This is a genomic window from Coprococcus sp. AF51-11b1 (genome assembly GCF_027682785.1).
Lineage (GTDB): Bacteria > Bacillota > Clostridia > Lachnospirales > Lachnospiraceae > Allocoprococcus > Allocoprococcus comes.
The window spans coordinates 173,014-230,684 of record NZ_JAQCZB010000002.1; the positions used below are offsets into that span (position 1 = coordinate 173,014).

At 40.4% G+C, this 57,671-nt stretch carries 51 protein-coding genes and 1 riboswitch (2 of these 52 only partly in view); of the genes, 40 read left to right on the plus strand and 11 right to left on the minus strand.

Features of this window, described 5'->3' with window-relative positions; translation table 11 throughout:
- Window positions 1–630: the beginning of an HD domain-containing phosphohydrolase gene (locus PGY05_RS03265; protein ID WP_270475348.1), read on the minus strand. It extends 2,244 nt beyond the left edge of the window; the window shows 630 of its 2,874 coding nt (coding positions 1–630); it begins with the start codon at window positions 628–630; the stop codon falls past the left edge of the window.
- 485 nt (window positions 631–1,115) lie between these two features.
- Here PGY05_RS03265 and PGY05_RS03270 point away from each other — a divergent pair, with 485 nt between their 5' ends.
- The 6 genes from PGY05_RS03270 to PGY05_RS03295 all read left to right on the plus strand — a co-directional run bounded on the left by PGY05_RS03270 (window position 1,116) and on the right by PGY05_RS03295 (window position 5,897).
- Window positions 1,116–1,610 (plus strand): NUDIX hydrolase, encoded by a 495-nt coding sequence (locus tag PGY05_RS03270; protein ID WP_270475349.1) that lies wholly within the window; start codon window positions 1,116–1,118, stop codon window positions 1,608–1,610.
- Window positions 1,611–1,732: 122 nt separating this feature from the next.
- On the plus strand, window positions 1,733–2,185 hold the full coding sequence (locus PGY05_RS03275) for an AfsR/SARP family transcriptional regulator (protein WP_055155495.1): 453 nt from the start codon (window positions 1,733–1,735) through the stop codon (window positions 2,183–2,185).
- A gap of 275 nt (window positions 2,186–2,460) precedes the next feature.
- On the plus strand, window positions 2,461–3,969 hold the full coding sequence (locus PGY05_RS03280; protein WP_270475350.1) for a SpaA isopeptide-forming pilin-related protein: 1,509 nt from the start codon (window positions 2,461–2,463) through the stop codon (window positions 3,967–3,969).
- Window positions 3,966–4,793 (plus strand): class C sortase, encoded by an 828-nt coding sequence (locus PGY05_RS03285; protein ID WP_270475351.1) that lies wholly within the window; start codon window positions 3,966–3,968, stop codon window positions 4,791–4,793. Before PGY05_RS03280 ends, PGY05_RS03285 begins: the two co-directional genes overlap by 4 nt.
- A 21-nt stretch (window positions 4,794–4,814) precedes the next feature.
- On the plus strand, window positions 4,815–5,312 hold the full coding sequence (locus PGY05_RS03290; protein WP_117557271.1) for a hypothetical protein: 498 nt from the start codon (window positions 4,815–4,817) through the stop codon (window positions 5,310–5,312).
- Window positions 5,313–5,393: 81 nt separating this feature from the next.
- Window positions 5,394–5,897 (plus strand): NUDIX hydrolase, encoded by a 504-nt coding sequence (locus tag PGY05_RS03295; protein WP_270246517.1) that lies wholly within the window; start codon window positions 5,394–5,396, stop codon window positions 5,895–5,897.
- Window positions 5,898–6,011: 114 nt separating this feature from the next.
- On the opposite strand, the gene PGY05_RS03300 is transcribed toward PGY05_RS03295, so the two are convergent.
- Window positions 6,012–8,546 carry an ATP-binding protein gene (locus tag PGY05_RS03300; RefSeq protein ID WP_270475352.1) on the minus strand — a complete coding sequence of 845 codons (2,535 nt, stop codon included), beginning with the start codon at window positions 8,544–8,546 and terminating at the stop codon, window positions 6,012–6,014.
- Between the two features lie 184 nt (window positions 8,547–8,730).
- On the opposite strand from PGY05_RS03300, the gene PGY05_RS03305 reads away from it, so the two are divergent.
- From PGY05_RS03305 to PGY05_RS03360, 12 genes are all read left to right on the plus strand, one after another.
- Entirely contained in the window at window positions 8,731–10,215 is a 1,485-nt protein-coding gene (locus PGY05_RS03305) for a C69 family dipeptidase (protein ID WP_270475353.1), read from the plus strand.
- 58 nt (window positions 10,216–10,273) lie between these two features.
- Window positions 10,274–11,314, plus strand: coding sequence for a LacI family DNA-binding transcriptional regulator (locus PGY05_RS03310; RefSeq protein WP_055155489.1), 1,041 nt, complete (start codon window positions 10,274–10,276; stop codon window positions 11,312–11,314).
- 203 nt (window positions 11,315–11,517) lie between these two features.
- Complete coding sequence (locus tag PGY05_RS03315) at window positions 11,518–13,020, plus strand: sugar ABC transporter ATP-binding protein (RefSeq protein ID WP_270475354.1); 1,503 nt, start codon at window positions 11,518–11,520, stop codon at window positions 13,018–13,020.
- A complete protein-coding gene (locus tag PGY05_RS03320) occupies window positions 13,013–13,969 on the plus strand; it encodes an ABC transporter permease (protein ID WP_022219944.1) in 957 nt (318 codons plus the stop codon). The genes PGY05_RS03315 and PGY05_RS03320 overlap by 8 nt, the downstream gene beginning before the upstream one ends.
- A 17-nt stretch (window positions 13,970–13,986) precedes the next feature.
- Window positions 13,987–14,964, plus strand: a complete 978-nt coding sequence (locus PGY05_RS03325; RefSeq protein ID WP_117824425.1) for a sugar ABC transporter substrate-binding protein — start codon at window positions 13,987–13,989, stop codon at window positions 14,962–14,964.
- 73 nt (window positions 14,965–15,037) lie between these two features.
- The gene (locus tag PGY05_RS03330; RefSeq protein ID WP_270202989.1) at window positions 15,038–17,440 is read left to right on the plus strand and encodes a glycoside hydrolase family 3 N-terminal domain-containing protein; all 2,403 of its coding nucleotides are present in this window, start codon (window positions 15,038–15,040) and stop codon (window positions 17,438–17,440) included.
- A 14-nt stretch (window positions 17,441–17,454) separates the two neighbouring features.
- Window positions 17,455–19,818, plus strand: coding sequence for an alpha-xylosidase (yicI, locus tag PGY05_RS03335; RefSeq protein WP_270475355.1), 2,364 nt, complete (start codon window positions 17,455–17,457; stop codon window positions 19,816–19,818).
- A gap of 565 nt (window positions 19,819–20,383) precedes the next feature.
- Window positions 20,384–20,569 (plus strand): hypothetical protein, encoded by a 186-nt coding sequence (locus tag PGY05_RS03340; RefSeq protein ID WP_270475356.1) that lies wholly within the window; start codon window positions 20,384–20,386, stop codon window positions 20,567–20,569.
- A gap of 359 nt (window positions 20,570–20,928) precedes the next feature.
- A complete protein-coding gene (gene mgtE / locus PGY05_RS03345; protein ID WP_022219946.1) occupies window positions 20,929–22,338 on the plus strand; it encodes a magnesium transporter in 1,410 nt (469 codons plus the stop codon).
- 250 nt (window positions 22,339–22,588) lie between these two features.
- Window positions 22,589–23,662, plus strand: a complete 1,074-nt coding sequence (locus PGY05_RS03350; RefSeq protein WP_055248045.1) for an ABC transporter substrate-binding protein — start codon at window positions 22,589–22,591, stop codon at window positions 23,660–23,662.
- Window positions 23,652–25,349 (plus strand): ABC transporter permease, encoded by a 1,698-nt coding sequence (locus PGY05_RS03355; protein WP_173692147.1) that lies wholly within the window; start codon window positions 23,652–23,654, stop codon window positions 25,347–25,349. Before PGY05_RS03350 ends, PGY05_RS03355 begins: the two co-directional genes overlap by 11 nt.
- Window positions 25,321–26,250: an ABC transporter ATP-binding protein gene (locus tag PGY05_RS03360; RefSeq protein WP_173690017.1), complete on the plus strand. Its 930-nt coding sequence runs from the start codon at window positions 25,321–25,323 to the stop codon at window positions 26,248–26,250. The genes PGY05_RS03355 and PGY05_RS03360 overlap by 29 nt, the downstream gene beginning before the upstream one ends.
- A gap of 80 nt (window positions 26,251–26,330) precedes the next feature.
- Here PGY05_RS03360 and PGY05_RS03365 read toward each other — a convergent pair whose 3' ends face one another.
- Genes PGY05_RS03365 through thiS form a run of 5 tightly spaced genes read right to left on the minus strand, consistent with a single transcriptional unit; the run spans window position 26,331 to window position 29,762 of the window.
- Entirely contained in the window at window positions 26,331–26,894 is a 564-nt protein-coding gene (locus tag PGY05_RS03365; RefSeq protein ID WP_270475357.1) for a thiamine phosphate synthase, read from the minus strand.
- Window positions 26,887–28,101: a 2-iminoacetate synthase ThiH gene (thiH, locus tag PGY05_RS03370; RefSeq protein ID WP_022219951.1), complete on the minus strand. Its 1,215-nt coding sequence runs from the start codon at window positions 28,099–28,101 to the stop codon at window positions 26,887–26,889. The genes PGY05_RS03365 and thiH overlap by 8 nt, the downstream gene beginning before the upstream one ends.
- A 12-nt stretch (window positions 28,102–28,113) precedes the next feature.
- Complete coding sequence (locus PGY05_RS03375) at window positions 28,114–28,890, minus strand: thiazole synthase (protein ID WP_270475358.1); 777 nt, start codon at window positions 28,888–28,890, stop codon at window positions 28,114–28,116.
- A gap of 26 nt (window positions 28,891–28,916) precedes the next feature.
- On the minus strand, window positions 28,917–29,558 hold the full coding sequence (gene thiF / locus PGY05_RS03380; protein WP_008368611.1) for a sulfur carrier protein ThiS adenylyltransferase ThiF: 642 nt from the start codon (window positions 29,556–29,558) through the stop codon (window positions 28,917–28,919).
- 6 nt (window positions 29,559–29,564) lie between these two features.
- Window positions 29,565–29,762 carry a sulfur carrier protein ThiS gene (thiS, locus tag PGY05_RS03385; protein ID WP_008368609.1) on the minus strand — a complete coding sequence of 66 codons (198 nt, stop codon included), beginning with the start codon at window positions 29,760–29,762 and terminating at the stop codon, window positions 29,565–29,567.
- A 468-nt stretch (window positions 29,763–30,230) separates the two neighbouring features.
- Window positions 30,231–30,335: riboswitch (TPP riboswitch) on the minus strand.
- Window positions 30,336–30,693: 358 nt separating this feature from the next.
- Between thiS and PGY05_RS03390 the strand changes: the two genes are divergently transcribed.
- The 3 genes from PGY05_RS03390 to PGY05_RS03400 all read left to right on the plus strand — a co-directional run bounded on the left by PGY05_RS03390 (window position 30,694) and on the right by PGY05_RS03400 (window position 34,108).
- Window positions 30,694–32,388, plus strand: coding sequence for a carbon starvation CstA family protein (locus PGY05_RS03390; protein WP_055260348.1), 1,695 nt, complete (start codon window positions 30,694–30,696; stop codon window positions 32,386–32,388).
- A 450-nt stretch (window positions 32,389–32,838) separates the two neighbouring features.
- Entirely contained in the window at window positions 32,839–32,976 is a 138-nt protein-coding gene (locus PGY05_RS03395) for a hypothetical protein (RefSeq protein WP_022219980.1), read from the plus strand.
- 196 nt (window positions 32,977–33,172) lie between these two features.
- The gene (locus PGY05_RS03400; protein ID WP_270475359.1) at window positions 33,173–34,108 is read left to right on the plus strand and encodes a GTP-binding protein; all 936 of its coding nucleotides are present in this window, start codon (window positions 33,173–33,175) and stop codon (window positions 34,106–34,108) included.
- A gap of 142 nt (window positions 34,109–34,250) precedes the next feature.
- On the opposite strand, the gene PGY05_RS03405 is transcribed toward PGY05_RS03400, so the two are convergent.
- The 4 genes from PGY05_RS03405 to PGY05_RS03420 all read right to left on the minus strand — a co-directional run bounded on the left by PGY05_RS03405 (window position 34,251) and on the right by PGY05_RS03420 (window position 37,609).
- Window positions 34,251–35,789, minus strand: a complete 1,539-nt coding sequence (locus PGY05_RS03405) for a serine hydrolase domain-containing protein (protein WP_270475360.1) — start codon at window positions 35,787–35,789, stop codon at window positions 34,251–34,253.
- 32 nt (window positions 35,790–35,821) lie between these two features.
- On the minus strand, window positions 35,822–35,977 hold the full coding sequence (locus tag PGY05_RS03410) for a hypothetical protein (RefSeq protein ID WP_173685247.1): 156 nt from the start codon (window positions 35,975–35,977) through the stop codon (window positions 35,822–35,824).
- 13 nt (window positions 35,978–35,990) lie between these two features.
- On the minus strand, window positions 35,991–36,584 hold the full coding sequence (locus tag PGY05_RS03415; RefSeq protein ID WP_055260345.1) for a helix-turn-helix domain-containing protein: 594 nt from the start codon (window positions 36,582–36,584) through the stop codon (window positions 35,991–35,993).
- Between the two features lie 170 nt (window positions 36,585–36,754).
- Window positions 36,755–37,609, minus strand: a complete 855-nt coding sequence (locus tag PGY05_RS03420; protein ID WP_270475361.1) for a M55 family metallopeptidase — start codon at window positions 37,607–37,609, stop codon at window positions 36,755–36,757.
- Between the two features lie 238 nt (window positions 37,610–37,847).
- Here PGY05_RS03420 and PGY05_RS16770 point away from each other — a divergent pair, with 238 nt between their 5' ends.
- From PGY05_RS16770 to PGY05_RS03515, 19 genes are all read left to right on the plus strand, one after another.
- The gene (locus PGY05_RS16770) at window positions 37,848–37,934 is read left to right on the plus strand and encodes a hypothetical protein (protein WP_442872492.1); all 87 of its coding nucleotides are present in this window, start codon (window positions 37,848–37,850) and stop codon (window positions 37,932–37,934) included.
- A gap of 184 nt (window positions 37,935–38,118) precedes the next feature.
- Complete coding sequence (locus tag PGY05_RS03430) at window positions 38,119–39,396, plus strand: L-cysteine desulfidase family protein (RefSeq protein ID WP_173685248.1); 1,278 nt, start codon at window positions 38,119–38,121, stop codon at window positions 39,394–39,396.
- A gap of 267 nt (window positions 39,397–39,663) precedes the next feature.
- A complete protein-coding gene (locus PGY05_RS03435; protein ID WP_055260342.1) occupies window positions 39,664–41,571 on the plus strand; it encodes a PfkB family carbohydrate kinase in 1,908 nt (635 codons plus the stop codon).
- Window positions 41,571–42,494: a ribokinase gene (rbsK, locus tag PGY05_RS03440; protein WP_173685249.1), complete on the plus strand. Its 924-nt coding sequence runs from the start codon at window positions 41,571–41,573 to the stop codon at window positions 42,492–42,494. The genes PGY05_RS03435 and rbsK overlap by 1 nt, the downstream gene beginning before the upstream one ends.
- Window position 42,495: 1 nt before the next feature.
- Window positions 42,496–43,461, plus strand: coding sequence for a nucleoside hydrolase (locus PGY05_RS03445; protein WP_055260340.1), 966 nt, complete (start codon window positions 42,496–42,498; stop codon window positions 43,459–43,461).
- Between the two features lie 11 nt (window positions 43,462–43,472).
- Window positions 43,473–44,069 carry an ECF transporter S component gene (locus PGY05_RS03450; protein ID WP_055260339.1) on the plus strand — a complete coding sequence of 199 codons (597 nt, stop codon included), beginning with the start codon at window positions 43,473–43,475 and terminating at the stop codon, window positions 44,067–44,069.
- Window positions 44,070–44,093: 24 nt separating this feature from the next.
- Window positions 44,094–44,849 (plus strand): energy-coupling factor transporter transmembrane component T, encoded by a 756-nt coding sequence (locus PGY05_RS03455; RefSeq protein ID WP_055260338.1) that lies wholly within the window; start codon window positions 44,094–44,096, stop codon window positions 44,847–44,849.
- Complete coding sequence (locus PGY05_RS03460; RefSeq protein ID WP_173685250.1) at window positions 44,837–45,688, plus strand: energy-coupling factor ABC transporter ATP-binding protein; 852 nt, start codon at window positions 44,837–44,839, stop codon at window positions 45,686–45,688. Before PGY05_RS03455 ends, PGY05_RS03460 begins: the two co-directional genes overlap by 13 nt.
- A 4-nt stretch (window positions 45,689–45,692) precedes the next feature.
- Window positions 45,693–46,490, plus strand: a complete 798-nt coding sequence (locus PGY05_RS03465; protein ID WP_173685251.1) for an energy-coupling factor ABC transporter ATP-binding protein — start codon at window positions 45,693–45,695, stop codon at window positions 46,488–46,490.
- Window positions 46,491–46,764: 274 nt separating this feature from the next.
- Window positions 46,765–47,094, plus strand: coding sequence for a divalent cation tolerance protein CutA (gene cutA / locus PGY05_RS03470; protein WP_173685252.1), 330 nt, complete (start codon window positions 46,765–46,767; stop codon window positions 47,092–47,094).
- A 541-nt stretch (window positions 47,095–47,635) separates the two neighbouring features.
- Window positions 47,636–48,205 (plus strand): glycerol-3-phosphate responsive antiterminator, encoded by a 570-nt coding sequence (locus PGY05_RS03475; protein ID WP_173685253.1) that lies wholly within the window; start codon window positions 47,636–47,638, stop codon window positions 48,203–48,205.
- A gap of 132 nt (window positions 48,206–48,337) precedes the next feature.
- Window positions 48,338–49,834, plus strand: coding sequence for a glycerol kinase GlpK (gene glpK / locus PGY05_RS03480; protein ID WP_008373317.1), 1,497 nt, complete (start codon window positions 48,338–48,340; stop codon window positions 49,832–49,834).
- 60 nt (window positions 49,835–49,894) lie between these two features.
- Window positions 49,895–50,608: an MIP/aquaporin family protein gene (locus PGY05_RS03485; RefSeq protein WP_022220047.1), complete on the plus strand. Its 714-nt coding sequence runs from the start codon at window positions 49,895–49,897 to the stop codon at window positions 50,606–50,608.
- Window positions 50,609–50,753: 145 nt separating this feature from the next.
- Window positions 50,754–52,190, plus strand: coding sequence for an NAD(P)/FAD-dependent oxidoreductase (locus PGY05_RS03490; RefSeq protein ID WP_270475362.1), 1,437 nt, complete (start codon window positions 50,754–50,756; stop codon window positions 52,188–52,190).
- Between the two features lie 17 nt (window positions 52,191–52,207).
- A complete protein-coding gene (locus PGY05_RS03495) occupies window positions 52,208–53,476 on the plus strand; it encodes an NAD(P)/FAD-dependent oxidoreductase (protein ID WP_008373326.1) in 1,269 nt (422 codons plus the stop codon).
- A gap of 3 nt (window positions 53,477–53,479) precedes the next feature.
- Window positions 53,480–53,839 carry a DUF1667 domain-containing protein gene (locus PGY05_RS03500; RefSeq protein WP_008373328.1) on the plus strand — a complete coding sequence of 120 codons (360 nt, stop codon included), beginning with the start codon at window positions 53,480–53,482 and terminating at the stop codon, window positions 53,837–53,839.
- 285 nt (window positions 53,840–54,124) lie between these two features.
- Complete coding sequence (gene arfA, locus PGY05_RS03505) at window positions 54,125–55,651, plus strand: arabinosylfuranosidase ArfA (protein ID WP_055247446.1); 1,527 nt, start codon at window positions 54,125–54,127, stop codon at window positions 55,649–55,651.
- A gap of 34 nt (window positions 55,652–55,685) precedes the next feature.
- A complete protein-coding gene (locus tag PGY05_RS03510; protein WP_055247449.1) occupies window positions 55,686–57,179 on the plus strand; it encodes a sugar ABC transporter ATP-binding protein in 1,494 nt (497 codons plus the stop codon).
- 11 nt (window positions 57,180–57,190) lie between these two features.
- Window positions 57,191–57,671: the 5' portion of an ABC transporter permease gene (locus tag PGY05_RS03515; protein WP_055247451.1), read on the plus strand. 461 nt of this gene lie beyond the right edge of the window; only the first 481 of its 942 coding nucleotides appear in the window; the start codon lies at window positions 57,191–57,193; the stop codon falls past the right edge of the window.

Genomic DNA, 57,671 nt, shown 5'->3' on the forward strand with positions numbered 1-57,671 from the left:
TTTTCTGTCATAGACAATTCCGAGTGCGATACTGAAAAGGATGGTAATGATACCGGCGAACAAGATAAAGAAAGCAATAATAGTCTCAAGCCCGTAAGATTCAAAAATATATTCCCAGATATCACTCTTGTCTCCGGAATAGATTTCATTGACTACACCGGAATAGTTAGAGGTATTGGTAGTCAGCTCAATACGGAGTTCTTTTCCTGCATCTGCTGCTGAAGTAGGACAGAAAACATAACAGCTGGCAGAATTTTTCCCAGTCAGTCGATGGTCTTTGGTTGTGTATTCAGTGCGAAGCACTCCGTCAATATAGAAACGGATATCCTGCAGAGAGGAACGTATAGCAAGTGAACTTTGCGTATAATTTTCAGGAAGTGTTGTGGTAATGACCATAGTTTCTTTTGCAGGAACATTGTAATGTCCGGGGATGGCAATCTGTTCTTTGCTCCCATCGGAGTGAATCCAGGTAAAAGTACCACGATATGTGATGTCGCTGGATTGGATTCTGGCATTGTGATTGTTAATTCCTGTGAATTGTATTACCAGAAACCAGATAAGTATCAGGAACATCAGAAGATAGTAAAATCCGATCTGGATTTTGCTTATTTTATAGTTTTCTTTTGTCAAAACAGAGACTCCTTATCTACAATTTTGGTCTATTTGAAGATATTATACGATGTGAGTGTCAAAAGTGAATTTTGCCACTTACTGATGTAACCGGATTGCTCCATTGCTACGCAATTCCCACAATCCTTAAACATCATTATACTATTTGCGGACAATATTTGCAATTAAAGAGAAGGAGGAATGGTGGAAAAAGACAGGTCATGGAAGTTGAGAAATACCAGAAGATAGATTATAATTTTCATAAAATATTGATACCAGGGTCAAAAGGTCAGAAAGCCGATGCAAGCTTGCTTGCAAGAGGTTTTTTGACCTCTTGACCCGCCAAAAATATGAGTAAGTAGCCATTTTTTAAAGAAAAATGAGCGGATTACGAATGTTTTTGAGGATTGCGAGAGTGCAAAGCACGTAGCAATCTGGTATCAAAGGGGTCAAAATACCTTTTGACCCAAACATCAAAATATTTTGTGTATGAAAGGGAACGTAAAATGGTAAAATTAAGCACACTTTGTTATATTGAACAGGATGGAAAATATCTGATGCTTCACCGGACTGTCAAAGAAAATGATATCAATAAAGACAAGTGGATCGGAGTAGGCGGTCATTTTGAAAAAGGGGAAAGCCCGGAGGAATGTCTTCTTCGTGAGGTATGGGAAGAGACGGGATACACGCTGACATCCTGGAGATATCGTGGGATTGTAACCTTTGTATATGGCGAAGATGTAGTAGAATATATGTCGCTTTATACGGCAGATGGTTTTACAGGAACGCCGATTGCGTGTGATGAAGGAGAACTGGAATGGGTAGAAAAGTCTAAGATCGGAGAACTGGAATTGTGGGAAGGGGATCGGATCTTTTTTGAACTCCTTGAAAATAAGCAGCCGTTTTTCTCATTAAAGCTTGTATATAACACAGATGATGTTCTGGAATATGCAGCGTTAGATGGAAAAGAGATGAAAGATTTCAGAAGAAAAGAGTGTTAAAGTGGAATGTCGAATAGTGTGAAAAAGTTACGAAAGTAATGTTTTGGCATGGAATGTTGAGTCTGCTCATTTGGATAGTGTATGATGATAAAGATTCTCATTAAATGAAGGGGGAAAAGAGAATGTATAGTGAGTTGACAAAGATGGAAGGGAAAAGGATTGTAATCCGCACATTCGGTTATTTTGATATTTTTGTGGATGGGGAAACGATTCCTTTTTCATGTAAGAAAGCCAAAGAACTGTTGGCACTTCTGGTTGACAGAAGAGGAGGATTTGTGACGACGGGGGATGCGATCAGTTATTTATGGGAGGATGAATGTACAGAAAAAAGAATAAAAGATAAATTCCGCAAAGTGGTAAAAGAACTTCGGAGAACGTTAAATGCATACGGAATCGAAAGAGTCCTGCACCGGGTAAATCAGGAGAGCCGTATCCGCACAGAGCATGTGGAGTGTGATCTGTATGACTACCTGGAGGATGAGGAAAAACATAAAAAGCTGTTCAAAGGAGTGTATATGACGAATTACAGCTGGGCGGAAAACACTTTGGGAACTTTGTTGAATCAAAAAGAATAATGGGGAATATAGCAAAAATCGGGAGACTGTTATCAGACAGCCTCCCGATTTTTTTGAAGAGATTTTATTGGACTACACATTCTTTGTACAGTTTTTTGATTGTGAATGTCTGCTGTAAAAGGAATAAAAAATGAATGGTTCAAAAGATTTTGTAAAAGAAACGAAAAAAGGATGAAAAAGAAACGGTTTTTGGACGGAAAAGAAACGGAAATCGGTTGTATGGATGTGTAAAATGAGGAAAGGATCCAAAAATAAAAAGAAAGAGAGGAAAAAGAATGAGACAATTGAGACGGCTGTTATCCGTTTTGGTAATGGCAGTAACGATCGTGGGGATGTCGATGACGGCATTTGCACAGGAAAGTGTATCGGGGGCAGGAGGTAATGGCAGTATTACGATTGAGAATGCATCAAAAGGGATTGTATATTCTATCTATAAAGTATTTGATGCAAAAGTGAATGCGGAAGGGACTTCAGTAGCGTATAGTACAAAAAATTTTGTAGATAATCCGTATTTTGAGAAAGATTTGGTAGGAAACATATCGGCGAAAAAAGAAGCATATAAAACAGATTCTAACGAACAGCTTTCAGAAGGTGCAATTGAATGGATTAAGGAGAATGGAACAAAGATATGCAGTGAAACATCCGATGGCTCTATATTAAAAATCACCGGTCTTCCATACGGCTACTATTATGTCACCAGCACTTTAAAAGATGGCGGTATGATCATGGTAACGAGTGTCGCAAAAGACGCGCAGATCGTGGACAAAAACAGTAAGGAGCCGCAGTGGACTCCGGGGAATGACGGGAATGCCGGAGGGAAAAGTATTGTACTTGACGATGGTAAACAGGTAAAGGAAAATAATGTCAGTATCGGTGAAACAGTTCATTTCCGTTTACAGATCAACACCTCGAATTATGTTGCAGACAAGCAGATCAAGGAATTCATCATTGAAGATACTCTTCCGACCGGATTTGATGCAGCAAAGATCACATCTGTGATGATTGAAGAAGAACCGCTGGAACAGTTTGAAAATACAACTTTCCCGGTTACGATCCCTTGGGCAGCGGATGAAGGAGAAAATGGCTGGAAAAATCTTTATGATACCGGGGCAAAAATTACCATTGATTATACGGCTGTGTTAAACGATAAAGCAGTGATCGACGGTGAAGGAAATAAGAACAGTGCCAGATTTTCATGGAATTATACGACAGAGGAACCGGGAAAAAGCTCGATAGAGGACTCTACAACAACAGATACCTATGCGGTTGTGATCCAGAAGGTCAATGAAAAAGGAGAGGCACTTACCGGAGTGGAATTTGAAGTGCCGTTCCCGGTTCAGGCAGAAGAAGAAAGCGGTGTGTATACTGTAAAAGGCGGACAGACCGGAACCGGAAAGGTGAAAGCCGGAAGTGATGGAGCTGTGGTGATCAAAGGTCTGAAGATGGGTGATTACAGAGTTACAGAAACAAAAGCACCAGAAGGATATAACAAGCTGACGGAGTCATTTCTGGTAAGTGCCGAAAAGATCAGGGCGACAAGGACGGACGCCAGTACATATCTTGATGAAAACGGAAATGTTACAGAAAGTGAGACTGAGACAAAAGTAACTTATACAAATGCAGATTTTGCAGCAAAGGTAAAAGTTGTTGTAAATAAATCAGGAAAACTTCTTCCGGGGACAGGTGGAACAGGTGAAATGATCTTTACGGTCAGTGGAGTACTGATTGCAATTGTTGCAGGAATTGTCCTGTTGAATACAAAAAGACGAAAACGAATTGTATGATAGTGAATGAGCCGGAACGAAGGGGAAGATTTTTCTTTTTTATATGGACAGGAATCCTTCTTGTGGGAATCGCGGTCATGCTCTATCCAAAAGTCGGAAAGATCTGGAATGCCGGTCGGCAAAGCAGGGTGGTAGATGGATATGAAAGGTCAGTGGAGAAGCTGGATGCCAGGAAGGAAGAGGAAATGATCGCACAGACAAGAGCGTATAATGTGATGCTTCTGGAACAGAATAACCCAGTGCCGAATGACAAAAATGCTGATAGTTATGGAGCACTTTTGAATATGACATCTGACGGTGTGATGGGATATCTGGAAATTCCGGCAATCCGGTTGAAACTTCCGATTTACCATGGAACGGGTGATTTTGCAATCTGCAATGGCGCAGGACATGTGGAAGGAAGCAGTTTCCCGATAGGCGGAAAGGGAACACATGCGGTGCTTTCTTCCCACAGAGGACTGCCGGGGGCGAAACTTTTCTCGGATCTGGATAAGCTGAAGGTGGGAGACTATTTTACAATTACAGTGCTCCGGCAGACGATTTTCTATCAAATCGATCGGATCGATATTGTAGAACCGGAGGAAACGGGACTGCTTGCCCTGGATAAGGAGAAGGATTACTGCACATTACTGACATGTACGCCTTACGGTATCAATACCAAACGGCTTCTGGTGCGGGGCGTACGCTGTGAGGTGACGGAGAGAGCGGAGCCGATCCGGACAGGCGAGAAGACGTATCGGGGATGGTACGCTGTGATCGGACTGAATCTGTTTGTGGCAGGCGTGATCTTGTGCTGGAAAAGGAAGAAAAAAAGAAGAGGATAAATATAAATGAGGGGGATAAAAATGCAGACAGTATTTGCTGAAAAAACAGAAGACCGGTCGCTGGATGATAACAGACATATCGGGGAGCTTTTCTTTATCCGGATGTACTGGGAAAAAGGGAGGATTCCGTCTGGAAATATTCTGTACTGGAAGGATGCCAAAAGAGAGGATGCACAGATCAATTTCACAGGATTTGACGGGCTTTTGCTGTATCTGGATGAAACTTGCGAGCAGAATGGTGTATTACTGAGGAAAGCACAGGTCAGAAGAAATCAGAAAAGAAGACGGTATCTTGAAGCGGGAAAGGAACTGGAGTTGGTAAAAAAATCGGAGCATGCAGCTGTTTTCTGGTTAAAAGTAATGGGACGGGAGTTCGCATCTTTTCAGGGGATAGTGCATATCTGGGGAAGAGATTATCCGTACCGGAGCGGATTTGAACTGATTATACTGCTGAAAGATATTGTAGGATTTACAGAGAGAAGGAGTGTAAGGAAAAATTGGAAGGCAGAGAGAAACTGACGATAAAGGATTGTGAAGTTCTGAAAGACATATTATAATGACATAAGAAACTACAGACAAGAAGAACAGGAGATGCAGACAATGGAATTATGGGATATTTATGATGCAGATAAGAAACCAACAGGAAGAACGATGAAGCGCAATGACTGGTGTCTGAAGAACGGGGAGTATCACCTTACTGTTCTTGGCGTTGTAGCAAGACCGGACGGGGAATTTCTGATCACTAAAAGGGTAATGACGAAAGCCTGGGCACCGGGCTGGTGGGAGGTATCCGGCGGTGCTGCGCAGGCGGGAGAAGCGTCTTACGATGCTGTATTAAGAGAAGTCAGAGAAGAAACAGGACTGGATGTAAGCCGGGCAGACGGAGGTTATCTTTTCACTTACAAGAGAGAGAATCCGGGGGAAGGAGATAATTATTTCGTAGATGTGTATCGTTTTGTGATGGATATTGATGAAAAAGATCTCCATCTTCAGGCGGCAGAGACAGATGGTTATATGTTTGCAACATTAGATGAAATTAAGGCATTTGCGGCAGAAGGAAAGTTTCTGCATTATGACAGTATAAAGAAAGCATTTGAGATGTAAGTAAAATAAAAATCGGATTATCGGGGAAATGACAGATCGCCTGATAATCCGATTTTTTATAAAACAGAAACTCTGAAAAATATGCAATACATAGCGAGTATCTGTTTCTTTCTGCTACTTGCAATATGATGCAATCACTTTCAACACCTTATCCATTTCCAGTGGCTTTGCGAGATGCTCATTGATTCCGGCATTCTTTGACTTCTGGATATCTTCCGCAAAAGCATTGGCGCTGAGGGCAATGATTGGAACCGTTGTGGCATCAGGGCGGGAAAGTCCGCGGATCGCCTTTGCGGCATCCAGACCATTCATAACCGGCATCATAATATCCATAAGAATGATGTCGTATTCATATGGCTTTGATTTTTCAAAAAGCCGGACGGCTTCCAGTCCGTTGATGGCTGTGGATACATTAAGTCCTGCGGCTTCCAGAGAGAAAACAGCAATCTCAAGGTTCAGTTCATTATCCTCTACAACAAGAATATGAAGATCCGTAAGATCTGCCGGAGTATCAGTGGCAGTTTCCGCAGAGGCGGAAGGTTGATGCTCGTCAATGGTAAATGGCAGGATCAGAGTAAAAGTTGAGCCGACATTTTTTTCACTTTTCAACTGGATCGTACCGCCCATTTCCTGTACCAGTCTGTGAACGATCGCCATACCGAGCCCGGTCCCTTTGTAAATCGTCCGGGCACCGGTATCTTCCTGTGCAAAAGGTTCAAAAATATGCTTCTGAAATTCCGGACTGATACCGATACCGGTATCAGAAATTATAAATTTGTAAATAACATTCTGATGTACCTGCCTGATGATCTTTGCGTGTACAGAGATCGAACCACCGGGCTTATTGTATTTAATTGCATTGCTTAAAAGATTCATGAAAATCTGACGGATATGTAATGGACTTCCGATCAGATAAGGATATTTTAAACTACCCGGTTTTATTTTTTTCAGAGTGATATCAAGCCGGGAAGCCTGTGCCTCCAGCATACTCCAGCAATTGTCAAGGATCTCGCGGATGTCGAATGGTATCTGTTCAAGGAAGAATCGGTCTGTTTCCATCCGTTGCATATCCAGGACATCGTTGACAAGAGCTTTTAAGTGAAAAGCAGCAGTACGCATTTTCTCATGACACTCCAGCAGTGCTTTGGGATTTGTTTCATTTTTCTGTGCAATATCAAGCATTCCAAGAATTCCGTTAAGAGGGGTGCGGATATCATGTGACATCCGGTTGAGGAAGTCGGTCTTGGCTGTATTTGCCTGATTTGCGGATTCGACCGCCTTAACCAGCTCCTGCTGGTAAGCCAGTTCTTTCTGCTTGTAATCATCGATGATCTGGGTTACATAAAGAATTTCTGTAACATCGTCATCAGTGTCGCGGTTCTGGACGATAAAGGTGGCACGGCGCCAGATCCCCTGTGGAGATGGATACTCCCGGCTTATAAAAAGCTTTCCGTGTAGCCGGTCATTTACCGTTGTCAGATCAAAGAAATACTGCATGATCTCGTGATGTGACGGTGCAACCATTTTCTCAAGGATATCATTTAACTGCGCAGTGGCGGAAGTAACAACTCCGGTCGGTGTATAGTTCTGGTTGGCACCGGCAAGCTTTTCAATCCGGTCTTGAATCAGATCGATATGGTAAATTGCATGATAAATCTGACTGGTTGCAGCGGTCAGGTTATGATATTTACGTTCATTTTCGATATTACGGGTGACATCCTGATGGTATCCACGGATGCATATTCCATTTCCCTGATAATCCGGATAGAGGATACCGCCACATCGTATCCAGATCTGTCCAAGTAACGGATGATTCCATGGGTATGTGATTTCTGAATAACTTTCGTGAATGACCTTCTGTATATAATCAAGCACCGGGGTTACGTATTTGGGAGGAATCCGGTGATACCAGAACTGATAAACTTCTTCAGGAGACATCTCTTGTGACACACCAAGAAGAGTACACATTGTAGGATTTGGGTGCAGCCGGGGAGCTTTAACGTCATCCATCTCAAGCGTCCAGATACCGATCTGTGCGCCACGAAGAATTTCGTCCATCTCCAGCTGATAATCCAGACGGGATTTGGAGGCAACAACCTCCAGGCGCATCTGCTCATTCTTATGATCTTTGATCATGGTTCCGACATATTTTCCAAGAAGGGACAGCAGGCGGTGGATCAGGCTGGATTTCTCCATATCCGGATTATCTACGCCAACGAAACCAATCAGCTTTTCGTGTACAGAAATAGGAAAGGCGATCAGGGTAGAAACGTTCTGAACTTTTAACAGTTCATATTCCAGAGGCATAGATTCACGGTAAGCCTCCAGATCTTCGATCAGAATATTTTCACCATGAAGAAAAACCTCGATCCATTTTGGCATGCTTTCAAAAGGAATATCATGCAGATTCCGGATCTGCGGGGTGACTCCTGCGGCGCACCACTCATAAGTATTGGTAGAAGTATGATTTTCACTGGTTTCAAATACATAAGCACGGTCGGCGTCTGTAAATTCTCCGATCGATTTGAGCATAAAATTGATACCGTCAGCCAGATCCTCTGCTTCATGAAGCAGGGAAATCTGATCTGTCATAAAACGTTCGGCTTTCAGCTCAGCATATAAAGTTGCATTATCCTTGTCATTATTCATAAGGAAGTCCCTCTCAAGTAAAGTGTAAAGTTTATAAAATTACTTTACCTTGTTTTTGCGAATTCGTCCACGAAAAATTTGAAATATAAACAAATTGTCTGGTGGTTTACAAAAAGAAGGAATGATTCTATAATTTCAATTAGACGAAAAAGATTTTGTCAGGAGATAACAGGAGGAAAATGAAATGGCTTGTACAACAATACTGGTTGGAAAAAAGGCATCGTATGACGGTTCTACGATGATCGCAAGGAATGATGATTCACCGTCAGGCGCTTATATGCCGAAAAAATTTGTGGTGATTCATCCGGAAGATCAGCCGAAGGTATATGAATCAGTGATTTCGCATGTGAAAATAGAATTACCGGAAAATCCGATGCGTTATACTGCCATGCCGAACGCAGTCAAGGGGGAAGGAATCTGGGCGGCAAGCGGGGTAAATGAAGCGCAGGTAGGAATGACGGCAACCGAAACGATCACATCCAATCCACGTGTGCTTGGAGCAGATCCGCTGGTTACATATCAGCCGAAGTCAGACGACCAGGAAGAAATTGCAGGTGGAATCGGGGAAGAGGACATTGTATATATCGTGCTTCCTTATATCCACAGCGCAAGAGAAGGCGTGCAGAGACTTGGAAGTATTCTCGAGAAATACGGTACTTATGAGATGAATGGGATTGCATTCGAGGATGTAAATGAGATCTGGTGGCTGGAAACAATCGGCGGACATCACTGGATTGCCAGAAAAGTGCCGGATGAGGTTTATGTGGTGATGCCGAACCAGCTTGGAATGGATGAATTTGATCTGGAAGATGCACTTGGTGAGCAGAAAAATTATATGTGTTCTCCGGATATGAAGGAATTCATTGAGAAATATCATCTGAACCCGTCCATGGATGGAACCTTAAATCCAAGAGATGCTTTTGGAAGCCATGATGACTCGGATCATGTATACAATACACCGAGAGCCTGGTTTATGGAACGTTGCCTGAATCCAAATTCATACAGCTGGGACGGACCGGATGCAGATTATACACCAGTATCCGATGATATTCCGTGGTGTATGGTTCCGGAAAAGAAGGTTACAGTAGAAGATGTAAAATATGTTCTGTCTTCACATTATCAGGGAACACCTTATGATCCGTATGGAGCTTACGGGGACAAATCAATGAATGGTGCTTATCGCTCCATTGGTATCAATCGAAATGATTTTATGTCTTTGATCCAGATGAGACCGGATCAGCCGGAAGATTCCCGCGCAATTGAATGGGTGGCATTTGCATCAAATGCATTTAATGTAATGGCTCCATTCTATGCAGATATTGATGAAACACCGGAATATTTTGCAAATACGACAGGGGAAGTTTCAACAGAGAACTTCTACTGGTCAAGCAGAATGATCGCTGCGATGGCAGATGCTTCTTATAAAAAGTCTATTTTCCATATTGAGCGTTACCAGGAACATGTGATGGCAAAGGCACATCAGATCATAAACCGGTATGATGACGATCTTACGAAAGAAAGTGATATAGCAAAGCGTATGCAGATCAAACGGGAAGCAAACCGGGAGATTGCGAAGATGGTGAAGAAGGAAACTTCGGATACACTGTCTAAGGTTTTGTACGAACTGAGCAATCAGATGAAGAATTCTTATGCGAGATCGGATGCATAAATAAAATACGAGTGGGAAAAGAAGAGGGCAGAAAAATAACTGGAACGGAATAGAAAATATGGGAATTACAATTAAAGATATTGCAAAAGAGTGCGGTGTATCGGTGGCAACGGTATCCATGGCATTGTCAGATAAGCCGTCACGGGTTTCGGAAAATACAAAAAAGAAAGTGCGGGAAATCGCCAAAAAACATAATTATCGTCCGAATAATGCAGCGGTCAGTCTTGCAAATAAGAAAAGCCGTCTGATAGGCATTGTTTTCAATGATTTGAGAAATACGCATATTTCTTCGCTTTTCATGGCGATTAACGGAGTGCTTGAAAAAAACGGATATTCTCTGGTATGTCACATTATAGAAGACGGTCAGACTATCGATACAGATATTATCCGTGATATTGCTGCGGATAATATCGGAGCACTAATCTGGTCAAAATCAATGGAAATGAATGATATGGAAAAACCTGATTTTTTGAAAAATGCGATGAGAAATCTTAGTATTCCGGTCATTACAATGGAAAAATATGGGTTTGACTGTCCAGGGGTAGATATTTTATTCGATTATGAAAAGGGCGGTTATATGGCAACCAGACATCTGATAGAATGCGGACACAGAAGAATTGGATGCGTGGCTGGAAAACAAAGTTTTCATGTTACGATGCAGCGCCTGAATGGATATAAAAAGGCACTGGAGGAAAGTGGAATTTCATATGATCCGGACTTAGTGTACTTTGGAGATTACACGATGGAAAGCGGTTATGAGGCGTTTTCGTATATACTGGGACAGAAAGTAACAGCGATTTTTTCGATGAATGATGAAATGGCATTTGGAATTTATCGAGCTGCAAGACTGTATGGTGTTTCAATTCCGGAAGATATTTCAATTATTGGATTTGATAATGTTCCGTTTGCGGATGTGATGCAGGTTCCGCTGACAACAATAGGGGTTCCTGTTATTGAAATGGGGAAAAAACTGGGCGAAAAAGTAGTTGAGCTGATTGATAATAAAGAAAAACTGAAAGAAAGAGAAGAAATTTTGTATACACCAAGGCTGTTGGTAAGAGGAAGTACAAAGTCGATTCCGCCGGTTACCGTTATTTAAAAATCTAAACCATATAAAACTATCTAAATCAAAACGCTTCAACATTTTGTTGAAGCGTTTTGATTTGTGCATTAACAACGAAAATGCATAAAATAGCAATGGAATATTGATATTTGTTTGTGAAAATGGTATGATAACCATGTCGAAAACGATAGGCAAGAATAAAAACAAGTTAAACGATTTAACACAAAGGAGGAGGAAAAGTGGAGAAGGAAACAATTATCGAACTCAAGAATATTCGGAAAGAGTTTCCTGGTGTAGTTGCTCTGGATAATGTAAATATGAAGATACGGGCTTCTGAAGTTCATGCACTTGTAGGAGAAAATGGAGCTGGAAAATCGACCTTAATGAAGATACTGTCCGGTACTTATTCAAACTACGGTGGATCCGTAATCTGCAAAGGTGAAGAGATTCATATGAAATGTGAAAAGGATGCATTTAAATATGGAATTTCTATTGTAGCGCAGGAATTGAACTATGTTTCAGAATTAAGCATTGCAGAAAATCTGTTTCTGGGACGTGAGCCGAAAAAAGGAAAAGTCTTTGTGAATAAAGCAGAACGACTAAAGGAAACCCAGAGATTACTTGATGAAATGGGACTTGATTATAATCCGAGGGAAAAGATGGGAAATCTAAATGTGGCACAGCGTCAGATGATAGAAATCCTGAAATCTTTATCGCGGGACAGCAGAGTGATCATCATGGATGAACCTACATCTGCACTTACCTCAAAAGAGTCAGAGATTCTTTTTAGTAAGGTAAATGAATTAAAGCAAAAAGGAATTGCGTTTATTTTCATATCACACCGACTGGAAGAGGTCTTTGAACTGTGTGACAGCTATACTGTATTAAGAGATGGAAAATGGATTGCATCTGGAGATATCAAAGATGTAGATACAGATAAACTGATTGCAATGATGGTGGGACGTGATATCAAGGATATTTACCCTCCGATACCGCAAATCGGAAAAGACATTCGCCTTGAAGTAAAGAATTTAGGAAGAAAGGATGTGTTTCAGAAAGTATCTTTTCAGGTTCATAAAGGAGAAATCTTTGGTTTGGCAGGAATGGTAGGTGCAGGACGAAGCGAGATTGTTGAAACTCTTTTTTGGCTTGCAAGGGCAAATGAAGGGGAAATCATCCTGGATGGAAAGCCGATAAAAATTCGATCTGTAAAAGATGCAATCCAAAATGGAATCGCAATGGTAACAGAGGACAGAAGAACTTATGGATTTGTCGGTGTCAGATCAATCAGTGATAATATCATTCTTCCAAATGGAGATTTATTTGCAAAAGGTGGCATTTGGGATAAGAAAAAAGTACAGCAGAAAGTTGCAAAAATCTGTAAAAGATTATCTGTAAAAGCACCAGATGCAAATACATTGGTTGGAAATTTAAGTGGTGGAAACCAGCAGAAAGTAGTACTTGCAAAATGGCTGGTAAGAAATATCAAACTTCTGATCCTGGATGAACCTACCAGAGGAATTGATGTAGGTGCAAAGCAGGAAATATATTCTCTGATAACAGAATTTGCAGAACAGGGACTGGCAATCATCCTGATTTCATCTGATATGCCGGAAGTACTGTCAATGAGTCACAGAGTTGGCATTGTCGGCGGAGGAAAAATGCTTGGAATTCTGGATCGGAATGAAATTTCACAAAATAAGATTATGAAGATGATAGTGGAGGCAAAAGACGATGAATAAGAAAAAAGCATTATCTTCAGGTGAGCTTTACAGAAAGTACGGAATCGTAATTATTATGATCATTCTGTTTGTTGCATCGGCAGTGATCAATCACAACTTTCTGAAACCTCAGAACCTGCTCAATATTTTAAAACAGATTTCAGTTGTAACAATTATAGCATGTGGTGAAACAATGCTGATCGTATCAGGAATGATTGATTTGTCAGCAGGTTTCCTGTGTACGACATCAGCCTGTGTATCGGCCGGAGTTCTTGCATCAACAGGACATTTATCACTGGCTCTTCTAGTAGGAATTGTAATAGGATGCGTATGTGGATGGATTAATGGTTTTCTGATCACCTATTATAAGCTTCAGCCATTTATTGCAACACTGGCAATGACTTATGTATTAAAGGGTATTGTTCAGATATACACCAACGGTCAGACAATTGGGGGTGTGAACAAAGCGAGATTTTTAGGACATGGCTCTATTTTGGGGATTCCGGTTCCGGTTCTCATTATGCTCCTTTCTGTAATTGTGATCGCTGTTCTGATGAAATCAACAAAGTTTGGAACTTATATTTATGCGATCGGTGGAAATGAGCAGGCAACAATTGCATCCGGAATCAATACAAACAGAACGAAACGTCTGATCTTTACACTTAGTGGTGCACTTACAGGACTTGCGGGTGTAGTACTGATGGCAAGACTGATGGCAGGTATGCCGTCTGTTGGTGAGGGATATGAATTTGATGCGATCACTGCAGTTATTGTTGGTGGAACCAGTTTCCTTGGTGGAATCGGAACGGTTACAGGAGCGCTGATCGGTTCAATTATTGTAGGTCTTATCAACAACATTCTGAACCTGCTTCATGTATCAACACAGTATCAGTTAATTGTAAAAGGTCTTTTAATTGCAATCGCAGTTATTATCGATATTAAGACAAAAGAAAACAAAAAGAGTAAATAAGTAAAAGGAGAAGGAAAATGAAAAAGAGATTACTTTCAATTTTAATGGTAACAGCAATGTGTGCAACAATGGTGGTCGGCTGTGGAACAGCAGATGATACAAAGGACAGCAGTAGTTCTTCAAAAGGGAAAAGCGATTATCTGGTAGGATTTGCAAATAACAGTGATACATATAACTATTGTGCAAAGTTCAGATCTTATCTGAAAGATGCCACAGAAGCAAAAGGAATTTCAATCACAGTAACAGATGCAGGCGGTGATACAAATGTTCAGAATGGACAGATCGATGATTTTATTGTGCAGAATGCAAATGTTGTATCTGCAATCAGTAATGACCTTGACGGTTCAATTCCGGCACTTGAGGCAGCAAAAGATGCAGGACTTCCGTATGTATCATTCCTTACTTCTGTATCTGGTGGAGACGACTATGACGGATATATTTATGTGGGTTCGCCAAATGAAGATGCAGGAAAAGCACAGGGTGAGTATCTGTGTGATGCATTCCCGGATGGAGCTTCAATCTTGTATTTTACCGGTGCACCAAATGATCAGCAGTATGTCGATCGTAAAAAAGGACTGGAAGAAGCACTTAAGAAAAATCCAAATATCAAAATCCTTGATGAATATAACGTAGAAAATTCAAAAGACCTTGGTATGAGTACTGCAGAAGACAGTCTTCTTTCTTATGACAAGATTGATGCAATTGTATGCCAAAACGATGATGGAGCACTTGGTGTTGTAGAGGCGCTTAAATCAGCAGGAAAACTTGACAGTATTCAGGTACTTGGAATTGACGGAAGTGATGATGCTCTGCAGTCAATTCAGGATGGAGAAATGACAATGACTGCACTTCAGGATGCAAAGGCACAGGCAGAAGCAGGAGCAGATATTTTTGAAAAACTGAAAAAAGGAACAGATCCGGCAGATATCGAAGATGTCAATATTCCATTTAAAATTGTAACAAAAGATAATGTAGCAGATTATTTAAGTAAATAATAAAGAATGAAATTCTCCCCTTGTTAGATGTGATGGCACAAAAGGCAAGGGGAGTGCTGTAAAGGGGACTACTATGGAAAAATACAGGAATAAAGATCTTCCCGTAGAAGAGAGAGTGGAGGATCTGCTGGACAGAATGACTTTTGAAGAGAAAATTGACCAGATTACATGTCTGGTAACTATTGCTGATGATATTCCGGAGTTTGAAAATTATATACCGAATGGCATTGGAAATGTAGGTGCATTTACAGTAGCAGATACGGTAGAGCCAATTGTGGAATATGCGGATAAGTTGCAGAAATATCTGGTAAATCATACACGTCTTGGAATACCGGCACTGATTCACTGTGAGGCGAGTGCTGGGGCACAGTTTACGGAGGCGGATGTATTTCCGAGTGCAATAGCGCAGGCGTCAACGTTTGATACGGAAGTGGTTGGCGAAATGACAGATATTATTCGCAAACAAATGTATTATGTTGGGTTCAGACAGGCACTTTCACCGGTAGTAGATATTACAAGAGATCCGAGATGGGGACGTATTACTGAGACATACGGGGAAGATGCAGCACTTACATCAGCCATGGCATCTGCCTTTGTAAAAGGAATTCAGGGAGATGAGCTGAAAGAAGGGGTTTTGGCGACTGCAAAACATTTTGCAGGTCACGGTATCACAGAGGGCGGTCTTAATATGGGGCGTAATATTGTTTCAGAAAGAGATATGCGGGAGATACACTGTAAGCCGTTTCAATGCGCGATCACGGAAGCAGGACTGAAAAGTGTAATGAATTCCTATTGCTCAGTGAATGGAGAACCGGTTGTAGGATCAAAGAAGATGTTGACAGATATTCTGCGTGGAGAAATGGGATTTCAGGGTTTTGTGGTTTCTGATTATTTGTCACTTGACCGCCTGGTGGATCCGTTTGCTGTCGCTGAGAATTTTGAAGAGGCCGGAATTCGTGCAATCCAGGCTGGATTAGATGTAGAGTATCCAAGATCAAAAGGATTCAGCTATAAAATGAAAGAGTCGATTGAAAGCGGTAGACTCTCTATGGATATAATAGATCAGGCAGTACGGCGTGTTTTGACACAGAAATTTGAACTTGGTTTATTTGAGAATCCTTATCCGGATCTTGAAAAACTGAAAAAATATCTTCATCTTAAATCAGCAGATGAACTGAATGAAAAAATTGCAGCAGAAAGTTTTACACTGCTTAAAAATGAAAATAAAACACTTCCACTTTCTAAGAAAATTAAGAAAATCGCGGTAATAGGGCCTCATGCGGATAATATTCGAAGTCTTTTTGGTACATTTTCTTATCCGGCTGTACTTGATATGACCATGTCGAGAGAAGAAGATGGGCAGGAATTTGAAGAGCCAGGACTGATTATTTATGATGTTGAACAGAAATATAAAGGTGAGATTCGAGAAGTATCACCACGGGTAAATCGTAAGATTCAAAAGGAATTTCCAAACTCGAGAACATTATGTGCAGCATTGAAGGAATATCTTCCAGAAGCGGAAGTGGTTTATGCACAGGGAATTAACTGCTCTGGAGACAATACAGGTGGCATGGAAGAAGCACTACAGGTGGCAGCAGGGGCAGATGTGATTCTTTTGACTATTGGTGGAAAAAATGGATGGGGCGTAACTTCAACGGTTGGAGAAGGTATAGATTCTACGGATATTGATCTGCCGGGACGACAGGAAGAATTTGCAAGAAGGGTTTATGATCTGCATAAAAAGACAGTGGTTCTTCATTATGATGGCAGACCGCTTTCAAATGAATTTGTGGCATCACATTTTGATGCGATTATGGAAGTATGGCAGCCGGGAGAATATGGCAGTCAGGCACTGTGCAAGGTATTGTTTGGTGAACAGTCACCATCAGGACACCTTCCGGTTACAGTAGCAAGAAATGTAGGACAGCTTCCAGTATACTATGGTCTTCCAAGAGGAAGCGGATATGTATCAGCCGGACATACAGGGATGATTCGCAATAAAAATGGTTATATCAATGATACGGCAGAACCGCTGTATTATTTTGGACACGGTCTAAGTTATACAGAATTTACCTATTCAGATTTGCAGACGGATAAGAAAAACATAAATCCGGATGATACAGTGAAAGTTACTTTTACAGTGAAAAACACAGGAGAATATGATGGCGCGGAAGTCGCACAATTATATTTTTCAGACAAGGTTGCATCAATGGTAAGACCAACAAAGGAACTGGCAGGCTTTGTAAGAATATTCCTGAAAAAAGGGGAAAAGAAGAAAGTTGTATTTGAAATAAAGGTGTCACAATTCGCCTTCCTTGACGAAGAAATGAAGTGGAAAGTAGAAAAGGGTGAAATTGAACTTCTGGTAGGAGCTTCTTGCGAAGATATTCGACTTTCTGATATAGTCAGCATTTCAGAAGATGATTATATTGATGGAAAAACACGGGGATTTTACGCAAAAGCAGTTGTTTGTTAAGAAAGGCTGTGAGTATGAAATTTACAGAAGGATATTGGGAAAAAAATGAAAGAGCCAATGCTTTGTATGCTGTGCAGGCCGGTTATGCAGAAAAAATAGCGGCTGGTATGCGTGTGATTGCAACGTTTAAACCAATCCTGGGAAGAGCGGATGAACTGGATGTCGGTACAATGGTAATGGAATTTACTGCAGCCGGAAAAGATCGGATTCAGGTGACATACACACATTTTCTAGGGTATAAAAACAGAGAGCCACGATTTGAACTTTTTCTGGAACATCAGGAAGCGGAAGTTATAATTTCTGAGGAGGAAGCTGTATTAAAAAATGGAAAAATGACGGTTCGGGTAGGACTGAAAGAATTTTATATCCGATTTGAGAGAAACGGGAAACTTCTTACCGGTGCAGCTTTTAAAAATGTCGGTTATATGCGCTACAACAGAGGGTATGCAACAAAATATCCAGAAGAAGAGTATATGGCAGAAACCGGGGAACCGTATATGTTAAATGAGTTGCTTTTAACAGCAGGAACGAACGTATATGGATTGGGAGAACGTTTTACAGCATTTGTTAAAAACGGACAGCAGATTGACTGCTGGAATGAAGATGGAGGAACAGCTTCGCAGATCAGCTATAAAAATATTCCATTTTATATCACCAACAGAGGTTATGGCGTTTTTGTTGATCATACTTCCAATGTTTCATTTGAAGTTGCCAGTGAGAAAGTAGAATATGTAGGGTTTTCGGTAAAAGGAGAAGAACTTCGTTATTATGTAATCGGCGGGGATGATATGAAAGAAATTATTCGGAATTATACGGATATGACAGGAAAACCGGCACTTCTTCCAGCGTGGTCTTTCGGTTTGTGGCTGAGTACTTCATTTACAACAGACTATGATGAAAAGACAGCAACAGAGTTTATTGAAGGAATGGAAAAAAGAGATCTTCCGCTGGAAGTGTTTCATTTTGACTGTTTCTGGATGAAAGCATTACACTGGTGCGATTTTGAATGGAACAATAAAATTTTTCCGGAACCGGCAGAAATGCTGAAACGTTATAAAGAAAGAGGACTGAAAATCTGTGTATGGATCAATCCGTATATTGCTCAGAATTCTACACTATTTGCAGAGGGAAAAGAAAAAGGATATTTTCTTTTAAGAAAAGATGGGTTCGGAATCAAGCAGGTAGACAACTGGCAGCCGGGAATGGCAATCGTGGATTTTACGAATCCGGAAGCTGTAAAATGGTATCAAAGTAAATTAAAAATATTACTTGATATGGGAGTAGACTGCTTTAAAACAGATTTTGGAGAACGAATTCCGATAGACGTAGAGTATCATGATGGAAGCAATCCATGGGGAATGCATAATTATTATACATTTTTGTATAATCGGGCAGTATTTGAGCTTTTAAAAAGAGAACGTGGCGAGAAAGATGCAGTTGTGTTTGCGAGAAGTGCGACAGCAGGCGGACAGCAATTCCCGGTTCACTGGGGTGGTGACTGCACAGGTACATTTGAGTCAATGGCAGAATCTTTAAGAGGAGGCCTTTCTCTTACTCTTTCGGGATTTTCTTATTGGAGTCACGATATTGGGGGATTTGAAGAAGCTGCCAATCCTACGGTATATAAAAGATGGCTGCAGTTTGGAATTTTATCTACTCACAGCAGACTGCATGGTTCCAAGAGTTACCGGGTTCCGTGGACGTTCGATGAAGAGGCAGTTGAGGTGTGTCGGAAGTTTACAAAATTAAAACTTCGTCTGATGCCGTATATCTACGAAGCGGCTGTACGGTCAAATAAACTTGGAATACCTGTTATGAGACCAATGATCATGGAATTTGAAAAAGACCCTGCAGTGCGATATCTGGATCAACAGTATATGCTTGGGGAGCAGATTTTGGTTGCACCGATTTTCAATGAAGAGGGTATTGGTGAGTATTACCTTCCGAAGGGAAGATGGACACATTTGCTCAGCGGAGAAGAAAAAGAAGGTGGACGCTGGTATACAGAAGTGTATGGATTTGATTCTCTGCCGTTGTTTGTCCGTGAGAACACGCTTCTTCCAATTGGTAATAATGAAAAAACGGCAACATATCATTACCCGGAACAGTTACAGATTCTGGTATATCCACTAGAAGAAGACAAGATTGCGGAATGTATTGTTCCAGATGAAAAAGGAAATGAGGTTCTGGATATTACTGCCAGATATAAGGATGAAAAAATTGTTCTGTGCAGTTCAGGGGAAAATGAAGAAATTACATATCTTTTGGTAAATGTTCATGATGTAAAAGAGGTTTGCGGAGCAGAATGGAAAAACACAGAACGCGGAACAGTGATATATCCGAAATGTGATATTGTTGAAATTGTTTTTAGAAAATAAAGAGCAACATGAAAAGGCAGAGATTTTAACAGAATGAAATCTCTGCCTTTTTTGATAGAAAATAATAAATAATATTCATGTTTTCTTCAAAATCGCATATAATGTAATGATAATAAAGCGGAAGGATAGTTGTAAAAAAATGGAACAGTATACGGTCCAGATTTATTTGGTTATATTAGTGATGTTGGTCATGAGCGTTATGATTGAAAGAAATGACCTGATTGAAAGACAGAAGAAAAGAGAATTTTTGCGTTTCTGGTAGGTGGACATGCACTGATTGAAATTTTATCCGTATATTTCGGATAGATTTATTATATTGATGCGCAGAGCAATTATCATCATGAAAGATTTTATTGGGCATATATTGCTTTTTATCTCGGCTGTAGTTTATATTTTGTTGTTCAGGCATGGAAGTTCGGAGGGAGATATCAGAACAGTAATCGTATTGTATTGGGAACGATACTCTTTTCTTAATCTCTGGTGTTATGTTTGGGATGATAAGCAGTAAGGTACGGACGGATTATATTTGCCTGGCGATGGTTATATTTATTATAGCAGTATTATCGTGAAGACAGATGTAATAATAGGACTTATGAACAGACAGAGCTATGAGGGAAGGATTCCGTATGTATCTGTCGGCTACAGCAGATTTAATCCGGATAAGAATGATTGTGAAAGCTGTGTAAAAAAAGCGGATTTACAGATGTATGAGTGGAAGCAGAGGAGTAAAGAGGAGCGAAAAAACAGTTGATTTTTATTTCATGTTAAAAATAAGAAAAAAGTTGATAAAAAATTAATTTTATAAACAGAAAGGTTTGAATTTTGTAGACTAAGGTATTATAATAGCGTAGGAAGTTGAAAACTTCTTAATCAAATTCAAACAAAAGGCAGGTGAACAGAATGGACAGTTGTGATAGTCATGGGCGAAGTATATACGCAGGATGGGAAAATGGCAGCAGTTCATTCTGTTTGTTCGTATAGCATTTCTTATCCTGTTTTCCCGTATTGACATTCATAATTGAATATTGGATGAAAGACAGAAATGTGGAGAATTTTAGACTTTGATTCTGCATGTTTTTGTGCTGGAAAAGGATAAGGAGGGCGAAAGTTATGGAAAATACACAGGATTATCAGGACTACCAGGACTACAGAGCTGAGATCCTGGGCATTGTAAGAAGCAATGCCTCTCCGGGAATTATGAGAAACAAACTGGAAGACTACCATGAGAATGACCTTGCAGATGTATTCCCGGATCTCTCCGTTGCAGAGCGGCGGAAATTGTGCCGGATTCTGAATCTGGACATGCTTGCGGATATCTTCGAGTATATCGATGAAAAGCAGGCTGCTGAATATCTGGATGAGATGGATGTGCGGAAAGCAGCAGCAATTCTTTCCAGAATGGAAACAGATGCGGTTGTAGATGTACTGCGGATGATTCCAAAAGAAAAGAGAGCTCTTTTGCTAGAGCTGATGGATGATGAAGCCAGAAAAGATATGGCAGTTATTGCTGCATTCGATGATGAAGAGATCGGTTCAAGAATGACCACGAATTACATTGAGATCAGAGAAAATCTTACTGTAAAGCAGGCGATGACCGAACTTGTCAGTCAGGCAGCAAAAAATGACAATATTTCTACAATTTTTATGGTGACAGCGGATCACACCTTCTACGGTGCGATGGATCTGAAGGATCTGATCACGGCAAGACAGGATACACGTCTTGAGGATCTGATCGTGACATCATATCCATATGTATACGGTCACGAGCTGATCGATGACTGTATCGAAAAATTGAAAGATTATTCGGAAAATTCTATTCCGATCCTGGATAACGATAATAAACTTCTCGGTGTTATCACATCTCAGAGCATTGTAGATCTGGTCGATGATGAGATGGGTGAAGATTATGCGATGTTCGCTGGTCTGACTGCAGAAGAAGATTTGAAAGAGCCACTCAAAGAGAGCATGAAAAAACGTCTCCCTTGGCTGCTTGTTCTGCTGGCACTGGGAACAGTTGTATCTTCTGTTGTAGGTGTATTTGAGCAGGTAGTAAGCCAGCTGACGATCATTATGTGTTTCCAGTCACTGATCCTGGACATGGCAGGTAACGTCGGTACCCAGTCACTGGCGGTAACGATCCGTGTTCTGATGGATGAATCACTGACAGGAAAGCAGAAAGTAGAACTGGTATTCAAAGAGATGCGGATCGCATTTTCAAATGGTGCGATTCTTGGAATTTTATCATTCCTCGTATTAGGACTTTATATTGCACTTTTCAAAGGAAAGACCTGGACATTCGCGTATGCGGTATCCGGCTGTATCGGTCTGTCTCTGATGGTGGCAATGGTAATTTCTGGTGCGGTGGGTACACTGATTCCTCTGTTCTTCAAGAAGATCAATATCGACCCGGCGGTAGCATCCGGACCACTTATTACGACCATCAACGACCTTGTTGCAGTTGTAGCTTACTATGGACTGTGTGGTATTCTGCTGATCGGAGTGCTTCATCTGGCGGGATAATTATAAAAGAGAGTAAAACGAAGTGCGTGTAGGATATAAATGCTTTTACTGAATAAAACGGTAAAGACAGTACAGTATCCCACATGCATTTCTTTTATAGAAAATAAAAATAAAAAAATAGATAGAAACTATAGGAATGATTATCTATAGAGAAAAACAATTTGAAAATTAAAATATCTGGTGCTAGAATGTAAAAAGCATGTCGGAATAATATCAGAGATATGTTAAAGGGAGGAACATTATGAAAAAAATGAAAAAATTTGCAGCTCTTCTCCTTGCAGTATCAATGGCAGCAGGTATGGTAGCCTGTGGAAGCTCAGATAAAAAGGAAGAGACTACAAAAAAAGAAGAAACCAAGAAAGACGACAAAGAGACAAAGAAACTGGAAGGAACTCTGAAGGTTGTTACAACAGGGGATGCTTATCAGCCTTTATTTGATAAGTTTACAGAAGAAGTAGGACCGAAGGTAGAATTCATTTCCATGTCTTCAGGAGAAGTTTTATCAAAGCTTAAAGCAGAAGGCGGAACACCTGCAGCTGACCTGTGGTTCGGGGGCGGAATCGATGCATTTATGGATGCAAAAGATAATGACCTTCTTGAAAAAGTAGATTTTGATGCAGCTGATGAACTTGCACCGGAATTCAAAGACAGTGATAATTACTGGTTCTCAAAAGGTGTTACTGTTGTAGGATTTATTGTTAACAATGATATTTTAAAAGAAAAAGGACTTGAAGCTCCTAAATCATGGGATGACCTTACAAAAGAAGAATATCAGGGAGAAGTCCTGATGTCTAACCCGGCTATTTCAGGAACAAACTACGCAGTAGTAAACGCTCTTCTTCAGACAAAGGGAGACGAAGAAGGTTGGAAGTATTTTGAAGCTCTTAACAAGAACGTAGATTACTATTCAAAACGTGGTTCAGATCCAAGTACGAAGACAGCAGCTGGTGAAGTTGGTATTGGTATCACATATATCAATGGTACACTGGATGAACTGAAAGAACAGGCAGATGTTGATGTAATCTATCCTTCAGACGGAATGCCATACGTTCCGGAAGGCGTTGCAGCATTTGCAAATGCAGACAATACAGAAGCTGCAAAAGCATTTATCAAATGGTTCTTCTCTGATGATGAGAACATGAAGATGATGGCTGAAATTGACAAGAACAATACCTGTCTTTTGGTAAAACCAAGTCTGAAAGGACTTGAACTGAACTTTGACAAGGATCAGCTTATGAAAGAAGATCTTTCTCTGTTCGGATCAAAGAGAACAGAGATCCTTGACAAATGGAGCACTCTGATGGGAGATAAAGGTGAAGAATAGAAAACCTAGAGAAAAACGGGCATCATTTTATGATGCCCATTTTTATAATATATTGGATTATTTTATATTAGCAGTGCTGGTAGCAGGTGTGTTGATCTTTATTCTGTATCCGCTTCTTTGCATGATCAGACAGAGTTTTGTGGGAGAAGAGGGATTTTCGACAGAAGTTTACAAGAGCATCTTCAGTGCCAATCTGCAGCTTGTAAAAAACAGTGTTTTTGTAGGTGTTTTATCCGCATTCTTTTCAACAATTCTGGGGCTGCTTGTATCAATCTGTGTATGGACAGCAGGGAAGAAACTGGACAAATTTCTGGAAGCGATTTTGCTGATCAGCATGGTTTCGCCGCCGTTTATTGCTTCGCTCGCTTATATCCAGCTTTTCGGAAGAAACGGTCTGATCACAAAAGGAGTGTTCGGACTTTCGCTGAACCCGTATGGATGGCTTGGTGTTGTTGTAATGCAGACGTTATTCTTTTCTTCATTAAATGCACTGATGATTATCGGAATGCTGAGGAAAATGGATATGTCGCTCGTAAGGGCATCTTTTGACCTTGGAGCATCCTCCGGGTATACATTGTGGAGAATTGTTGTACCACTGTTAAAACCGGTACTACTCAGCTGCTTTTTGCTTTCGTTTATCCGGTCGATTGCTGATTTTGGAACGCCTGTTGTGATAGGTGGACGTTTTGAAACAGTTTCGACGGAAATTTATATGCAGGTAATCGGATATTCCAGACTGGATAAGAGTGCGGCACTTAATGTACTGCTTCTGATCCCGACGATTCTTGTTTTTATCCTGTACCGCTATCTAATGCAGAAAAATGAAAAAGTCATCAGCGGAAACAGTAATAAGACGGTAGAAGCGGGAGATACATTCCGGGTTCGTGGGCTGTCAGCAGTGATTGTATGGCTGGGCGCAGGTATCTTTTTTGTAATGATGGCGCTTGAATACGGATCCATTTTTCTAAACAGTTTCAGTAGAAATTTACGTGGGAAAATCACATTTACAACGATGTATCTGGACGCACTTCTGGAACGGAATATGGATACATTTATCCGAAGTGTGGAATATGCGCTTATTGTAGCAATAGTTGGCAGTCTGATTGGTATTTTACTTTCGTATTATATTGAAAGACGAAAGATAAAATTTGGCGGAGTACTGGACTTTATTATTACACTTCCGTATATGCTTCCAGGAAGTTGTTTTGGAATCGGATATATTCTGGCATTTAATCATGAACCGTTAAAACTTACCGGAACAGCGGTCATTGTTATCTTGAATATGATCTATAAACAGATGTCAATTACAACGAAGGCTTCGGCATCCTCCCTTTTACAGATCAGTACAGAGCTTGATGCAGCAGCGCGGGATCTTGGAGCGAATAAATTTCTGGTAATGAAAGATGTCATTCTTCCGAATGTAAAGCAGGCATTTGCAACGGGATTTATCAATAATTTTACAAGTGCGATGGTTACGGCAGGAGCAGTTATTTTCCTGGTGACACCGGGACAGAAGATTGCAGTATTTACATTATTTGATTGCATTAACACAGGTCGGTATGGAGAAGCATCTATGATTGCGACATTTATTATTGTGATCACAATTTCAGTGAATGTGCTGTTTTCGATAATTGTTGCATGGAAAGGGAAAAAGAAACGTGTATTTAGAACTGAAAAACATAAGTAAAAGTTTTGGTGAAAAAGAAGTAGTAAAAGATTTATCACTCTCCCTTCCAAAGGGAGAACTGTTGTGTCTTCTGGGAGCATCCGGCTGTGGAAAAACGACAACACTCAAAATGATAAGTGGATTTTTAAAAACAGATAAAGGGCAGATCCTGGTTGATGGCCAGGATATCACCACACTGGCTCCGGAGAAACGTCCGGTATCGACTGTTTTTCAGTCTTATGCATTATTTCCACATATGAGTGTTCTGGAAAATGTGATCTATGGTCTGAAGTTTCGTGGCATCCGAAAAAAAGAAGCCAGAGAAATGGGTATGGAATATCTGAAAATCGTAGATATGGAAGAATATGCCGGGGCATCGATCGGGGAAATTTCCGGAGGACAGCAGCAGAGAGTAGCACTGGTCAGATCTCTGATCACAAAACCGAAGGTGCTTCTTCTGGATGAACCGCTTAGTAATCTGGATGCGAAACTCCGGGTAAAAATGAGAGAAGAAATCCGTGAAATCCAGAAGAAATATGAAATTACAATGGTTTTTGTAACGCATGATCAGGAAGAGGCAATGGTACTTGGAGATCAGATCGCTATTATGGATCAGGGAAAGTTGGTTCAGATTGGAAAGCCGGAAGAAGTGTATCTGCATCCACAGAATGATTTTGCAAGAGATTTCCTTGGAATATCCAACCGTTTTACTGATATCCATGGAAATACAATATGCTGCAGACCGGAGGAACTGGAATTTGCAGCAGAAGGTTCTGTGAAAGGAATTGTAAGACAGGAAGAATTTCTTGGGTTTTACAGACAGTATTATGTTGAAACAATGAATCATGAACATATTATTGTACGGACAGACAGAAATATAAAAGTAGAAGAAGGCAAAGGAGTGCAACTTCGGGTGAAATAAAAAAGACACTGTGCAAGGTGACAATATCAGTTTGATATGCTACCCTGCATAGTGCCTTTTTTATTTTGAGGAATGACCGGTCAAATGTGCATCATCCCTGACATCACACAACCTCCTGCAGCACCGGCATTTTTCAGTTCGTGCAGTTGTGCTTCATCAATTTTGATTCCGCCAATGCCATAAACCGGAATCTGCACAGCTTGGCATACATTCTGCAGAAATGGAAGTCCCCGTGGCGGGAGCCCTTTCTTGCAGTCGGTAACATAAATATGTCCTGCTGTGAGATAGGAAGTTCCCAGCTTTTCCGCTTCGACTGCTTCAGAAACAGAATGGATGGAAGTTCCAACTGTATGAAAATCGGAAACCACTTTCGGATTTTCAAGCAAAAGTGGAAGTGGTAAATGTAGCTTGTCGCAGCCGAGTTCTCTCGCAACGGCTGGATAAAAATGCGGAATAAACGGAACTTTAAACTGTTCACAGATTTCCTTCACCTGCCGGGCAAGAGAAAAATATTCCTCTTCCGGCAGATCTTTTTCACGCAGGATCAGAGCTTTCGGATGCAGCTTGCAGACACGGGTAATCTGTTCTGTAAAAGGACGGGAACAGAGATGGCGGTTTGTTACGGCAATAAGATCTCTATACATAGATATAATCACTCATAACCGGTTGCATATTGTTGGAAAGAAGTGCCTGATAAACCTCATCTACGGAACGTCCGTCAGAAATCTCGAACTGGTCATCTCCCTTATCCTCAATATCATCCACATGGCTTCCGATTCCGGTGCTGACTCCGGCAGAGATTTTTGTTGCAGAAATCTGTACCAGATTGTCTCTTACACGCGCACATTCTCTTGTGGATACCGTAATGCTTGCAAATGGCATAAACAGACGATAAGCGCAGACTACCTGAAGGAGCTGTGGCTCATGGACGTCCATCGGATTGATCCGGTCGTTGTTGATGATCGGACGAAGTCTCGGACAGGAGAAGGCGATTTCGGCATGTGGGTATTTTCTCTGCAGGAGATAAGCATGGTATCCGGTTGCAAAGGCATCCTTGCGGAAATCATCAAGTCCGAGAAGTGCTCCGAATCCGACACCGCGCATGCCGCCCATCAGTGCACGTTCCTGGGCATTGACACGGTATGGGAAGATCCGTTTGTGTCCGGCAAGATGCAGGGTTTCATATTTGTCAGAATTGTAAGTCTCCTGGAATACGGTTACATAATCGGCACCGCACTCGTGGAGGAATGCGTATTCGTCCGAGTTGACCGGATAAATCTCAAGTCCGATGACTTTAAAATATTTACGGGCGATCTTGCAGGCATTTCCGATATATTCCACCGTGGATTTGCTACGGCTTTCACCGGTCAGGATCAGGATCTCCTGAAGACCTGTTTTGGCGATGGCTGCCATTTCTTTTTCAATTTCTTCCTCATTTAACTGTGCACGGTTGATCTTGTTGTGGCAGTTGAAACCACAGTAAATACAATAGTTTTCGCAGTAGTTTGCAATGTAGATCGGAGTAAACATGTAGACGCTGTTTCCGAAATGTTTTCGTGTCTCTGCCTGTGCAGCCTGTGCGATCTCCTCAAGAAGAGGAAGTGCGGCAGGTGAGAGAAGTGCAGCGAAATCCTCCGGTGTACGGATGTCATGCGCAATGGCGCGTCTTACGTCAGCTTCGGTATATTTTTCATAATCATAAGCGTTCATGGCACTTATGACCTGATCCATTACGTCAGATCCGATATCTTCCATTCCCGGAAGGTAAGTCATATGATCAATGCGGTTTTTCTTCTGGTCTTCCAGAATTTCTTCACTTAAAATACTTTCGTTGATATGTGAATTTTCCATTTTGACTGCCTCCTAATTCTCTAAGAATCCTGTCAGAGGTGAGGATGCGCTTGCGCCTCTTTCGATGGTGCGTCCCGGTCCGGAAAGATAAGCACTGCGTCCGGCTTCAATGGCTTTTTTGAAAGCTTCTGCCATGGCAGGAACATTTCCTGCAGTTGCGATAGCAGTATTTGCCATGACAGCGGAAGCACCCATTTCCATGGCTTCACAAGCCTGGGAAGGGCGACCGATTCCGGCATCAACGATGATCGGCAGATCGATCTCATCAATCAGGATCTGGATGAAATCCTTTGTGCTGAGCCCTTTGTTGGAACCGATTGGAGAGCCGAGCGGCATAATGCAGGCAGCTCCGGCATCAGCAAGTGCTCTTGCAGCATTCAGATCCGGGTACATATACGGCATGACAACAAAGCCTTCTTTTGCAAGGATTTCTGTTGCTTTGATGGTTTCGTAGTTGTCCGGAAGCAGGTATTTGGAATCATGAACGACTTCGATCTTTACAAAGTCGCCGCATCCGACTTCACGGGAAAGTCTGGCGATACGGACTGCCTCCTCAGCATTACGTGCACCGGATGTATTTGGAAGCAGGGTTACATTGTCCGGAATATAGTCCAGGATATTTGCAAGACCGCCTTCATTTGCGCGACGCAGGGCAAGTGTGATGATCTGAGCTTCTGCTTTTTCGATACAGGCTTTTACAAGATCCAGAGAAAATTTACCGGATCCGAGAATAAAACGGGAAGTGAATTCATGACCTCCCAGGATAAATTTATCTTCATTTGTACTCATAATAAAGTTCCTTCTTTCTTATATTTTTAAATTTCTTCTTCACCGAGGATCAGCCGCGTGATCATGTTGGCTTCATGTGCGGCACAGATGGCAACACGCGGCGCCATCAGTCCATGACCGTAAGTTGGTGCTGTCACGCCATCACCACACAGATAAAAGTTTTTCATGATCCGTTTTGTGATAATGGTATTGCTGCTTCCATAGCCGGCCATTCCGGTTGCGGATACGAGCTTTTTCTCTGGAAAATGTTCCAGAATTCCATTGACCAGCATTGCTTTGGCTTCCGGATTATCAAAAGCTTCGCAGACAATTGTGGCATCTGCAAATAATTCCTGCAGATTATCGTCCGTAACTTTTACACAGTCCGTGCGGATATCCAGATACGGATTGATCTTCAGAAGCAGGGATTTCAGGGCATCGGTCTTGTACATTCCGATATGCTCCATGAAATATTGCTGGCGGTTCAGATTGGTAATGTCAACTACGTCAAAATCAATCAGGTGAAGATGACCGACACCAATCCGTGCAAGCGCATAAGCAACATTAGAGCCAAGACCGCCAAGCCCTGCGATCGCTACATTTCCTGCCGAGAGAAGCTTCTGCGTCTCCGGTGAATGTCGCTCGTCAAGGGCGGTGTAGATTTCTTCTTTTGTAAGTGTATGATACATGATTTCTTAGCCTCCTCCTACAAAACTTACAACCTCCAGACGGTCCCCGTCTTTGAGCATGGTGTCAGAATAGCTGTATTTTGGTAAAATATCACCATTCATTTCAACGGCGATCCGTTTGATCTGATAATTGTTTTGTTCCAGATAATCCGCAACACTGAGCGGTCCGGTCAGAGTAACTTCTTTACCATTAACTGTAATCATGGAAAAACCTCCTTTCAAAACGGAAAAGTTCTTAAAAATGAAAAAAGAGTACACAAAGAATTACACCCGTGGTGGTGTACCCCTTCATGAACTCTCGCCCAATCTCAACTTTACCTTATTCATTTTCGTGTAAACCCTGGTTGAATGTGGAATTTCATGATGTTGGGGTCAAAAGGTATTTTGCCCCCTTTGATACCAGATTGCTACGTGCTTTGCCCTCTCGCAATCCTCAAAAACATTCGTAATCCGCTCATTTTTCTTTGAAAAATGGCTACTTACTCATGTTTTTGGCGGGTCAAGAGGTCAAAAATCCTCTTGCAAGCAAGCTTGCATCAGCTTTCTGACCTTTTGACCCTGGTATCATTTCATATTATTATAAGAAATCCTGTTTCTCAAATATCATCAGAGTATGCTGATGGTATTTGACGCCGTATATCAAAAAAAGAGAGATACCAATGTATCTCCCGTTATCATCAAAATATACGTTCCTACGTTGGCATTATCCAAATCAGGTATATGGGTCGAAGTTCTGAACTTCCTCTCAGCCTGTCAAACAAGCTCCCCGTTTCATTTACAAAATTCAGTATAGTTCGGTTGGGAAAAAATGTCAATATCAATATAAAAATATATCCGGTCATATTCTGGAGTCTCATATTCTGGAGTCAGATGCAGGTGTCACGGACAAATTGTATATTACAGGAATGCTTTCGAGAAGCGGTCATATGTTTTTGTAACGCGGAGTATGGAAAAATGCACAAAAAACAGAGCATACTCTAAAAAAATAGTGTAAACGTGCCGAAAATGCCGAAAATCCATTGACAAACGCCCTTTAAAGGGGTAAAACACCACTATGGCAATTTGATAAAAGCTTATCAAATTAAAATACTATATAAAACAATTTTTACTGGAAGAGAGAAAGAGAGGGATAAGTATGAATACATTAGTTATTGTACTGATTGCAGCCGTTTTACTTTGCTGTGCATATGTATTCTACGGACGCTGGCTTGCTAACAAATGGGGAATCGATCCAAAGGCAGAGACACCAGCAAAGAAATTCGCAGATGGAAAGGATTACGTTCCGACAGACGGCTGGACAGTATTCAGTCATCAGTTTTCGTCAATCGCAGGTGCAGGTCCTGTTACCGGCGCCATTCAGGCAGCTGTATTTGGATGGCTTCCTGTTTTACTGTGGGTACTGATCGGAGGCATTTTCTTTGGTGCGGTAACAGATTTCGGAGCTTTATATGCGAGTGTAAAAAATGACGGAAAGTCTATGGGACTTCTGATCGAGAAATACATTGGTAAATTCGGTAGAAAATTATTCTTGTTGTTCTGTTGGCTGTTCACACTTCTTGTTATCGCAGCATTTGCAGATATGGTTGCAGGTACATTCAATGCGTATACAGAAGTCGACGGAGCTTTAAAACTTGCAGATGCAGCAAAGACAAACGGAGCTGCAGGAACTATTTCCCTTTTATTCATTGCATTTGCAATGGTATTTGGTCTGGTGCAGAAAAAATTCCAGTTCCGCGGATGGAAAGAAACAGTTCTTGGTCTTGTACTTACAGTAGCAGCGCTTGCTCTTGGTATGCTTGCACCGATCACAGCAGGTAAAGATACTTGGACTTATATCACATTTGTATATATCTTCTTTGCAGCAGTACTTCCGATGTGGCTTTTAAAACAGCCTCGTGATGCAATGACGACTTATATGTTCATCGGAATGATCGCCGGAGCAGCACTTGGACTTTTAGTTGCACATCCGACAATGAACCTTCCTGTATTTACAGGATTCCACAACGACACATTAGGAGATATGTTCCCAATCCTGTTCGTTACGGTAGCTTGTGGTGCCGTTTCCGGATTCCACAGCCTGGTTTCATCCGGTACTTCCTCAAAGACAGTATCTAATGAAAAAGATATGCTGAAGGTTGGATATGGAGCCATGGTTCTGGAAAGTCTTCTTGCAGTCCTCGCACTTTGTGTAGCTGGTGCAGCTGCAGCAGCAGACGGAACACCGGCAGCAGGAACACCATTCCAGGTATTCTCAAGCGGTGTTGCAGGATTCTTTGAAATGTTCGGAGTTCCGGTTTATGTAGCACAGTGCTTCATGACCATGTGCGTATCTGCACTTGCACTCACCAGTCTGGATGCAGTAGCACGTATCGGACGTATGAGTTTCCAGGAACTCTTCAGTGTAGATGATATGGAACATGCAGAAGGATGGAGAAAATTCCTTTGCAATACCTACTTCTCAACAATCCTTACACTTGTATGTGCCTATGTTCTGACACGAATTGGATATGCAAATATCTGGCCATTGTTCGGATCAGCCAACCAGCTGCTTTCCGCTCTGGTACTTGTAACACTTTGCGTATTCCTGAAAGTGACAGGAAGAAGCAACAAAATGCTTTTCCCACCGCTTATTATCATGCTTTGCGTAACAGGAACCGCACTGGTAGAAAGAACAATCGGTCTTGTAAAAGCTTACCAGGCCGGCTCAGCAGTATTCCTTGTAGAAGGACTTCAGCTGATCATCGCAGTTCTGCTGATGGCACTCGGACTTGTTATTGTGATCAATTCTCTGAAGGCTTACTTTGGAGCTAAGAAAGAGTCTGAAGCTTAGGATTTATAAAATATGACGAAAAGGGATGGCTTGTCAAAATGATGGGCTGTCTCTTTTTTTGATTGACTTTTTTAAAAATTTGCCCTGAAATACTTAGGAAACAATCGGGATCAGCGGTGCACAGGGGAATATTTTAAATTATATTTTAGTAGAATCTCAGAACAGATCTGTCTATCAGAAGGATATTGAACAGGAATTCGGACTTCGTCCTTCTACGGCAACCAAAGCACTGAAATCGCTGAAGAAAAATGAACTGATGGGAAGTATGAAGGTGTCAAACGTCATTGCGAAGATGGCAATACCAAGCGTGATCAGCAGTCCGGTCAAGTCCGGAGATGCACTTCCTGCGAATATAACGTGCAAAGTGGAAAGAATCATTGCGGACACGCATATAATAGTCAGGTACAGGAAATAATTCATCTGAATAAATGTAAGAAAGAGAGGCTGTTTATGGAAGAGCGAGATGATCTGGAACAGATGGCATTTATACAGAAGTGGAATGACGGAAAGGCAGAACGGGAGAAAAAGCGAGAGCAGATGTGGAACGGGATTCTGGAGAAGGCTGGGATAAAGAAAGAAGAAAAGTAAAAAGGAAAATGATTTTTTAGAAAAAATGAAAAGAACTCAAATAGGAACTCAAAATTTAAGTTTCTGTTTGAGTTCTTTATTTGAGTTCCTTTAAGAAACTAAAAAAATATGCTATTATCTTAAAAGTAGAGAGAAGGAAGTAAAATTACAGCAGAAAATTTTTGAAGAACTAAAAAATCAAAGGGGAAGATTAGCGATGGTAAAAATAGATTTAATCACCGGTTTCTTAGGCTCCGGCAAGACAACGTTTATAAAAAAATATGCAAAATATCTTCTGGATAAAGGAATGAACATTGGCATCCTTGAGAATGATTTTGGTGCGGTAAATGTAGATATGCTTCTTTTGCGGGACCTGATGGGAGATAACTGTGAGCTTGAAATGATTTCCGGTGGGTGCGACAAAGAGACGCACAGGAGGCGCTTCCGGACGAAATTGATCGCAATGGGAATGTGCGGATATGACAGAGTAATTGTTGAACCGTCCGGGATTTATGATGTAGACGAATTTTTTGACGTTCTTCACGATGAACCACTGGATAAGTGGTATGAGATTGGCAATGTGATTACGATCGTTGACGCAAAACTGGAGCCGGAATTGTCAGAAGAAGCAGACTATCTGCTTGCGTCCGAGGCTGCAAATGCAGGAAGCATCATCCTCAGCAGGGCAGAAGAAGCAACAAAAGAACAGATTGAAAATACAATTGAACATTTGAACAGAGCGCTTGAACAGGTTCAGTGCAAGCGAAGGCTGGATCAGGAAATCATGAGAAAAGATGGAGCAGAGCTTTCGGAAGAGGATTTTGATAAGATCTTAAAGAACGGTTATGTTGCAGAAAATTATCGAAAGATGGAGCTGGATGAGAAAAAAGGTTTTGATTCGTTGTATTTTATGGAATTGAAAATTTCTGCAGATGAATTGAAGACGCAGGTTGCGAAGATGATGCAGGATCCGGAATGTGGCGGTATTTTCCGGGTGAAAGGATTCGTGAAAGATGATGCAGGAAGCTGGATGCAGCTGAATGCAACCGGTCATGAGATCAGTATGAAGCCGATCGGAGACGGGCAGGAGGTTGTGATCGTGATTGGGGAGCAGTTGAAGGAAGATTGTATACGGAAGTATCTGGAGAATTAGAAAATGTAAAAGAGCGCATCAAAAGCGATGTGATCCGGTCAGTATGCTGAAAACAGTTTTGTTTGTGTAATACAGCTGTTATTGTATCCATAAGCAACAGGACGCATGAAAAAACGAAAGTTTTTTCATGCGTCCTGTTAATTTATTGTTTTTGGTAAATGATATGTTTTATACGACCGCCATCCATAATGATGGTATCATTTTCAGCTTTTACATACATTACAAGATTTGCATCCATTCGGAAGATAATACTTCCTGATGCTGATTGGTAAAGTGTTGTTTTCCCATGACGACGCATATGGATTTCGCAGGTATTTTCAACTTTCACTAATTTCATGAAGGAATCGGTTTCATCGTTGTAATAGGTTCCCTCCTGGAAAAGTGCCGGATCTGCAGGTTTGGCAGGGGTCAATGTAAGTACACGACCAGGAAGCCGATAAAGGATTCCGTTATCTGTGAAGTAGATTTTTTCATCCAATGAACCAATGCGATAACCGCCATCCTCTTCTTTTACCAGTTCTGTGCGGCACCATTCTCTTTGCATATAGAAAGTACCGTTTTGCTCTGTGATATCAACAAACATTGGATCATCCGGAAGTGCTGTCAGGAATACACCGCTGTGAGCTGGTGCATTTTCATGTTCCGGCACGGCTGGTTCGGTACAATCCGGTAATCCGAGTACGATGCAGGCGGCTTTATCGGCAAGCTTAGACATTGCGTAAGTTGTGGTGTTACTGATCAGTACAAGCTCCAGTTCTTTTTCCGGAATGCAAATAATTTCACCACGGTATGCAGCATCGGCACCGCCATGACCGAATACATCCAGACCATGAAGCTTATGGGTGATCAGTCCGCCGCAGTATTCAGCCGTTTTGCCATTGCTGAGAAGGACAGGTTTCTTCATAAGCTCGATAATTTCAGGATCGATCACATTTGGATGAATGTACTCATCTAATACTTTGCAGAGATCGGAAGCACAGGTATTTACAGAGGTTGGTCCGTAAAGTGCATAGTTCAGTGGATTGTAGTAGAATGTATCATCACCTTCGTCCTGGTAAGAGTAAGTAAGATTCGGAACAATCTGTGTAAAGCTTTCGCGGACAAAAGAATGTGTCATTCCGAGTGGAGTGAAAATACGTTCTTTTACAAATTGTGGGAAGCTCATTTGCGACAGCTTTTCAACGATAAGTGCCAATAAATGGAAACCGGTGTTACTGTATAAATACTGTGACTGCGGTTCAAAGTTCAGCGATTTCTGAAGAGATATCGTTGTATTGATATCATCCATGTCAATCTGATCGTTGATCTTGATACCGCGTAAAAATAAGAGTTCCCATTGGTCGCGAAGTCCGCTGACATTATTCATCATCTGGCGGATCGTAATCGGTGTTTCAATGTTGATATATTCATCTAAATATTTTTTGATGTTGTCATCTAAATCAAGTTTTCCTTCTTTCCAGAGAAGAAGAATAGACATAACAGTAAATTCTTTGGAAATCGATGCGACATGGAAAATACTTTCTTTATGGATTTTTAATTTATTTTCAAGATTTCCATATCCAAAACATTTTTCGTAAAGAGTTTTACCGTGCTGGCGAATCAATACCTGAGCGCCAGGGCAAAGACCGCGATCCCACATACGGAAAAGCTGATCTAATTGTTCTGTCATATTTGAATTCATTACAAAAATACTCCTTCTGATAAACTATTTTTTTAGGATTTTTTCGAATGCATAAAGCCAGTTTTGCCTGCAAGCAGAGAAATCCGTTCATCTGAATAATTATGTTCTTTCATATCCAGCACTCCATTTTTGCAGCGTACAGCGACATCAGTTAGCAAATCAAAATATGCATCAATAATATATTTCATAATCGTGTTTTCCTTAATAAACTAATTGTGAAAAGTAAACTATTATAGTCGCTTCTTCATTTGATGTATTCAGGTAGTTATGTAAACAATTTTTAGGGATATAGAAACTGTCGCCCTCGTAGATCATATAAGTGCTGTTATCGATGCGGAGTTCTAATTCCCCTTTGAGGAGCAGGAGACTTTCGTCGTAATTACCATGTGAAATCATTTTCTCAGTCACCCAGGTGTTAGGCTTTAATCTCACAATGAGTCCGGTCATTTGTGCTTCTTGTGCGTTTGGAAGTTTAGAAGGTGTAAAAATAGAGTAGGAAACATCGATTTCCGGGATTTTCATTGGAATTCGGTTCTCTTTTCTCATCAAATAAGATTCCTTTGATTTCTTTCCTTCTTCAGATGACTTGGCAGAGAGTTCGGAGTCATCCATGATCAACCATACTTCTGAACAATTTAAGCAGGCTGCAATTTTTCTAAGTGCTACGAGTGAAGGAGATTTTAAATCTCTTTCAATTTGTGATATATGACCTATTGTGTATCCGGTAGCTTCAGCTACCTCTTTGAGCGTGAGCCCTCTTCTCTTTCGCATTTCGCGAATTCGGCTTCCATACATGGTTCCGCTCCTCCTTTCGCAATTCAAGTATAAAAACTAGCGGTTTTTGATTGCTTTTTCAGAGAAAAATTGATTGAATAACGTCCGTTTTCATCACAATCTAATTGATGATCAATGATAACACGTCCATTTTCTTTGATCGAAGAGTAGAATGGATGATAGGCAGGTGTTTAGTTAGATGTTCCTGCAAGACCGGTAATTGCAGAGATACCACATTCTAATTCATGCATATCATCGCATATGATTTCTACTTCTGTACCGCTTAAGCGTTTCATGCGAGGAATTTGTGCAACAGTGTCTGCCATTGCTGTTGATTTAAATTCAAATCCCAGCTTGATCGGAGTCGCAACTTCGTATAAAGGAATTTTGCTTAAATCGGAATCAAGAACTTCTTTTACTGCAGAAATCGTATTTTCCCTGAGAACTTTTTGTGGTGGGAATTTTGCAGCATAGCGTGACAAAGCTTCTTTTGTTGTTACGAATTTTACCCATGGCATCATTTTTTTCTCTATAAGCTGTTTGCGAAGGCCGGAATCACCGATGATAAGACCGACCGGAACCTTATAAGAAGCAGCAAGTGCTGCGTTCGTTGTACTTTCGTTCATATAGGCTCCGTTGATCTTAAGGCTGGAAACAACTCTTCCGTAGAAGCTGTGATCCATATTGGCGAAATCTTCTCCCGGACCGGCATGATATCCGGCAAGGAATACAACATCGTAGGTTTCATCCAGGCAAGACATCATGTACTGTCTTCTTGGAGAACCGCTTACTAAGCTGATACGTTCATCCATCTGGCAAAGTTCATCATAAGAAAGGTTCGTTCCGCTTCCGTGAGAATCAGAAATGGTGATTTCCCCGATTTCATCATTTCTGGAGGAAGCATGAATTCCTTCGATGATCCAGCGTACCTGATTGTGTAAAGCGCGGCGGAAGGAAGGAACCTCATCACGTTCCTGAGATGGAGAAGTGATACCTGCCATTCCTTCCATGTCTACAGAAATGTAGATTTTTAGTGCTTTTTTCATAAGAAAATCCTCCTTTATGTAACTTATTTGTTTTCTTATAGAAAAACAAAACATACAGTTGTTGAAATATTATAAAGTAATAAAGTGAACATGTCAATATTTTGACATAATATACAAAATAAATTATGCTGACAGTAATAATTGTACTGTGAGTAAAAAAACACAGAGAAAATCTTTTTCGTAAAACGAAACTCAAAAAAAGGATGTAAAGGAGGAAGGAAAAACATATACATTCCATTTGAGAAAAGATGCAAAATGGTCAGACGGAAGTCCGGTGACAGCAAAAGATTTCGAATATTCCAAGAGAAGGACCGGTTGGATGTAAATTTGCATCCAGATGTCCATATGCTACCAAACGCTGTCATGAAGAAGGACCAATCTTCAGAAATGTTGGAAATGAACATTATGTAGCCTGTCATCTGGTAGAATAATGCATTTAACTTTGCTACAATGGAAGTAGCATTGAAGCAGTCAATAATCTGAATATCTGATTAGAGGAGAAAAAGAAAATGCATGAATTAACACAATTAATCAAAGATGATATGCGTCCGGCTCTTGGGGTAACCGAGCCGGGAGCGATCGCATATGCGGTTTCAAAAGCAAAATCCTACGTTCCGGGAGAACTGGAACAGGTTACGCTTTTGCTGAACAGCGGTATGTATAAAAATGCATATACATGTGGTATCCCGAACAGCCATTTTTACGGGAACGAATACGCAGCAGCTCTTGGAGTCGTAGCAGGGAAACCGGAGAAAGAGCTGGAGAGTCTTGCTGATGTAACAGAAGCTGACAATATGGCAGCAGAGCAGTTGGTAAAAGACGGAAAAATTACTGTAAAAATGAGTAAGATCACAAGCCGTATTTTTATAGAAGCCTGTGTAAAGACAACAGGCGGAGAGGCTATGGTTCAGATTCGCGATGCACATACAAATATTGTTCGTATTGAGGCAAATGGAGAGGTGCTTCTTGAGAAGGAAGAAGCTTCTGTGGAAGGTGGACACGAAGAAAAACCATTGATCCACAATTATACATTAAAACAGATTTACGAATACGCAAAAGAAGTTCCGGCAGAGGAAATTGAATTTATCAAGGCTGCCTATGAGATGAACTATGCTCTTTTTGAAGAAGGAATCCAGAACCCGAGAACAACCTATGCACGGTATCTGCTTGAGAAAAATGGCGGAAAGATTATTTCGGATGATGAGTTAAAGACTGCATCTTTACTTTGCAATGCAGCAATTGAGGCCCGTGTGATCGGACTTGACAAACCGGCCATGAGCATTACCGGTTCAGGAGCACATGGAATTATTGCAACCATGCCTCTTTACGGTGTTTGCAAGATCCGTGGATTAAGCGATGCAACCTTATATCGTGCCACCGCATTAAGCTATCTTATTTGCATGTATATCAAAGAGTATTCCGGTAAGCTTTCTGCTTTCTGTGGCTGCGGCATTGCTGCCGGTACAGGAATGGCCTGTGCGTTGGTTTTCCTTCATGGAGGTGATGAGCATGCCATGGCGAGAACGATCAACAACATGTCAAGCAGTATTACCGGTATGATCTGTCATGGCGGAAATAAGGGCTGTACGATGAAAGGAGTCGTGGCGGTAAATGCCGCATTTCAGTCGGCGGATTTTGCAATGCATGAAATCTTTATTGATGATATTCATGGAATCAATGGGTTTACACCGGAAGATACCATGCGTCATATGGGAGAGATCGCATCACCGGGAATGATCGGAACGGAGAAGACGATCGTAGATATTTTACAGGAAAAAGGGGAATAGAAACTATATATAGGGTGATATTTGAATAATGTAAAAGCCTTTAAATTGATTGAAAAAGATCAGTTTGAAGGCTTTTGTTTTCTTTGAAGAACATCATGAAGAACTATCCTACTGTGCAAAACATTGTTTAGTAAAACTGTAAATTGTGCAACGTGTCGGAAAAAAGTTTCGTTTACATGATGTATTGCAAAGAAATGCACAAAATGATAAGCTTGAAACATACAAAACGAGTTTACTAAAGACTTTAGATAAAGCCAGGTGAGAAAAATGAATATACGAGATATTGCCAATTTGGCAGGTGTGTCAGCTTCGACGGTATCGAAGGTAATGAATGGGAAAGATAAGGATATTAGTGAAGAAACAAGAAAAAAGGTTTTGGAGGTAATAGAACGAGAACATTATGTTCCATATTTTAAATTTCTTGATAAAGCCGGTATGAAAAATCGACTTGTTGGTTTGATTTTGCAAAAGAATAATCAGGAAAAAGAAAGATACATAGCAGTTGCTGAAAGAATAGCACGTGAAAATAATTATGGTCTTGTTATTGGATATTCGGAAGATGAGAATGATACAAAAATATTGTGTCAGGACATGATTTTGAAAAAGGTATCAGGAATTTTAACAGAAGATTTTGTAAACATAGCGGATAAGAGAGAAAAGGGGGTTATCGTTAATTACAATGATACCAGTGGATTAAATGAACTGAATGAAACGATTTTTTATTATAAAATATCTGAAGCAGTAGAACTGGCAGTAGAAAATTTTGTTCAAGAAGGACATCAGAAAATAGCTTGTATTGTGAATAAGAGCCAGATTGGACTTTTAAAAGATTATAAATTGGCAATGCAAAATAAGAATATGCAAATAAACCCAGCATGGATGTATATTTATGAAGAAATAGAAGAGTTTGGGATATCACAGTTTATTGGAGAAAGCGAAACAGCTATTATTTGCGGTACTCCTGAAATAGCATGTCGTGTAGCAGGAATTTTAGAAAAAAGAAAAACAAATATTCCAGAGGAGCTATCAATTATCGCTATAGGCGAAGGAAAAGAACTACAGTATGTTAGTGGAGGGATTACAGCTATAGATTTCCCAATTGAAGAGATGGTTAGTGAGGGAACAAAGTGTTTATTCGAAATGGATAAAACAGGACAAAAAACGGATACGGTTAGAATGTGTTCACCTCAAATCATACATCGTAATAGTGTTGCACCACCGTTGAGAGAGAAACAAGGAGAGAAGATTATCGTAGTAGGAAGTATGAACATAGATGTTACGATAGAAGCTGATAAAATTCCAGGAGAAGGGGAAAATCAGATGGCAAGTAAAGTGTATGTTTTCCCTGGTGGCAAAGGTGCAAATCAAGCTGTGGGTGTTGGTAAATTAGGTGGTCAGGTGTATATGATCGGTTGCTTGGGAAATGATATAGATGGGAAAAGAATATACACAAATTTGATTGAAAATCATGTTCATATGGAGGGGGTACGATTTGATTCGGTTTTGCCAAGTGGAAAAGCCTATATCCATGTGGATAAAAGAGGAGAAAGTGCTATTACGGTTTATGCCGGTGCGAATACAAATTTAAGTATTAAACATCTAAAAAAATATGAATATATATTTGAAAAAGCAAAATATTGCCTGATATCTACAGAAATACCGGAATCTATTATAGAATATACGGTCGGATATTGCGAAGAAAATGAAATAAAAATCATACTTAAACCAACTTCAAAGGTAAAGGATGAAATTTTAAATAAAATTGATTATTTTGTACCTAATAAAAAAGAATTATTTACTTTAGTTCCAGAAGGTACAACGATTGAAGAAAAGGCTGAAATATTAAGAAATAAAGGGATACAAAACGTAATTGTTACATTGGGAGAAGAAGGGTGTTATTTAAAGAATGATGAGTATTCACTCTTTTTTGAAGGAACAGGATTTGAGGCCGTAGATACAACGGGAGGGGCTGATTCATTTATTAGTGCACTTGCAGTTTATTTAAGTGAAGGTCATAAATTAATAGAATCTATTGATTTTGCAATTTATGCATCAGGAATCAGCGTTACACGTTATGGTGTACAGCCGGCTTTGCCAGATAGAAAGTCGGTAGATATATATGAAGGAGAAATTCATAAAAAGTATAACGATAGAAGGAGGATGAAAAAAGAGTAATGAAACGAATATTGGTAGTTGGAAGTTTAAACATGGATATTGTTATAGAAACTCCGTGTATGCCGAAAGCTGGTGAAACTATTGCAGGAAAAAGTATTGCCCAGATACCAGGTGGAAAAGGTGCCAATCAAGCATTTGCAGCAGGTAAATTGGGCGGAAACATTGCCATGATGGGAGCCGTCGGTAATGATGAAAAAGGTGAAAAACTTCTTGAAAGCTTAAAAGGTGTTGGAGTAGATATTTCCAGAATAGAAGTAATGAATGATATTCCAACAGGACAAGCTTTTATTACAGTAGATGACCAGGGAGAAAATGCAATTATAATTATTGCCGGTGCTAATGGTAAAATTACAAAAGAGCTGATTGACAGTAATCTGGCTTTGATTAAACAAAGTGATATTATAATTATGCAATTAGAAATTCCATTAGAGATAGTTGGATATGTGAAAAAAATAGTGGAAGAGGATGGAAAAATTGTAATTTTAGATCCGGCACCAGCGATAAAAGATATTCCTGAAAATATACTGAAAGGTATTGACTATATTAAGCCTAATGAAACTGAGTTACAGATATTGACAGGAATGGAAGTGAAGAACAGAAAAGATATAACTGAAGCAGCAAAGATATTAATAAAGAAAGGAGTAAAAAATGTAATCGTTACTATGGGTGGAGATGGCTGTTTGTATATCAATAAAGATATAGAAGAATTTTTTCCGGCATATCCGGTAAAAGCCATAGATACAACGGCAGCAGGTGATTGCTTTACAGCAGCATTTGCGCTGGCTTTAAGTCAAAACAAAAATTGGAAAGAAGCAATTGAATTTGGACAAAAAGCTTCTTCCATAGCAGTAACAAGAAAAGGTGCACAAACATCAATTCCGACTCGTGAAGAGGTAGACGAAATGAAAGGAGGAAAAATGTAAGGTGGAAAAGGAAAAAATTATTATTGATTGTGATCCAGGCTCAGATGACGCACTGGCTATTATACTGGCGTTATACTCAGGAAAATTAGATTTAAAAGCAGTATGCAGCGTTACCGGAAATGGAGCATTGGATACAACGACAAGGAATGGATTGAATATTCTATCTTTGTGTGGCAGAGAGGATATTCCGTTATATCGGGGATCTGCGGTTGCATTAGACCAGAAGCAGCCGGAAACAGTGAGTGCATTTGGAGATGATGGTTTAGGCGGTTTTGCCCATACTATCGCTTCGAATAAAAAAGAAGAGGATCAGAATGCAGTTGATTTTCTTGTGGAATATGTAAATGGGCATCCGAAAGAGATTACACTTTTTGCCATAGGACCATGTACCAATATCGCACATGCAATTCGTAAGTCGCCTGATTTTGCCGGAAATCTAAAACGATTAATTATTATGGGTGGGGCAAAATATACAGGAAATATGAGTCCTGTGGCAGAGTATAATTTCTGGGCAGACCCAATGGCAGCACATGAAGTCCTGATGTCTGGTATTCAGGATGTGACAATGATTGGACTTGATGTTACAAATAAAATTGCTTTAGATGGCAGTATGCGAGAAATATTAAGAATGTTAAATACTAAATTGTCAACATTTGTATATAATATTACGCAAGAAGGAATGGATGAAAACTGGAGATCAAGAAGAAAAGCAGTTTCACCGATGCATGATGTATTAACGGTGGCATATTTCTTGGACAATTCTATTGTAAAGCTAAAACCGGCATATATTGATGTGGTGACAGAAGGAATTGCCAGAGGTCAGTCGATTGTAGATATTGGTGGACACTGGAACGAAAACAAATGCAATGCAAAATATGCATATGATGTTGATGTAGTTAAGTTTTATAAGTTATTTTATAAGGAAATATTTAACGAAGATATTACAGATTTAGTTGAGGGAAAATAGGAGGAATAAAAATGAAGAAAAAGAATGAAACATTTTCAATGATGGTAATTTTATTAATTCCGGTAGCGATTGCAATTAATATTGTCGGAGGGCAGATGACCTCGATATTAAAAATACCGGTAGATTTGGATATGATAGGTGTTATTTTAGTCGGTGCATTAGCTGGACCACTTCCGGCAGCTGTTACGGGTGTATTAACAAACTTAATTAACGGTATTTTTGATCCAACATGGATTCCATATGCTTTCTGTGCATTCTTTATTGGAATTTCATCAGGATTGTTATCAAAATATAATATGATGACAAAGGTTTGGAAATTAGTTATTTCAGGAATTATCATTGCATTAGTAGGAACTATTACAGCAACACCGATCACTGTATTTTTCTTTGGAGGAGCAACTGGTGGTGGTGCTTCCATGTTAGCAGCAGGATTAATGGCAACCGGAAAACAGATTTTAGAGTCAGTTTTATCAGTTTATATTGTAACAGAAAGTGTTGGTAAATTAATTTCAGTCTTTATTGCATATTTTATCATTAAAGCAATACCGGAAAGATCTCTCGTTAAATACAAATATGGAGAAAAATTCATTAAAACAAAGAGTAACTAGTACATATTTTAAGGAGAATGAATAATGAAGCAAGAGAATAAAATTGTCGGGCTCTACCCGTTAACAAAATTTTATTTAGCAATAGTTCTGGTTGTTTTAGATATCATTATGCCGGGGATTTTAAGTAAGTTGGTTGTGTTTGTAATTATTAATATCATAGCTGCACTAAGTGATGTCTGGAAGAGCTTCATCCGTAAAGTGAGAAATTCAGTCGGTGTTCTATTTGTGATATTGTTGTTTATACAGACATTTTTTTACCCAAGAGGGGAAGTAATATTTTCTTTTTGGATATTTAATGCAAAGTTAGAAGGAATTCTATTTGCTTTAAAACTTGGAATCACATTAATGGGAGTAGGCGGTAGCTTGATCTGGTTCTTTTCGGTTACACAGGAAAAGGATTTTGTATTAGCTTTGGAAAAGAGCGGAATGAGCGCAAAAGCTTCTTATGTGGTTCTATCAACACTTCAAATGGTTCCTGTTTTAAAGAAAAAATCACAGACAATTATGAATGCACAAAAAGCAAGAGGAGTAGAAACGGAAGGAAATCTTTTAGTAAGAGCAAAGGTTTTTGTGCCGACGATTATTCCACTTGTATTAAGCTCGATAGCCGGAACAGAAGAAAGAGCATTGACATTAGAGGCAAGAGGATTTTCATCTGGGATAAAGCCAACACATTTATATGATATAGAAAAAACAGAAGCAGATAAAAAAGCAGTTGTAATAATTACTTTATTAGGAGTTTTAGGTATTGCAGGGAGGGTTGCTTTATGGCTTATATAGATATACAGAATGTTACATATACATATCCTTTGACTAAAACCCCGAGTATTGCTGATGTAAATTTATCTTTTGAAAGAGGAAAATTTTATGCGATATTAGGTGCAAATGGTAGTGGAAAAACAACATTGTGTAATATTATAAGAGGTTTTATTCCTAATTTTTTCCAAGGAGAAATGAAAGGAAAGGTTATTATTGACGGAAAGAATCTCGAAGAATATGAGATGGGAGAAATAGCATCTAAGATAGGATATGTATTTCAAAATCCGTTTAACCAGATTACAGGAGCCAGGGATACTGTCTATGGAGAAATTGCATATGGATTAGAAAATTTTGGAGTGCCTGTAGCGGAGATAAAGACGCGTGTAGAGAAAATCATGGAAATTACCAATACAACGTACTTGCAGGAAAAAAATCCATTTGAATTATCTGGTGGGCAGCAGCAGAGAGTTGCGCTGGCATCCGTACTGGTTTTGGAACCGGATATTTTAGTAATAGATGAACCGACATCTCAGTTGGATCCACAGGAGACGGAGCGTGTTTTTGAAATCATCAAAACAATGAAACAAATGGGGAAGACAATTATTCTGGTCGAACATAAAATGGAATTAGTGGCTGAATATTGTGATGAAGTAGTGGTTTTGCATCAGGGAAAAGTAATTCGTCATGGTGATAAACATGACGTTTTATCCGAGATTGAATTGGAAAAATTTGGAGTTATGCTTCCGTTAACAGTTTATCTCGCGAATGAATTGAAAAAACATGGGGTAAGAATGAAAGATAACATTATTACTTCAGACGAAATGGCTGATCAGCTTCAAAAAATAGGAAAGAAGGAGTAGAAACATGGGGATTATTGAATTCAAAGATGTGAGTTTTCAGTATCCGAATGGTTTTTCCGCTGTTGAAAACGTAAGTTTTGAAATTAATGAAGGAGAAGCAATCGCTATTATAGGTCAGAACGGTGCTGGAAAGACAACAACTGTAAAAATGATAAATGGATTATTAAAGCCAACTCATGGAACGGTTTTGATTGATGGAATGGATACAAAAGATTATACAACAGCACAACTGTCAAAAATCGCAGGATATGTATTCCAAAATCCGGATGATCAGATTTTTCATAATAATGTCGAAGATGAAATTAGATTTGGACCTAAAAAACAAGGATTATCAGAAGAAGAAATTGTGAAGAAAACGGAATGGGCAGCTAAGTTATGTGGATTATCAGAACAAATGCAGGAAAATCCGTATAATCTTCCACTTTCAATTCGTAAATTTGTTTCTATTGCATCTGTATTGGCAATGGACGATAAAATATTGATTTTAGATGAACCAACTGCCGGACAAGATTTAATTGGAATTAATAGATTGGAAAATATTCTTACAGAGCTGAAAAAAGAGAATAAAACAGTGGTTACTATAACACATGATATGGAGTTCGCAGTAAATAATTTTAAAAAAATATTTGTAATGTCACATAAAAACCTGCTAAGAGTAGGAAATGCAAAAGAAATCTTTTCAGATGATGAATTATTAAAAGACAGTATGTTGAAAAAGACTTACATCGGGGATTTGTGTGATAGATTAAACTTAAATGAGACCGCAGTTACAATTGAGGAATTCTTAAAATATTTTGTTTAGAAGTAGATGAATTTTTTTGGATTCAAGAAACTTAGTAGGGGTTAGCCGAAATGGCTGCCCCTTTTTAAATAATTAAAAAAATTAGTAAAAATTGATTAACGAGTTGAAAATTTCTATAGAATTTGCATGAAAAAGAATTGTAGTATATTATGAAAATGATGATGTTGGGGTCAAGAGGTCAAAAATCCTCTTGCAAGCAAGCTTGCATCGGCTTTCTGACCTTTTACCCCTGGTATCATCATAAAAATGCATAGTAAGAAGAAAGGAACACACCATGGATTTCAAATACTGCAAATTAGAAATTTTCATCCCGGAAACACATCTTCCGGCCCTCCAGAAAACCCTCCGGGAAGTAGATGCCGGACATATCGGGAACTACGATTCCTGTATGTCATCAAGTGAAGTGACCGGATACTGGCGTCCGCTTGAAGGCTGCAATCCTTATATTGGAAATGAAGGAGAGATCAGCAAAGAACCGGAAATAAAAGTTGAAGTCACTGTATTTACAGAAGCAGTTGACAGGACAATTGAAGCAATCAAGAAAGTTCATCCGTACGAAGAACCGGTGATCAATGCGATCCCGATCCTGAGAACTTCATTTTGATGTAAAAAAAGAAGCTTAATAGTCAGAACAGAAATGGTAAAAAGTGAGCGTTCAGATTAAAGAAAATTGATTCTAAAATTTGTTAATAAAGTAACGGAAAAGTTGCATAAAGAAAAACATCTTTTTTCAAATAACAAGCCTGATTATTGGCAAAAAAATTGTAGAAACTGTACAAAAAGTATATTTTTGAAAAAATTATTTGCATATAATTGTGCAATGTGATATAGTGAAGTCAAGTTGAAAAAGCAATTGAAGAGAGATGCCGTGACAGGAGAGCGAATGTTATATCAGCCATGAGGCTGTTACAAGAGGCGCTCTTTTTTTGTGTATACGATGAGCCAAGTGTAGATTTGTGCTTGCACAAGGATCTACATTTGGCGAATGTACATCATCGAGCTGCTAAGTGAGATGCTGTACGGAGTATACAGATCGAGCAGGAGTCAGCCTGCTCGATTATACGATGAGCCAAGTGCAGAGGCTGTACAAAGTATACAGAGTGGGCAGGAGCATCCTACTCGATCATAGTATGAGGGGTGAAAAAATGAGCAGTTTTTTTCATGAAGCAGTAGAAGAAAATCCGATCATTGCAGCAGTAAAGAACATGGATGATTTAAAAATCTGCTGTTCTTTGGAAGATATCCGGGTTGTGTTTATTTTATTTGGAGATGTCTGTTCGATCCGTGAGATCGTCCAACAGATAAAAGATTCCGGGAAGGTTGCGATGGTTCATGTAGACCTGATAAACGGTCTTAGCAGTAAGGAAATTGTCGTAGATTTTATCCGGAAAAATACAGAAGCAGATGGAATAATTTCCACAAAAGCCGCATTGATTAAAAGGGGGAAGGAACTTAAGCTGTTCACAGTCCTAAGGTATTTTCTTCTGGATTCGATGGCATATGAGAATATCAGGCAGCAACAACACGCCGTGAAGCCCGATTATATCGAAGTACTTCCGGGTGTGATGCCGAAGGTGATCGGAAAAGTCTGTAAAATGTCAAAGACACCGATCATTGCAGGTGGTCTGATCTCGGACAAAGAATCTGTGATGGCGGCACTTTCAGCTGGAGCGATCGCAGTTTCATCTACGAATCATGAAGTCTGGAAAATGTAAAACAAAAGTAACAGAAGATATTTAAACAAAGTACAGGTATTTGAGGATGAGTAAGTAGCGAAGCGGCATAGAACATCCGCTTTACTATAAAACATGCAAAGCAGCGATTTTTATTAAAGGAGGAAAAAGAGTATGGCTAAGTATGTAATGGCACTGGACGCAGGAACAACAAGTAACAGATGTATCCTGTTCAATGAAAAAGGAGAAATGTGCAGCGTTGCACAGAGGGAATTCACACAGTATTTCCCGAAACCGGGCTGGGTTGAACATGATGCAGATGAGATCTGGGCAAGTATGCTTGGTGTAGCCGTTGAAGCAATGAACATGATTGGGGCAGAAGCAGAGGACATTGCAGCAATCGGTATTACAAACCAGAGAGAGACAACCATCGTCTGGGACAAAGAGACAGGAGAGCCGATCCATCATGCAATCGTATGGCAGTGCCGCAGAACTTCTGAGTATTGTGACAGTCTGAAGGAAAAAGGACTTACCGATAAATTCAGAGAAAAAACAGGACTTGTTATCGACGCGTATTTTTCAGGGACAAAGGTAAAATGGCTTCTTGATAATGTGCCGGGAGCAAGAGAGAGAGCAGAAAAGGGAGAATTATTATTCGGTACAGTTGAGACATGGCTGATCTGGAAACTGACAAAAGGTGCAGTTCATGTAACTGATTATTCAAATGCTTCCCGTACGATGCTGTTCAATATCAATACGCTTGAATGGGATGATGAGATTCTTGCAGAGCTGAACATTCCGAAATGCATGCTTCCAGAACCAAAACCGTCAAGCTGTGTATATGGAGAAGCAGATCCTTCTTACCTCGGTGGACCGATTCCGATCGCAGGAGCAGCAGGAGACCAGCAGTCCGCACTGTTTGGACAGACATGCTTCAATGCAGGCGAAGCAAAGAATACATATGGAACCGGATGTTTCATGCTGATGAATACCGGTGAGAAACCGATCTTCTCAAAGAACGGACTGGTAACAACCATCGCATGGGGACTGGATGGAAAAGTAAATTATGCACTGGAAGGTTCAATTTTCGTGGCAGGAGCTGCAATTCAGTGGCTGAGAGATGAACTTCGTATTATTGATTCCGCACCGGATTCAGAATACATGGCTAAGAAAGTAAAAGATACAAACGGATGCTATGTAGTACCTGCATTTACCGGACTTGGAGCACCGCACTGGGATCAGTATGCAAGAGGAACGATCGTAGGAATTACACGTGGCGTTAATAAATATCACATTATCCGCGCAACTCTGGAATCCCTTGCTTATCAGGTAAATGATGTTCTGGAAGCAATGAAAGCTGACTCTGGAATTGAACTTGCAGCACTTAAGGTTGACGGTGGAGCAAGTGCAAATGATTTCCTGATGCAGACACAGTCTGACATCATCAATGCACCGGTTAACCGTCCGCAGTGTGTAGAGACAACCGCAATGGGAGCTGCTTATCTTGCAGGTCTTGCAGTTGGATACTGGGCAAGTAAAGAGGATGTTATTAAGAACTGGGCAATTGATAAGACATTCGAGCCAAAGATTGCAGATGAAGAAAGAGAAAAACGGATCAAAGGCTGGAATAAGGCTGTCAAATATGCTTACGGATGGGCAAAAGAAGATTAGATTTTGACAGTAAAAAGGAAATGAAAACGGAACATTGAATAGGGAAAAGGGGGACTTATTATGTTACCTTATATAGCAGAGTTTCTTGGAACAATGATACTTATTATTCTTGGAGATGGAGTAGTAGCAAATGTGAACCTTAACAAATCCGGTATGAAAGGTGCCGGTGCGGTTCAGATTACATTTGCCTGGGGTCTTGCAGTTCTGCTTCCGGCATTTATTTTCGGAGAGGCTTCAGGAGCTTCCTTTAATCCGGCACTTACAATCGCGCTTGCAGTGGACGGAAGTTTTGCATGGTCGATGGTTCCTGGATATATCATCGCCCAGATCGCAGGAGCATTCGTAGGCGGCTGTATCGTTTATTTACTTTTCAAAGGACAGTTTGACGCCACAGAAGATCCGGGAACAAAGCTTGGTGTATTCTGTACAGGACCTTCGATTGCAAACACAGGACTGAATATTTTCAGTGAGGCAGTTGGAACATTTATCCTTGTATTTGCGATCAAGGGAATTGGAAACGTGACAGGACTTTCCACAGGCGTTGACAAATTATTTGTATTCGGAATTATCGTATCAGTAGGTATGTCACTTGGCGGACTGACCGGTTATGCGATCAACCCGGCAAGAGATCTTGGACCAAGACTTGCACACGCAGTACTTCCAATTAAAGGAAAAGGTGATTCAAACTTCGGATACGGTCTGGTTGTACCGATCATCGGACCAATCATCGGAGCAATCGCAGCAGTATTACTGTATGGGGCAATTCCGTGGTAAAAGTTCAGAATTGAAAATGGTAATGGCATGAGATGAGAGAGCCTGACAGGATAACCGCATAAAGGAAATGCGTTTACTTGGCAGGCTCTTTTTCATAATCAGGAAGTTCAGGAAGAAAAAACAGTTATTAAGGAGTGATCTGGGAATGTATGATGTAATAATTATCGGAGCTGGAGTATCCGGTGCGGCAACAGCAAGAGAGCTGTCACGTTATAAAGTGAAGGCATGTGTAATCGAGAAAGAAGAGGATGTATGCTGTGGTACTTCCAAGGCAAACAGTGCAATTGTCCATGCCGGTTATGATGCGGCAGAAGGATCGCTGATGGCAAAACTGAATGTCAGGGGAAATCAGATGATGGAACAGCTTTCAAAGGATCTGGATTTCCCATTTAAGAAAAATGGCTCTCTGGTTGTATGTCTGCATGAGGAGGATATGCCGAATCTTCAGGCACTGTATGACCGAGGTGTTGCAAATGGTGTTAAGGAGTTAAGAATTCTTAACTGTAAGGAATTGAAAGAAATGGAACCGAATATTTCTGATCAGGCGTATGCCGCACTTTATGCACCGACAGCCGGAATTGTATGTCCGTTTAATCTGAACATTGCAATGGCTGAGAATGCAAATGTAAATGGTGTGGAGTTCAAATTTGATACGGAAGTTACGGATCTTAAACCAATAGATGAGGGATGGGAAATCCATACAAATAACGGAGTTTTTCAGACAAGGTACGTGGTAAATGCAGCCGGAGTCTATGCAGACAAGTTTCATAATATGGTAAGTGAGAAGAAGATCCATATTACCCCTAGAAGAGGAGATTACTGCCTGCTTGATAAGAGTGCGGGAAGTCATGTGAGCAAGACGATTTTTGCACTTCCGGGAAAATATGGAAAAGGTATTCTGGTTGCACCGACGGTTCACGGTAATCTGATCCTTGGACCAACGGCGATCGATATCGAAGATAAAGAAGGGACCAATACAACAAGAGAAGGTCTGGACCAGGTGATCGAAAGAGCAGAGATGAATGTGAAAAATATTCCGCTCCGTCAGGTGATTACTTCATTTGCCGGACTTCGTGCACATGAGGACGGACATGAGTTCCTGATCGGGGAAGTGGAGGATGCAAAAGGATTTATCGACTGTGCAGGCATTGAATCACCGGGACTTACCAGTGCACCGGCAATCGGAGAAATGGTGGCACAGATCCTGAAAGAGAAAATGAATCTGGAAGAAAAAGAAGATTTTATCGCAACAAGAAAGGGTGTTCTAGATCCGAATGCACTCAGCAAGGAAGAAAGAATGGAACTGATCAAAGAGAAACCGGAATATGGAAATATTATCTGCCGTTGTGAAATGGTTACAGAGGGTGAGATCATGGATGCAATCAACAGACCGCTCGGTGCCAAATCTCTGGATGGGGTAAAACGCAGAACAAGAGCCGGAATGGGACGATGTCAGGCTGGATTCTGTTCACCGAGAACGATGGAAATCCTGGCGAGAGAACGCCATGTGAGTATGTTCGAGATCACAAAATCCGGTGGAGATTCTAAAATTGTCACAGGTACTAATAAGGATTCGTTATAAGAGGGAGGCATTGCATCATGAGAGCTTATGATATTGTTATCATTGGAGGAGGACCGGCAGGACTTGCGGCTGCAATTTCGGCGAAGAAAAGCGGAGTGGACAGTGTCCTGATCCTGGAAAGAGACAAAGAACTTGGCGGAATCCTGAATCAGTGTATCCACAACGGATTCGGACTCCATACATTTAAGGAAGAACTGACCGGACCGGAATATGCAGGACGTTTTATTGATCAGGCGAAAGAACTGAATATTGAATACAAGCTGAATACAATGGTTATGGATATCAGCCCACAGAAGGTTGTCACCGCAATGAACCGGGAGGAAGGTCTTTTCGAGATTCAGGCGAAGGCAGTTGTCCTGGCAATGGGATGCCGTGAACGTTCCAGAGGTGCACTTAATATTCCGGGTTATCGTCCGGCGGGTATTTTCTCGGCAGGTACGGCACAGAGACTGGTCAATATCGAAGGCTATATGCCGGGGCGGGAGGTCGTGATCCTTGGTTCCGGCGACATCGGACTGATCATGGCGAGACGAATGACATTTGAAGGCGCAAAGGTTAAGGTTGTTGCAGAGCTGATGCCGTATTCCGGAGGGCTTAAGAGAAATATTGTACAATGTCTGGATGATTATGATATTCCGCTGAAGCTGAGCCATACCGTTGTGGACATCAAAGGGAAAGAGCGGCTGGAAGGCATTACACTGGCACAGGTGGACAGTCACGGAAAACCAATTCCGGGAACTGAAGAAGAATACAGCTGTGATACGCTTCTTCTTTCCGTAGGATTGATCCCGGAAAATGAAATTTCAAGAGGCATGGGCGTGGATATGAACCCTGTCACATCAGGACCAAAGGTAAATGAGAGCCTGGAAACAAACATCGAAGGTGTATTTGCCTGCGGAAATGTCCTGCATGTGCATGACCTGGTTGACTTTGTATCGGAAGAAGCCGGAACTGCAGGAAGAAATGCTGCGGAATACGTCAAACTGGGAGAAGAGCGCAGACAGGACGGAAAAGAGATTCGGATGAATCCGATTGAAGGTGTCCGCTATACTGTACCCGGAACAATTAACGTAGACCGGATGGATGAAAATCTGACTGTGCGTTTCCGTGTGGGCGGTGTCTACAAGAACTGTTATATCAGTGCATATTTTGATGATGAGAGAGTGATCCACAGAAAACGTCCGGTTGTTGCACCAGGTGAGATGGAAGAGATTAAGCTGACAAAAGAGCAGCTTCTGAAATACCCGGATCTGCAGACCATCACAGTAAAGATTGAGGAGGCGTAGACGATGGAAGAGAGAAAATTGACATGTATAGGCTGTCCGATGGGCTGCCCTCTTACAGTTGTAATGAATGGGAAAGAAGTAGTGGGTGTAACCGGAAATACCTGCAAGCGCGGTGATGTATACGCAAGAAAAGAAGTGACGAATCCGACGAGAATCGTAACTTCGACCGTGCGGGTGTCCGGCGGAAGCATCGATATGGTATCGGTGAAGACGAAAGAAGATATCCCGAAGGGCAAGATCTTTGAATGTGTGAAGGCGCTCAAAGGAATTGAAGTTCCGGCTCCGGTTCATATTGGGGATGTGATTCTTGAAAATGTGGCGGACACGGGCGTGGATATTGTTGCGACGAAGAATGTTGAATAAAAGGAAAAGAAGGAGAAGTCCTGTATGGTGACGGAAAGGGTTGCCATATGGGACTTTTTTAATGTGAAAGACTGTGACTTTTGTTTGAAATTATGCAGAATACTTAACAAACTTAAAAAAATTACACATTTTTTGGAAGAAATTTATAAAACCAAAAAATTTTATACATTCACATAAAAAATGAATATAGTGAAAAAACAGGCGCCATTCTAAAATATTCACATAACAAAGAATCGTTTGAAATGAACGACAGGAGAATATGAAAGTTTAAGGGAGGAACGAGAAATGAAAAAAGCAAAATGCTTTAGTGACATCCATTACGACATTGGAAAAATTGATGACAAAATGTACTCGTCTTTTACAGAACATCTGGGACGAAGCATTTATACAGGAATCTACGAGCCGGGGCATCCAAATGCAGATGAAGACGGATATCGTAAAGATGTCATGGAATTAGTAAAAGAATTAGGCGTTCCGGTAATTCGTTATCCAGGTGGAAACTTTGTATCATGCTATGACTGGCATGATGGAATTGGACCAAAAGAAAAAAGACCAAAACGTATGGATTATGCATGGTCAAGTATTGAAACAAACCAGTTCGGTATTGATGAATTTTGCCAGTGGGCAGAAAAAGTTGGTATTGAACCGATGATCGCAGTCAACCTTGGAACAGGAAGTATTAAAGATGCCGGCGATCTGGTTGAATATTGCAATCATCCGGGTGGAACCTATTGGAGTGATTTGAGAGCCCAGAACGGACATCCAGAACCATATAATATCAAATATTGGTGCCTTGGGAATGAGATGGAAGGAAGCTGGCAGGCAGGACATTTGTCAGCAGAAGATTATACAAAGAAAGCACTTGAAGCAGCAAAGATCATGAGATGGGTTGATCCTTCTATTAAACTGGTTGCCTGCGGAAGCAGTTATGAAATGTTACCAACCTATATGGAATGGGACAGAACAATGCTGACAGATCTTTATAATCAGGTTGATTATTTATCAACTCATAACTATACAATGAACTCAGGACAGGGAACAACAAATTATCTTGCTTCCTATAAACAGCTGGATTCTCATATCAAAAACAGCGCAAAAGTTATTGAGTATGTAAAGGCTAAAAATCATTTTGATAAAGATTTAAAGATTTGTCTGGATGAATGGAATGTGTGGAATTTCCAGGACATCAAACTGGATTCTCTGGATGATTTAATGGGACTTACAACGTTCGAGATGACATCAGCTGGAAAATGGGAAATCGCACCACCGATTCTGCAGGAAAAATACAGTCTGCTGGACGCAGTTGTTGTTGGAGGACTTGGGATTTCATTGTTGAACAATGCAGATACAGTTGAAATTGCATGCCTGGCACAGCTTATCAATGTGATTGCTCCGATTACAACAATTCCGGGAGGCGGAATTTTCAAACAGGCGATTTATCATCCGTTCCATATGCTCAGCAAATATGGACATGGAACTGTTAAGAAAGCCATTGTGGATGCACCGAAATATCAGTGCGATTTAGGTGAATTAAATGTTGTTGAACCAGCAGTTATCTATAATGAGGAAAATGATGAAGTAAGAATCTTCGTTCTGAACTGCGATCAGGAAGAGGACGTTGAATTTGAAGTTGATTTACAGGGATATGGAGATAAGAAAGTAAAGAAACATCTGGTACTTGCCGGAAATGACTATTCTGTAATGAACACAATTGAACATCCGGATGCAGTTGAAATGGAAGAGAAAGAGGTAACAGCTGCAAATTCTGTAGTATTACCAAAAATGTCATGGAATGTAATTGTTTTAGGATAATAAAACAAGAAGGAAAGAGGGAGGTGGCAACGAAATGAGCGTGATTTTGGAAGCAAAACATATTTCAAAAAACTTTGGACTTACTCAGGCATTGAAAGACGTTTCTGTAACCATTGATGAAGGAGAAGTTATTGGTCTGATCGGAGAAAATGGTTCCGGAAAGTCAACTCTTTCCTCTATTATTTCCGGAGTTTATCCGCAATCTGAAGGAGAGCTTACTCTGGACGGAAAACCATATAAACCAGCAGACACACTGGATGCACAGAATCATGGAATCAGTATGATTGCCCAGGAAATGGGAACACTTCCGGGAATTAAAGTAGCAGATAATCTTTTTATCGGAAAAGAGCAGTTGTTTACAAAACATGGTGTTGTTGACAGAAAAAAGATGTATCAGGAAGCAAGAAAGGCACTTGAAAAAATCGGAATTGACAATATTCATCCGGAAGATCCGATCATAAAATACAGTCTGGAAGAAAGAAAACTGATTGAAGTTGTAAGAGCACTGTATACGAATCCAAGGATTTTCATCGTTGACGAAACAACAACTGCCTTGTCTCAACGAGGAAGGGATATCATTTACCAGGTTATTAAGAACATGAAGAAGGAAAATAAGACAGTACTGTTTATTTCCCATGACCTGGAAGAACTGATGGAGGTTTGTAGCAAGCTGATTGTTTTGCGAGACGGTGTGTTTGTTGCTGAACTTGAAAAATCTGAGTTTGAAGAGGAAAAGATAAAAGAGTTGATGGTAGGACGTAAACTTACCGGAGATTATTATCGAAGTGATTACGATGGAAGCTATGGGAAAGAGGTTGTGCTTTCAGCAGAAAAACTGTATGTAGGAGATAGCCTTAAAGGTGTCTCACTGGAACTTCATAAAGGAGAAATCCTTGGAATAGGTGGGTTAACAGACTGCGGAATGCATGAACTTGGAAAAGCGTTATTTGGAAATGTTAAACCGTTGTATGGTGAAGTAAAACTTGGAAATGGAAAAAAGATTACATCAGAAAAACAGGCAATCAAGAACAAGATTGGATATGTATCCAAGAATCGAGACCAGGAAGCACTGATCTTATCAGCAAGTATCATGGAAAATACCGTTTTACCATCCTTGTCAATGATCGCAAAAGGTGGTGTAATTACCAAAGGTGCTGAAAAGAAATTTACCGATAAACAGGTAAAAGATATGAGCATTAAATGCAGAGAGATTGGACAAAACGTAGGTGATTTAAGTGGTGGTAATAAACAGAAAGTTGTATTTGGAAAATGGCTTGGTAATGAGTCAGAAATTTATATCCTGGACTGCCCGACACGAGGAATTGATATTGGTGTAAAGGCATTTATGTATCAGCTGATGTACCGCCTGAAAAAAGAAGGAAAATCTATTTTGATGATTTCAGAAGAACTTCCGGAACTGATTGGAATGAGTGACCGTATTCTGATTATGAAAGATGGTCAGATACAGGATTCATTTACCAGGTCAGAAGAGTTAAATGAATCTGTATTAATCAAGAAGATGGTTTAGGAGGGATAAAAGTGAAAGAGAAAGCTAAGGCAAAAGAAATTCTTCAGAAAATAATTCCTTTCCTTGGAATCATTTTAATGATTATCATATTTCAGGTCGGAGGAGAAGGGAAACTGCTGACAAAAGGTAATATCAATAGTATTCTGAATCAGACCGTATATATTGCGATTATGGCATTTGGTGCAATTTTCGTATACTCACATGGCGGAATGGATTTGTCATACGGTGGTGTTATCGGTTTCAGCGTTTTAGTTGCGATTTTAGTTGCGAACACAGGAGTACCGGCAGGAGTAGTATTTATTACAAACATTCTTGCAGCACTGGTATGGTTCGTATTGAACGGAGTTGTTTCCGTATATTTGCAGGTTTCGCCATTTATCACATCACTATGCATCATGTATATGTGTCGTGGAATCTTAAATACGGTATGTGCATCACAGAAATATAGTATTCCGGTTGAACTCTTTGAATTTGATAATCAGAAATTTAAGC

Excerpts from the sequence above, each read along its gene's own strand:
- yicI (WP_270475355.1), top strand. The coding sequence starts at position 17,455 with ATGAAATTTACAGAAGGATATTGGGAAAAAAATGAAAGAGCCAATGCT.
- PGY05_RS03430 (WP_173685248.1), top strand. The coding sequence starts at position 38,119 with ATGCATGAATTAACACAATTAATCAAAGATGATATGCGTCCGGCTCTT.
- PGY05_RS03305 (WP_270475353.1), top strand. The coding sequence starts at position 8,731 with ATGGCTTGTACAACAATACTGGTTGGAAAAAAGGCATCGTATGACGGT.
- PGY05_RS03395 (WP_022219980.1), top strand. The coding sequence starts at position 32,839 with ATGGAAGAGCGAGATGATCTGGAACAGATGGCATTTATACAGAAGTGG.
- PGY05_RS03420 (WP_270475361.1), bottom strand. The coding sequence starts at position 37,609 with ATGAAAAAAGCACTAAAAATCTACATTTCTGTAGACATGGAAGGAATG.
- PGY05_RS03310 (WP_055155489.1), top strand. The coding sequence starts at position 10,274 with ATGGGAATTACAATTAAAGATATTGCAAAAGAGTGCGGTGTATCGGTG.
- PGY05_RS03350 (WP_055248045.1), top strand. The coding sequence starts at position 22,589 with ATGAAAAAATTTGCAGCTCTTCTCCTTGCAGTATCAATGGCAGCAGGT.
- PGY05_RS03300 (WP_270475352.1), bottom strand. The coding sequence starts at position 8,546 with ATGAATAATGACAAGGATAATGCAACTTTATATGCTGAGCTGAAAGCC.
- PGY05_RS03500 (WP_008373328.1), top strand. The coding sequence starts at position 53,480 with ATGGAAGAGAGAAAATTGACATGTATAGGCTGTCCGATGGGCTGCCCT.
- cutA (WP_173685252.1), top strand. The coding sequence starts at position 46,765 with ATGGATTTCAAATACTGCAAATTAGAAATTTTCATCCCGGAAACACAT.
- thiH (WP_022219951.1), bottom strand. The coding sequence starts at position 28,101 with ATGGAAAATTCACATATCAACGAAAGTATTTTAAGTGAAGAAATTCTG.
- thiS (WP_008368609.1), bottom strand. The coding sequence starts at position 29,762 with ATGATTACAGTTAATGGTAAAGAAGTTACTCTGACCGGACCGCTCAGT.
- PGY05_RS03475 (WP_173685253.1), top strand. The coding sequence starts at position 47,636 with ATGAGCAGTTTTTTTCATGAAGCAGTAGAAGAAAATCCGATCATTGCA.
- PGY05_RS03330 (WP_270202989.1), top strand. The coding sequence starts at position 15,038 with ATGGAAAAATACAGGAATAAAGATCTTCCCGTAGAAGAGAGAGTGGAG.
- PGY05_RS03450 (WP_055260339.1), top strand. The coding sequence starts at position 43,473 with ATGAAGAAAAAGAATGAAACATTTTCAATGATGGTAATTTTATTAATT.
- PGY05_RS03325 (WP_117824425.1), top strand. The coding sequence starts at position 13,987 with ATGAAAAAGAGATTACTTTCAATTTTAATGGTAACAGCAATGTGTGCA.
- PGY05_RS03410 (WP_173685247.1), bottom strand. The coding sequence starts at position 35,977 with ATGAAATATATTATTGATGCATATTTTGATTTGCTAACTGATGTCGCT.
- PGY05_RS03285 (WP_270475351.1), top strand. The coding sequence starts at position 3,966 with ATGATAGTGAATGAGCCGGAACGAAGGGGAAGATTTTTCTTTTTTATA.
- thiF (WP_008368611.1), bottom strand. The coding sequence starts at position 29,558 with ATGTATCATACACTTACAAAAGAAGAAATCTACACCGCCCTTGACGAG.
- PGY05_RS03495 (WP_008373326.1), top strand. The coding sequence starts at position 52,208 with ATGAGAGCTTATGATATTGTTATCATTGGAGGAGGACCGGCAGGACTT.
- PGY05_RS03280 (WP_270475350.1), top strand. The coding sequence starts at position 2,461 with ATGAGACAATTGAGACGGCTGTTATCCGTTTTGGTAATGGCAGTAACG.
- PGY05_RS03415 (WP_055260345.1), bottom strand. The coding sequence starts at position 36,584 with ATGTATGGAAGCCGAATTCGCGAAATGCGAAAGAGAAGAGGGCTCACG.
- PGY05_RS03435 (WP_055260342.1), top strand. The coding sequence starts at position 39,664 with ATGAATATACGAGATATTGCCAATTTGGCAGGTGTGTCAGCTTCGACG.
- arfA (WP_055247446.1), top strand. The coding sequence starts at position 54,125 with ATGAAAAAAGCAAAATGCTTTAGTGACATCCATTACGACATTGGAAAA.
- PGY05_RS03490 (WP_270475362.1), top strand. The coding sequence starts at position 50,754 with ATGTATGATGTAATAATTATCGGAGCTGGAGTATCCGGTGCGGCAACA.
- mgtE (WP_022219946.1), top strand. The coding sequence starts at position 20,929 with ATGGAAAATACACAGGATTATCAGGACTACCAGGACTACAGAGCTGAG.
- PGY05_RS03270 (WP_270475349.1), top strand. The coding sequence starts at position 1,116 with ATGGTAAAATTAAGCACACTTTGTTATATTGAACAGGATGGAAAATAT.
- PGY05_RS03295 (WP_270246517.1), top strand. The coding sequence starts at position 5,394 with ATGGAATTATGGGATATTTATGATGCAGATAAGAAACCAACAGGAAGA.
- PGY05_RS03275 (WP_055155495.1), top strand. The coding sequence starts at position 1,733 with ATGTATAGTGAGTTGACAAAGATGGAAGGGAAAAGGATTGTAATCCGC.
- PGY05_RS03485 (WP_022220047.1), top strand. The coding sequence starts at position 49,895 with ATGTTACCTTATATAGCAGAGTTTCTTGGAACAATGATACTTATTATT.
- PGY05_RS03460 (WP_173685250.1), top strand. The coding sequence starts at position 44,837 with ATGGCTTATATAGATATACAGAATGTTACATATACATATCCTTTGACT.
- PGY05_RS03365 (WP_270475357.1), bottom strand. The coding sequence starts at position 26,894 with ATGTATAGAGATCTTATTGCCGTAACAAACCGCCATCTCTGTTCCCGT.
- PGY05_RS03455 (WP_055260338.1), top strand. The coding sequence starts at position 44,094 with ATGAAGCAAGAGAATAAAATTGTCGGGCTCTACCCGTTAACAAAATTT.
- rbsK (WP_173685249.1), top strand. The coding sequence starts at position 41,571 with ATGAAACGAATATTGGTAGTTGGAAGTTTAAACATGGATATTGTTATA.
- PGY05_RS03320 (WP_022219944.1), top strand. The coding sequence starts at position 13,013 with ATGAATAAGAAAAAAGCATTATCTTCAGGTGAGCTTTACAGAAAGTAC.
- PGY05_RS03465 (WP_173685251.1), top strand. The coding sequence starts at position 45,693 with ATGGGGATTATTGAATTCAAAGATGTGAGTTTTCAGTATCCGAATGGT.
- PGY05_RS03390 (WP_055260348.1), top strand. The coding sequence starts at position 30,694 with ATGAATACATTAGTTATTGTACTGATTGCAGCCGTTTTACTTTGCTGT.
- PGY05_RS03400 (WP_270475359.1), top strand. The coding sequence starts at position 33,173 with ATGGTAAAAATAGATTTAATCACCGGTTTCTTAGGCTCCGGCAAGACA.
- PGY05_RS03510 (WP_055247449.1), top strand. The coding sequence starts at position 55,686 with ATGAGCGTGATTTTGGAAGCAAAACATATTTCAAAAAACTTTGGACTT.
- PGY05_RS03290 (WP_117557271.1), top strand. The coding sequence starts at position 4,815 with ATGCAGACAGTATTTGCTGAAAAAACAGAAGACCGGTCGCTGGATGAT.
- PGY05_RS03375 (WP_270475358.1), bottom strand. The coding sequence starts at position 28,890 with ATGAGTACAAATGAAGATAAATTTATCCTGGGAGGTCATGAATTCACT.
- glpK (WP_008373317.1), top strand. The coding sequence starts at position 48,338 with ATGGCTAAGTATGTAATGGCACTGGACGCAGGAACAACAAGTAACAGA.
- PGY05_RS03405 (WP_270475360.1), bottom strand. The coding sequence starts at position 35,789 with ATGAATTCAAATATGACAGAACAATTAGATCAGCTTTTCCGTATGTGG.